Here is a 57,671-nt window from a genome sequence, read left to right as displayed (position 1 = left end):
GACAAATGTCTTGCAATCCGGCTATGGGAGGTATTGCAAAAGGACAAATAGTTAGAGAAATCGATGCTTTGGGCGGATTATCAGGTATCGTTACTGATAAAACTATGATTCAATTTAAAATGCTTAATTTATCTAAAGGACCTGCCATGTGGAGTCCAAGAGCGCAATCTGATCGAATGAGATTTTCGGAAGAATGGCGATTACAATTAGAAAGCATTCCAAATCTTGATTTCTTTCAAGATATGGTTGTTGAGTTATTAACAGAAAATGATCAAATTATTGGTGTTAAAACCTATATGGGAGCTGTTATTTATTCAAAAGCTGTAATATTAACTAATGGAACATTTCTAAATGGTTTAATCCATATTGGAAACAAACAGTTCGGCGGAGGTAGAATGGGTGAAAAAGCAGCATTTGGAATCACTGAAAATCTAGTTAAATTAGGATTTGAGGCCGGTAGAATGAAAACAGGAACACCTCCCAGGGTAGATGGTAGAAGCATAGATTTCTCAAAAATGGAAGAACAAAAAGGAGATACTAATCCACAAAAATTTTCCTATACTAATACACCTAAACTCGACAAACAAAGAAGTTGTTATATTACCTATACTAATGTAAAAGTTCATGAAGTTTTACGTGAAGGATTTGAAAGATCTCCTTTATTTAATGGAACAATTAAAAGTACAGGTCCAAGATATTGTCCTTCGATTGAAGACAAAATTAACAGATTTGCAGATAGAGAAAGACATCAAATATTTGCTGAACCGGAAGGCTGGCAAACTGTTGAATTTTACATCAACGGATTTAGTACATCTTTACCGGATGATATACAAATTAAAGCTTTACAACTAATACCCGGATTTGAAAAAGCTAAATTTTTCAGACCGGGTTACGCTATTGAATATGACTACTTCCCTCCTACTCAATTAAAAAATACATTAGAAACTAAAAATATTAATCATTTATATTTTGCGGGACAAATTAATGGTACAACGGGTTATGAAGAGGCAGCAGCTCAAGGATTGATGGCCGGTATTAATGCATCACTTAAAATTCAAAATAAAGAGCCGTTGGTACTTAAGAGGAATGAAGCGTATATTGGGGTATTAATTGATGATCTTATTACCAAAGGAACTGAAGAACCTTATCGAATGTTTACCTCACGTGCAGAATATAGAATGAGCTTAAGACAGGATAATGCCGATGAACGATTAACGCCATTAAGTTATACACTTGGTTTAGCATCATCTGAAAGAATGCAAAATTTAGATAAGAAAATCAAGCAAACGAATAATTGTATAGAATTTATAAAATCAACATCCATAACCAAAGAAGAAACTAATCCAATTTTACTACAAAAAAATTCAACACCTATTTCTCAAACTGTAAAAGCTGACAGTATTTTGGTTAGACCTAATATATACTTAAAAGACTTAGAAAACATATCCTCTATAAATGATTATATCAAATCAAATCATTTTTCGGATGAGGTACTTGAACAAGTAGAAATTAAAATTAAATATAAAGGCTACATTGACAAAGAACTTGAAAATGTTGAAAAATTAAATAGATTAGAAAATATAAAAATCCCTTCAAATTTTGACTATTCAATATTAAATAGTATTTCTACTGAAGCTAAACAAAAATTAATGAAATTCAAACCTGAGACTATAGGTCAAGCCAGTAGAATAAGTGGCGTATCTCCATCCGATATAAATGTTTTATTAATTTACATGGGTAGGTAATATAAAGTTATAAATAAATGTTCCACGTGGAACATTTATTTATAATCCTAAATATTTTACTATATGATATTATATATATACAAAATTGAAAATGAAAATTAAAGATCACTTCTTATCTAATGAAATTTTTGAAATTCAAAAATCTGAATATACCGATATTTTAAAAACTACCCAAATACCTGAAGATCTAACAAAATATTATGAAAGTGAAAAATATTTATCCCATTCGAAAGATCAGTCTTTAAAATCAAAAATATATTTATTAATTCAAAAACTGAATGAAAAATATAAATTAAAGATTATTAATAAATACAAAACATCCGGAACATTATTAGATTATGGTTGTGGAGATGGAACGTTCCTAAAATTCATAAAAGATAAAAACTTCTCAATAATAGGTTTCGAACCAAATATAAAAGCTGCAGAAACTGCTAAATCTAAAATTGGTGAGAATCGTATAACAACTTCACTAGATTCTGTTGAAAATAATTCTTTAGATGTCATTACACTTTGGCATGTATTAGAACACATCTCTAATCCGGAAGAAATCCTGTCAAAACTAAGATTAAAATTAAAAAATAATGGATATATAGTAATAGCAGTTCCAAACTACAAATCTTTTGATGCTAAATTTTATAGAGAATATTGGGCAGCCTGGGATGTACCTAGACATATATTTCATTATTCTAAAAAAGGTGCCATCGATTTTTTTAACAATCAAAAGTTTGAAGTAATTCACACGTATCCCCTACCCTTTGATAGTTTCTATATTTCTTTGATCAGTGAAAATTATATGAATAATCCTTTAGGAATTTTTAGATTTCCATTCATTGCTGCCTTATCAAACTTAAAAGGAATGAATGATGGTAATTATTCATCTGTTATTTACATTTTAAAAAAATAAAATTTTCACAAAATTTTTATTTTCAAATCAATAAGTAAGAAAATTTAAAAGAGGATAATTTGTAATAGTAGATGTTTAAAACTTTAAATATTTATTAAATAAATCTATAAAAATAATATTTTTGATATAAAATAATGTATATTATATTTTATATTACCAAAGATATAAATTTATTTATACAGAATATATAGTTTTTTTTTTTTATTTTATTAGAACAATAAATATAATTAAAGTTACTTTGAATAGTTATTAACATATAAAAAAAGAAGCTTGAAATATCAAGCTTCTTTTTTTATATTGTATAATGCTAGATTTTAATATTAATCATTTAAAATAGCTGCTACTCCGGGTAATTCTCTACCTTCTAATGATTCAAGCATTGCTCCTCCCCCGGTAGAAACGTAACTAACTTTGTCAGTATAATTATTTTGTTTAACAAATGCTACACTGTCACCTCCTCCAACTAAGGAGAAAGCTCCATTCTTAGTGGCTTCACCAATAGCATCTCCAATAGCTTTGGTACCAACGGCAAAATTTGGCATTTCAAATACTCCTAAAGGTCCGTTCCATAATATGGTTTTTGAAGCTAAAATAACATCAGAAAATGTTTTAATAGTTTTAGGTCCAACATCCAAACCTTCCCATCCGTCAGGAATATCATTAGTATCGACTACTTTTCTATTTGCATCATTTGAAAAGTCATCACCTATAACAGAATCTTCCGGAAGATATACTTTTACACCTTTTTCTTTTGCTTTTTTAAGAATATCTAATGCCAGTTCTTGTTTATCATCTTCACAGATAGAGTTTCCAATCTTACCTCCTTGAGCTTTAATAAAAGTATAGGTCATTCCTCCTCCGATTATTAAGTTATCAACCACCGGAAGGATGTTTTCTATAATAGTAATTTTAGAAGAAACTTTAGAACCTCCTAATATAGCCGTAACAGGTTTTTCGCCTGTTTTAAGGACTTTTTGAATAGCATTAAGCTCTTTGGCCATCAAAAGACCAAAACATTTGTTAGAAGGGAAGAATTTAGCAATAATAGCAGTAGATGCATGAGCGCGATGTGCAGTTCCGAATGCATCGTTTACATAAATATCACCTAACTTAGCTAATTCTTTAGCAAATCCTTCATCTCCTTTCTCCTCTTCATTGTGAAAACGTAAATTTTCTAACAATAAAACTTCACCGGGTTTTAAATCTGCTGCAGCTTTTTCGGCTTTAGGCCCTACACATTCATCAACGAACTTAACAGGAACACCTAAAACTTTGGATACCTCATCAACAATGTGTTTTAAAGAATATTTATCTGTAACCTGACCTTTAGGTCTGCCTAAATGCGTCATTAATATTACAGAACCTCCATCTTTCAATATTTTATCTATAGTTGGCTTAGCAGAAACAATTCTTGTATTATCAGTAACCTTAAGATTTTCATCTTGAGGAACATTAAAATCAACTCTAATTAATGCTTTTTTTCCATTGAAATTGAAATCATTAACTGTTTTCATAATTTTTACTTATTTTTCTTACAAATATACCTTCATAAAAACGAAAAGAGAAATTTTGAAACCTGAATTTTTTCCACAATTAATTATTATTTATATATCTTTTTTTAATTAATTAAATAAAATTTAAAGTAATAGTAATAATAGACCTGTTAATATGTTAATAACTTTGAAATAGTGAGTTATTAATATTTCTAAATATGATATTAACAAAATTTATTGAAAATAAATAAGTATAAATCAATAAACTAAATCACTTATCAACAATTTTTAGAAGTTATTAATAAAGTGACTGTTTAAAAAGTAACTGTTATTAAACTTATCAAAAGGAAGGTAAAATTCATTTTTAAAAAGTTTTATAAATATTTGGAAAAATCTTAAATCTTTATAAATGGAAATTGTAATTCTTGAAGCAAAATTTTTTGTTTAAAAATGTTAACAATAATTTATTTAAATTGTTAATATTGTTTTAACTTATTGAAAATTTATGAGTTAATAAAAATAATTTTTAATAATAATTATATAATTTTATTGATTTACAGTCAATTATATAATTGAAGGAATTTTTGAAATAAATTAAGTTATTAACATGTTTATTAATTAATTCATAATTAATTACTTATATATGTATTATTTTGTAAAATATTGATAGTTAATATATTATATTAGGTTAAAATTTATAAGTATAGTTTAGAAGTTTAAAACATTTCTGTAGTTAAAAAATTATATTTTAAAATTATAAACTATAAACAGCTCTAACATTAATTATATTTATTTATTTAAATTAAATCAAAATAAACATTAAAAATAAATTTTTACATTATTAAGGCTTAGTTATATATACAATCAATAATCATTTTATGATAATATGATATAACTATTCTAATTTTAATTTATGGTATTTTTTAATTTATGAACAGTTATCTATTGGGATAATTATTAAAAAAGAAAACATAGATAAAGCCTTTAAATAAGCTTGTAGACAGGCTCAATATTAGTAAAGGATGGAAGAATGTGAAATAATCCTAGTATAGAAATAAAAAAAGGTAAATAATAGCTATTTACCTTTTTAAAATAGTAGATTAAATTTTTATAAAAAGTTCAACATTAGTAAGGTGTTGAAAATCTAAGTATAGAGTACTTTAATAAAAGCAATTAGTAATCTTGTTTCAATTGAATAGTTATAAACTTGTTAACAATTGTTTATTTTTCTTCCTTTTGGTTTTTTTTGTCCATAGAATCTAACTCCTCTAATACCGGATTAATAGTACTATCCGGAATATCACTTATTCTAATATACATCAATCCGTCAATGGCATCATTAAACTTAGGATCGACATTAAAAGCAATAACACGGGCGTTTTGTTTTAAATATTTTTTGATCAATACGGGAAGTCTTAAATCTGGCTCAAGTTCATCGATTAACTTGTCAAATTTATTAAGATCATTATCCGCAGCATCAAAGAATAAATCTTTTTCATTGGATTTCAGATGAACTTTAAATTCATTTTTTGAATGTACATATTGAGCAACATAAGAATCAAAATAATGAGAACGCATAAATTCAACCATTATCGATTTTGAAAAGTTGGAAAATTGATTGCTTATACTTACACCTCCCACCAGGTATTTATAATGCGGATTTCTTAAGCAAACGTGTACAATCCCTCTCCATAAAAGTAATAAGGGCATAGGTTTTTTTTGATATTCACTGGAAATAAACGCCCTACCCATTTCAATGATTTTTTTAAAGAAAGGATGTACTTCCGAATCATATTCGAAAAGAGAAGCAGTATAAAAACCTTTTATTCCGTATTTTTCATAAATCTCTTTTCCCATTCCCATTCGATAAGCACCCGCGATAAGTTTATTTTCTTTATCCCATAAAAATAAGTGATGATAAATTTGATCGAATTCATCCAGATCAAAAGGTTCATTGGTTCCCTCTCCCACTTCGCGAAAACAAATTTCTCTTAATCGGCCAATTTCCCGTAAGATATTAGGTATTTTTTCAGGTTTAGCTAAATAGACTTCATATTGAGAATTGGAAAATAGTTCACAATCAATTTCTTTTAAAAGCTCAACTTCTTTTAAGATTAATTCATGAGGTGTCTCTTTAATAATAGGCTTAACTTCATTGGAATTAGCAGACTTAGTCATTGCTGATACTGAAAGGAACTTTATATTTTTAAATGGATTCTTAACCGTAGTATAGAATGATTTAAGCATATATACCTTATTCCTTAAAAAATTACCGTAAGACTTGATATCTGTATATTCATCTTGCTGTTTAACTGAAATAGGTTTACCGATTCGTATTTTAATAGGCGCTTTTCTTTTTCTAACCAATTCTCTAGGCAGCATCGCAGTCTGTAAATCCGGATGAATATTAGACATTTTATAAAACAACTTACTGTTTCTCGCATGAAAATATACAGGAATTACGGGTACTTTAGCTTTTTTCAAAAGTTTTAAGGCACTTTCTACCCATTCTCTGTCTTGATATTCTTTGGTATCCGGGTAATAATGAGAAACTTCACCGGCCGGGAAAATGATAACACAATGATTATCTTTCAAGACACGCAAGGTTTCAATAAAACCTTTTTTACTGTCAAAAGTATCTTTTCTGGTTTCAAAAGGATTAACAGGAATAATAACTTTTTTTAAAGGTTCAATTTTTTGCAATAAAAAATTAGTCATTATTTTAAAATCCGGACGAATTTCTGAAACAATTTTCATTAAAATTATGCCATCTAATCCTCCTAGAGGGTGATTGGAAACGATTATAAAAGGTCCTTTTTCAGGAATTCTTTTTAAATCTTCTTCATGAATTTCGTAGTTAATTTTTAAATGTTTTAAAACTGCAGTAAGAAATTCATTGGTAGGTAAATCTTTATTTTCAGTACAGAATTTATTTATATGACCAAGTTTTGAAACATTCATAAGGGTCCATGCTATACCCTTTCCAATAAAACCAAATTTCTTTAGGTTTAAAGTATTTTGTATATCCTCTAAGGTGACTAAACTCATATTGTTATTCTTTTACAATTGCTTGGTAAGTTTGTTTTACCAATTGTTCTAATAAAACTGTTTTTCCTTTTTTAAAATTATTTCGTATTTTTTGTGAACTATTCGTTATCGTAAATAGACGCACATTTTCTTCTAATGTTACATTAAAAGAATTTGCGAGTATATTCAGTAAAATGTTAATTGAATTAAATTTGTCTTCAATAACCAGTGAAACTGAACAAGCAGAAACCTTGATCATGTTAGTTTTAATATTCAGTTCAGTAAGTTGTTTGAAGAGTATACAAAGAGTATCTTCCAGATTATAAGTAAAATAAATGGAAGAAATAGTAAGCAAATGTACATTTAATTTTTGTATGAAACAAGAAACGCTCGGATCTCCCTTAATTCCTTTCGTAATATAAGTTCCATGATTTTCAAGTTCTAAAAAAGAACGAATGTTCAATGGAATCTCACCTTTATACAAAGGAAAAATGGTTTTCGGATGAAGGATGGATGCTCCAAAAAATGACATATCCATAGCCTCTTCATAGGAAAGAGATTTTAATAATTGAGCATTTTCATAGTAGTCAGGATCTCCGGTCATAATTCCCGGAACATCTTTCCAAATGGTAACACCTTCTGCATGTAAACAATAGGCAATTATGGCAGCAGAATAATCTGAACCTTCCCTTCCCAGAGTTACAGTAAAATTGCCGGAATTCGAAGCTATAAAACCTTGAGTAACATATGTTTGAGAAGTATCAAAATTTTCAAATTGTTTTTGCGTACGTTCCCAATCTATAGTCCCTTCTCTATAATTATCATCAGTTTTTAAATAATTTCTACTATCAATCCAAGTATTGGTAATTCCTGAATAATTTAAAAAAGAGCTTAAAATTCTAGATGAAATAATTTCACCAAAACTTACCGTTTGATCGTATAAGAAATTAAAATTATCAGATGTATTGTTAATTAGTAAAGATCGCAAATTTTTAAAAATATTCTTAATATCGTTATAAACTTCCGTATAATTAGAAAATAATTTTTTAACTATTTCTAAATGCTCCTCCTCTATTCTGTCTATTAATAGTTTATAAGTATCATTGTTTTGAAAGTATGCTTGAATAACATCTTCTAATGCGTTAGTCGTTTTACCCATGGCCGAGACAACAATAATGGTTGATTTGTATCCGGTTTGGTTTAAAACTTTTAAAATAGCACGTACATTTTTTTCATTTTGTACTGAAACACCTCCAAATTTATAAACTTTCATAAATGATAGTTATATATTTTCAATATATAAAAAACACATTTTCCCATAAATAAATCTTGTGAAAAAAGAATTTTTACACATCGGGAATTCACGTATTAATAGACTTAAAATTTATATTATAATGATAAACAGTACAATAAGTATTTTAAATATTAAAAGACCTTCAGCAAATATATGACAAATCTGCATATTACTTATAAAGTACAACCAAAAATCAATATATTTGGAACATTCAAAAAACTAAATATATAAAATATGAAATCGAAGAGCTCACAGACTTTAGGCGAATTTATAATTGATAAACAGGCAGATTTTAAATATTCTTCAGGAGAGTTGTCACGCCTTTTAGGAGCAATAAGATTAGCCAGTAAAGTTGTTAATCAGCAAGTTAATAAAGCTGGGCTTGTTGATATTATTGGAGCAATTGGAAATCAGAATATACAAGGTGAAGAGCAACAAAAATTAGATGTGTTTGCCAATGATGTATTTATTGGAGCCTTAAAAAATAGAGAAGTCGTTTGTGGAATTGCTTCTGAAGAAAATGAAGACTTCATCAGTATAAATTCTAAAGATAATTCACATAACAGTAAATATGTGGTATTAATTGATCCTTTAGACGGATCTTCCAATATCGATGTAAATGTTAATGTTGGAACTATTTTTTCTATTTATAGAAGAATATCGGAAGATGGACCGGTAACATTGGAAGATTTTTTACAACCGGGAAATAAACAGGTAGCAGCCGGATATATAGTGTACGGTTCATCAACAATGTTAGTATATACAACAGGTAACGGTGTAAATGGTTTTACTTTAGATCCGGCTTTGGGAGTGTTTTATCTTTCACATCCTAATATTAAAATACCTGAAGATGGAAAAATATATTCCGTAAATGAAGGAAATTATCTTAAATTTCCTCAAGGAATTAAGAATTATATAAAATATTGTCAAGAAGAAAAAGAAAATAGACCGTATACTTCCCGTTATATCGGATCTTTAGTTTCCGATTTTCATAGAAATATGTTGAAAGGAGGCATTTACCTATATCCTTCCTATTCACAAGCCCCTAAAGGCAAATTACGATTGTTATATGAATGTAATCCTATGGCATTCCTTGCGGAACAAGCAGGAGGAAGTGCCAGTGATGGTTTTACACGAATATTGGATTTAAATCCTGTTGAATTGCATGAAAGAACACCATTTGTTTGTGGATCAAAAAAAATGGTTGAAAAAGTAGAAAAATTTATGAAAGATGCCCAAGAGTAGCACTCATCCTTATGATTATGTTTTAAAAAAATTTGATCAACTTACTTTAGACGAATTGTATAACTTATTACGATTAAGAAATGAAGTATTTATAGTCGAGCAAAAATGTTCATACCAGGATTTGGACTATAAAGATTATAAAGCGCATCATTTATTACTGTATAAAGGGGAACAATTAGTTGCTTATTCCAGGATTTTTCCTGAAAAAGTTTCATTTAATGAAGCTTCCATTGGAAGAATTATAGTTTGTAAGGAATATCGTTCTACCGGTTTAGGAAAAATTTTAATGGAAAAATCCATAGAGTCATTATTTACACTTCATGGTAAACAACCGATAAGAATCGGTGCCCAATATTATGCAGTTCCATTTTATAAAAAATTTGGATTTGAAACTGAAGGAGAAATTTATTTTGAAGATCATATTGAGCATATTGAGATGGTAAAGAAAGAAAACTAATATTCATATAAAAAAAAGTAAAAATTAAAGGCTGATAATATTTAAATTATCAGCCTTTATTGATTTATATAAAATTGAGTATTTATTTTAACGGACCGGAAGGTAACAATTTGTTAGAATTTGAATTAGTATCTTCTTCAATAATTGTATTTTCCTTTTTAATATTACGGTTTTTATCAAAACTGTAAGATAGTTTAATATAGAACAATTGATCGCTGTCTCTACTATAATAATTGGTTCTTAAATTAAAGTTATTAATATCAGAATTAAACTTAGTAGGACCCAATATATTTTGAATACCTAAAGAAGCCTTAATAGTTTTGTTACTAAAGGATCTTGAAAGTTCTATATTAGAATAACGGAAAGGTTTATAGGATTTGTAAATTTCAAAATATCCCTTATCTGTACTAGATAAAAAGAAAGTGGTTAATTTAAAATCTTTTGGAAGGATTAATTGAGCATATATTACATAAAACCACATAGGTTTTACTTTATCTAAATATGGATAATCGTTTACTTTGTAGTAATTATACATCCCGTAAAGGTAAATGAAATTCATTTTATCCATATTCATAGGCTCGTCAAAGAATTTTTTACCCATGGTAACCAATTTAAATGGAATAGGAATACCAACCCATACGTTATAGTTTTTCATGCCGTGAAATGTACGAGTAGTTTGATTTACGGTTAATGAATTGTCTTCAGTCTCGTAATACAGCATATTTATATTTTTAGAATACGTATAGTTGAAAGAGATTTTCAAATATCTCCATGCACTTAAAGAAACTTCATAGTTATCGTAATAATCCGGTTTAAGATGTAAGTTTCCTTCCGAAGTATTGAATTCGTCAAAATAGTTGGTTAAATTCGGATCCATATTAGAATAGGAAGGAGGCATCATACTCTTTCTGTAGGTAGCATTAAAATCCAGCGTAGGATTAAATTTATATAGTAAACTAAAAGATGGGAAAAACTTTTCAAACGTATATTTAATACTTTGATCAGTAGTTTTTACTTTATTTTTAAATTCTAAATTTTCATAACGAACCCCTGCAGTCAAATCCAACTTTTCAAATTTTTTACTTAGCTCTCCATATAAAGCATATTGATTTTCATCGTATATAAAATCCCTGAATGAATTATAATCCGGATTTACCAGTATAGAAGAAGAAGTATTTAAAAGATTATATTTTCCGTTACTGGTATATTTAGTATGAGAATACTTTCCACCGGTATTCATTTTTATTCCTACCTTATTAAAAGAAAATTCAAAATTAGGATTCACTTGAAAATAATCGGATTTATAATCAATATCGTTTACAGAATATTTATAAACACCCTCATTATTTTGAATACTGTTATTTGTTGAATTTTTGTTAAAGTGTTTATAAGATGCCGTTATATCAAACAAGTTTCCTAATGTATCTAATTTAACCTTATACTTTGTGGTTAATTCATGATTAGTGTTATCTTCCGAATATTTTGAATTATTTAAAAGATTAATTGGTTCAATATCGTTAGAGCTTAAAGATTCACCTGTATAATGATTACTGTTATCAGTATAACTTAAGTTATAATTGATCAATAAATTACTGTTTTTGTTAAGGCGAATATTTGAAGAAGGTCTAAAATAATAAAAACGATTATATTTATTTTCAATATTCTTTTGATCAAAAATAATGGAAGGAGTGAAAGAAGTAAATTCCCTTTTATAATAGGTAGTTTTATCGTTTTCCCTATAATTATAACCACTATTTAATTGTAAGGATACACTTTTTAAACGACTATTTAAACTAATGGAAGGAGATACACGGTTGTTCTTGTTAAATTGGTAATTTAAAGAAGCAGACCCGTTTATTCCTCGCAATGCACGACCATTAGTAATAATATTTATAATACCACCCCCTGTTTTAGCATCGTAAGAAGCTCCCGGGTTAGATATAATTTCAATTTTTTCAATAGCATTTGATGGTAAACTTTGTAATAAATTTTCTAAGTCTCCACCCGAAAGACCTGTCGGGATATCATCAATATAAATAGTCATGGACTTACCATTTACGGTAAGATTTCCACCATATCCCTTGATTACCCCCGGAAGTTTTGTTAAAGTTTCTTGTGCACTTCCGCCGGAAAGTAAATCATTATCCTTTATCGTATAAGTTGTCTTGTTAGCTTCTAATTTAATAAATTTCTTACGTGCCCCGGTCACTGTTACCCCCTCAATTTCTTTTTCAGCAGATTTGGAAGGTTTCTGAATTTCTTCACTAATTTCGGGATACATACGTGTTAGATAAACCTCACCTAAATATAGGGTATCTTTACTTTGTTTAGTAATAGTGAAATCAAGATATTGTGATTCATATTCAGGTACTGAAATATAAATTCGAAAATTACCAGAAATTTTAGTTATTGCATAACTATTAAAACACTTTGTAGAAACTAAACTTTTTAGGTCTTTATAACCGGAACTATTTTCATATTGGAATGTAAAATTTTTCTTTACGTTAACATCAACACAGGAATTTTTTTCTTTATCTATAACTTTAAAAGCTACTACAACTTTTGATTGAGCAACACCTAATAAAGGGAGCATCATTAAAGATAAACGAATAACAGATCTTATCATAAACTGAATTTGGCAGAATAATTTTTAAACATTAGTATCATTTGATATTAATTATGTTACGTTAAATACTGTAAAATATTTAATCATAATCAAAAAATTTGCCTAAATGTAACAACAAAATTCGTTATTTTAAATCAGTATATAGAGTATCATTAATATATTATGATTTAAATAATAATATTAATATTAGTTAATATTTATAAATTTAATAATTATTTAGGAAAAAAATAAATTAAATTGAAGAAATATCCAGGCGAGTATTATTAGAATTGCTAAAGATTAAATTTTAAAATTTTTTTGAATTTTACTGTTTAAAAGGGACGCTAAGTCGATAAATTAGTACTTAAAGGAAAACATAAAAACAAATTATCTAGTAAATTCAATAACTTCTAAATTCTGTATAGTTTCCTGATTTACTTCAAATCTTAACATAGTCCTCACCTTATGAAATCCATAGATTCCTACAGCACCCGGATTCATATGAAGTAAATGAAGTTTTTTATCATTCATAACTTTTAAAATATGTGAATGACCGCAAATAAAAAGTTTAGGAGGATTCAATTTTATTTCTTCACGTATGATTGGTGCGTATTTACCCGGATAACCGCCAATATGGGTCATCCATACATCCACTTTTTCACAAAGAAAACGTAGATTAAGTGGGAATTCTTTACGAATTTCTGTTCCATCAATATTTCCATAGACCGCTTTAAATACAGGAACCGTTTTTTTTAAAGTTTCGGAAACCTTTATATCACCAATATCACCTGCATGCCAAACCTCGTCTGCTTGGGAAGCATATTCCAATATACGATCATCAATATAAGAGTGTGTATCGGAAAGCAATAATATTTTTCTCACTATTTTTGTAGTAAATTTACAATAAAATTGCGTTATTTCATTCAATTTTCATACGATGGTACTCAGTATTACGGGTATCAGAGACAGCCAAAACATATATCAGTACAAGAAAAATTAGAATCGGCATTAAGTCGATTACTTAGAAAAGAAATAAAAACAATAGGTGCTGGGAGAACCGATACAGGAGTTCATGCAGCTGAAATGTATGCTCATTTTGATTGGGAAGAAGAATTGCCGGATCAATTGGTTAGAAAATTAAATTCTTTATTGCCTTCGGATATTTCCATAAAAGCAATATTCCGAGTTAAAGACTCCGTACATGCACGTTTCGATGCAACGGAAAGAATTTATAAGTATAGAATTTCTACCCTGAAAAATCCTTTTAAACAGCAATTCCATGCTCAATTTCTTTTCTATCAGTTTGATGTAGATAAAATGAACAAAGCTGCAAAAGTATTATTTGAATATAAAGACTTTACCAGTTTTTCAAAACTACATTCGGATAATAAAACGAATGATTGCTATATTTACCAAGCAGAATGGAAACAATATGAAGATGAATTAGTATTCACCATTGCTGCCAATAGATTTTTGAGAAATATGGTTAGAGCAATTGCAGGAACTCTCATGGATGTTGGCAGAGGAAAAATTGATGAAAAGGAATTTAGAAACATAATTGAAAAAAAAGACCGTAAATTTGCTTCCACTTCAGCACCTGCTAAAGGTCTTACTTTAGTGAAAGTTAACTATCCTCAGGATATATATTATGAAACATAAAAAAGAAAAAAACGTAAAAGCAGGTCAAGCACTTTCTCGATTAATGGAATTGGGAAGTAAATATCCTGTATGGTTTTATTCTACAATTTTTATAGCATTGGCTTTAGCATATGTTTCCTCTTTCCGTCCGGTTGTAATTAGTCATGCAATAGATGTTGATATTATTAAAAATAAAAATTTTTCAAATTTATATCATTCCCTTTTGCTTATTTTTTTATTAATGTTGACTGAAGTTGTTTTACAATTTTTTTTAGTTTATGCTTCTAACTTTGTTGCTCAAAATGTAATTCGTAGTTTACGAATAAAGTTATACAAAAAGCTCATTTATTTTAAATCTTCTTTTTTCGATAAAACGCCTTTAGGAGTGTTAGTCACTCGCTCTGTATCCGATATCGAAACTATTTCAACTATTTATACCGATGGAATTTTAATGGTTTTAGGAGATATTCTTCGTATAATTTTTGTGGTAGTAACTATGTATTGGATTAATTGGGAATTAGCAACCATAGCATTGTTCATCTTCCCGATAATGACTATTATAACCCGAATATTTCAAAAAGCCATAAAAAAAGCTTTTTCTGAAGAAAGAAATCAAACAGCCAATCAAAACAGCTTTGTTCAAGAAAGGCTGTCAGGAATGACCATCGTTCAAGTATTTAATCAACAGAAAAAAGAATATAAAAAGTTTTTTCAAATCAATCAAAAATTAGAAAAAGCCTATCTTAAAACAGTTTTCTATTTTTCACTTTTTTTTCCTGCTGTAGATATTATTACCGGTATTGCCATTGGTGTCATGATATGGTATGCAGGTTATAATGCATTAACGGCACACAATATATCACCGGGTGTAGTTATAGCTTTTACTACTTCCTATGTGAACATGCTGGTAAGGCCCATGAGGCAAATAGCAGATCGCTTTAATACCATTCAAAGAGGTATTGTTGGAGCGGAACGAGTTTTTACCGTATTGGATTCCAATCATGAAATATCAAATAAAGGAACTGTAAAAAAAGATATCATTAAAGGAGATATCATTTTTGACCATGTGTCATTTTCATACGTAAAAGGAGAAAGTGTTCTTAAAGATCTTTCATTTACGGTTTCCGGTGGAGAAAAAGTAGCAATTGTTGGAGCTACCGGAGCAGGAAAATCAACTATTATAAATTTATTAAGCCGTTTTTATGAAATTTCGGGAGGACATATATATATAGACGGAACGGATATAAAATCGTATGAATTGCACAATTTACGGTCGCACATCGCTGTCGTATTGCAAGATGTATTTTTATTTAATGATACCATTTTAGAAAATATCACTTTTGGAAATAAAGATATAACCTTAGAAGAAGTACGCAAAGCTGCAAAAGAAATTCAAATAGATGATTTTATAATGAGCCTTCCCAATGGTTACGGCTATGAAGTTAGCGAACGGGGAGCTTCCATCTCTTTAGGTCAACGACAATTGATTTCCTTTTTACGAGCTTATTTATATAACCCTTCTATTCTGGTGTTAGATGAAGCAACTTCATCTATAGACACTAAATCAGAGGAATTAATACAAAAAGCTACCGATAAGATTACTAAAAATCGAACTTCCATTATTATTGCTCATCGTTTAGCTACCATACAGAATGCGGACAAAATTATCGTATTAGATCATGGGAAAATAGTTGAAATAGGAAACCATAATTCCTTGTTACAACGAAAAGGGTATTATAGAAAACTTTACGAAGCCCAATTTTCCCAAACTTAAAATCAATATCCATTATAAATTTTTAATATTTACCGGCTAATTATGTTTATACATTACTGTTTATTTTATTAAAAATGAATAACAATTCACCTAATAATAAATTTTATTCTTATTATATTTCTAAAATATGTGTGTATACATGTAAATAAACGTAAAAAACAATTATAAAAATTGTTAAATTTGTTGTATAAACAAAAAATATGAAAGATTTACAACAAACTATTGAAAAAGTTTGGAATGACCGTGCATTATTATCGGATAAAGAATATCAAAAAGCAATTCGAGAAGTAATCGAATTGTTAGATTCAGGAAAACTAAGAGTAGCACAGCCGTTAGAAGATGGAAAATGGCAAGTAAATGAGTGGGTTAAAAAAGCGGTAGTATTATATTTCCCTATACAAAAAATGGAAACCTATGAAGTAGGTATTTTTGAGTATCATGATAAAATTCCTTTAAAAACAGGATATGCAGAAAAAGGAGTTCGTGTAGTACCTCATGCAGTTGCAAGAAAAGGAGCATATATTTCCAGCGGTGCGATCTTAATGCCTTCTTATGTTAATATAGGTGCTTATGTAGATGAAGGTACTATGGTAGATACTTGGGCAACCGTAGGAAGTTGTGCTCAAATTGGTAAAAATGTACATTTAAGCGGAGGTGTTGGTATTGGTGGTGTTTTAGAACCTTTACAAGCGGCACCGGTTATTATTGGAAATAATTGCTTTATTGGTTCACGTTGTATTGTTGTAGAGGGTGTACATGTTGATGATGAAGCGGTTTTAGGAGCAAACGTTACCTTAACTTCTTCTACTAAAATAATTGATGTTTCAGGAAGCGAACCTAAAGAATATAGAGGATATGTGCCTCCACGTTCAGTAGTAATTCCCGGGTCTATAACTAAAAAATTCCCTGCAGGAGAATATAACGTAAATTGTGCCTTAATTATAGGAACTAGAAAAGAAAGTACAGACAAGAAAACATCGTTAAATGATGCTCTTAGAGAGCATAACGTATCTGTTTAGATATTAATCATATAGTGAAAGCGCTATTAATACAATATAACAATGTGGGAGAAGTATTACTCTCCAGTGTAATTCCTAATAATCTAAAGAAAATCTATCCGGATATTAAGATAGATTTTCTTTGTTATAAAAAATATATTGGAGTTATACAGAGAAATCCTAATATTGACCGTATAATAGCTATAGATACGGAGCATATACGTTCCGTACTTTTTGTATATAAATATATCCAGTTAGTAAGAAGTGAAAAATACGACATACTTATTGATATGTCGCAGAATTTTAACAGTATCTTGCTAACCCTATTTTCAAAAGCAAAGAAAAAATACAGTTTTTCCAATCCTTTATTGGATAAATTTTATGATAAAACCGTCTCTAAAGTAGAAGAACCAATTACTCAAACGTGTACTTTATTGGAAGATCGTTTAGTAATCTTACAAGAATTTCTAAAAGATAATCCTATACCTATCGATCCGTTAGCTAAAATATATCTAGCAGAAGATGAAATTGAGGACGCTAAAGAAAAAATGATAAATGCGGGAATACATTTTAAACGACCGGTAATTATGTTGGGTGTTTTGGGTTCAAACATACATAATACTTGGACGATGGGTAATATGGCAAAACTTATAGATTTTATATGGGCAAATTATAGAGCCGATTTATTATTTACCTATTTGCCATCGCAGTATAAACAAGTAAACGAACTGTTATCTTTACTAAATTCCAATACCAAAGTATTTGTTCAGCCGGTAGGAAAAACGATACGTGAGTATGCCGCTTTTATGCAAAATTCCACTTTATTTATTGGAAATAGCAGTAGATTTGTAATTACGGCAAAAGCCCTGCAAAAACCTACTTTCACCATTTATCCTCCTTATATTAGTAGAAAAGATATTGCTTGTTATGAAAATACTAACTTACACCAAAGTGTTCATTTACACGACTTTTCTCCCAGGCTATACGAAGACTTTTATCAAAATGAATTAAAAAATGACTCGTCTAAATTTTACTTGATGTTGTCGTATGAATTTGTAATAGTAAAAGTTAGAACGTTTTTAAAAGAGCATTTAATTACTTTTAATAAAATAAAATAATAAACAAGCCCACCCTATAATCATAAATGTTCCACCAATAGGAGTTACAGGGCCTAAAAAACGTAAATTGATATTCCAATAATCAGAAAAAGCCAATAGATAAATACTGAAAGAAAATAGAAATGTACCTATAATCATTCCCCATCCGGCCCATTTTTCCAAACCCGAGCTAAACGATAGAGAAAATCCAATAATTAAAAGAGCCAATGCATGATACATTTGATATTTAACACCCGTTTCAAAGCTTACTAATTTTTCAGCTGAAAGCATTTTTTTAAAAGCATGAGCACCGAATGCTCCTAAAATAATGGAAATTAACCCATAAAAAGCCCCTGCAACAAGAACAATATTTTTCATAATTTTAATTAACTAATTTTCTAATAAATATTTGGTTATAAAATCTTTTTCTAAACTCCAGCCTCTAGCCGGAGAATATTCCCGACCGTAAAAAATAATTTGAATGTGTAAGATATTCCATAATTCTTTAGGAAATAACCGTTTAGCATCTTTTTCTGTTTGTTCAACATTTTTTCCGTTGGTTAATTTCCATAACTTCATAAGTCTGTGAATGTGTGTATCAACAGGAAATGCCGGGTGTCCAAAACCTTGACTCATGACAACGGAAGCGGTTTTATGACCCACGCCGGGTAAGGCCTCTAATTCCTCAAAACTTTCCGGAACTTCACCGTTATATTTTTCTACCAAAATAGTAGAAAGTTTATGGATATTTTTGGATTTAGTATTTGATAAGCCAATTTCTTTTATGTATTCTTTGATTTCCCACTCAGGCAATTCAGCCATTTTAAAAGCATTGGGAGCAACTTTGTAGAGAGCAGGTGTAACTTCATTAACCTTCTTATCCGTTGTTTGAGCAGAAAGTAATACGGAAATTAATAAAGTAAATACATCCTGATAGACTAACGGAGCAATAGGGTTTGGATAGAGCTTGTTTAACTCCGTTATTATGTATTCTACTTTTTCCTTTTGTTTCATTAAAGCATATAAATTATAATCTAAAAATACTAAATTTTAAATTAGGTTGATGTTATAGAGAAATAAAATTTCTATTTGTTTTGAAAATGCAAAGAAATATATGTCTTATAAGTATTTAATAATTTATTATGTATTTGAATAAAATTAGTTGGAGAAGATTTAAATTATCGTCACATATAAAAATCGTAATTATGATTCGTTAAAAAAATTATATCCCAATAAAGAGAAAAAAAATTTAAAATAAATGTATATATCAATTATGAAAAAATTGTTATTTCATCATCCATTGCTTGGGAGTAATTCCATATTTTTTCTTAAAAGCCTCTATAAAATGACTGGGATTTTCATATCCTAAATCATAAGCGATTTCCTGCACCTGTTTAACTTTCAAGTTTAATTTTTCTTTACCGATTTCTAATTTTGTATCCAGTATAAAATGAGAAATTGATTTTCCGTATATTTTTTTAAAACCTTCTTTAATTTTATACTCACTTAAATTTGTAGATTCAGAAAGTTCTTTTAAAGTAGGTGGAGAAGCTATATTCTCCATTAAGAACTCTTTTATTTCATAAATCTTACGAATGAATTTTTCATCTTTTATAGGTAAATGGTATGAAGAAGTAGAGGAATTTGAAGAAAAATAATAAAGTAAGAATTCATGTAATTTCAATGTCAAATAATGATTTTCAAATTCTTGATCTAAGGTAAAATCTTCAAGTTGTGAAATAATTAACTTTTCTTGAATGCTTAAAGGCTTTTCATGATAAAATTTAGTGTAATTGTTTTGAATGAGTAAAGGAAGTTTATCTTTATGTTTGGAAAAAATATCTTCCAGTTTTTGAATAGCTATTACAAAAATGACCAGTTTTGATTTTTTCGATAAACTGATATTAATAGGAATATCTATTTCAGGATGAAAAAGAAGTAAGGAATTCCCTTCATTCATAACACGTAAAGATTCATTTTTAAAATGAAAAGAGGCTCTTCCTTTAGTACAAAGATAAAATTGCACAAACCGTTTACCAACAGGTTTGGAAATAGTATCAGTCAGAATAGTATAATTATCTATCTGAGCCATATAAATATCCGATCCAATTTTGTTTTCTCTAATTCTACTTTTAAAGGTATTTTTTAAATCCATTACCAAATTCTTTATCTATCAATTTAAAACCACAAAATCATGATATTTATCATGTTAATTAACTATTTAGATTAGTTCTAAAATTGTAAAAAATTACTTTTAGAGGTATTTTTTTATAAATATAGGTATTTTCTCCATACATGGACTCATAAATTTGCTTCAACAAAATATATGAAAAAGCTTCAGCCTAATAATATTAAAAACTTTTATGCAATAAGTTTGAGCTTTGTAAAGGCAGATACAGAAATTAGAGGAAAATTTAGTTTTTTTCCTGAATTTGTGGAAGAGTTTTCCAACAAAATTAACTCCCTGTCGGATACTCATATTTTCATATTATCCACATGTAACCGTACAGAATTATATTTTCAAACAGAAAACCCGGATTATGTAATTGATATATTTTGCAAGCAAATAAAAGTAGATTCTGCTGAATTTAGAAAGTATATAACCCTTTATAGAAGAGAAGAAGCCATTAAACATTTTTTAAGAGTTTCAGCCGGTTTAGAAAGTCAAATTATAGGTGATTTTGAAATCATATCTCAAATAAAAACATGGTTTAAAAGATTTAAAAAACATAGTTGCACTAATGCTTTTTTGGAAAGATTACTAAACACAGGCATTCAAATCTCAAAAAAAATTAAGTATACAACTGCAATAAGTACAGGAGTTACGTCTATGTCTTATGCAGCAGTACATTATATTTTAACTCATTTCACGCAACTATCAGATAAAAAAATTACCTTGATAGGTACAGGAAAAATTGGTAAAAACACTTGTGAAAATTTAATAAAACATATCAATAATCCTAACATAACAGTACTTAACAGAACCTTTTCTAAAGCGCAAGAAGTAGCCCAAACATTCAATCTAAAGGTGGCAAACTATGAGCAAATGCAAGAACAGGTTATTAATTCAGATATTGTTATTGTAGCAACCTGGGCATCGAAACCTATAATTACAAAAAAAGATTTACACTCTAATCAACCCATAACTTTAATTGATTTATCCATCCCTTCCAATGTTTGTTTATCTGTAAAAGAAAACAATCATATAACTTTACTAAATGTTGATGATTTGTCCCAAAAAATCAATGAAACACTGGAACTAAGAAATAAAGAAATTCCTATAGCTGAAGGTATTATAGACGAAATGATAAATGAATTTATAATTTGGTCTGAAAATAGAAAATATGCGCCGATCATTCACGCTTTCAAATCAGGTTTAGAGAGAATTAAAGAACATCAATTGAAAACATTAAAAAAAGATCAGATGGTAATTTCTGAAGAAGAAACAGAATTATCAAATCGCATAGTACAAAAAATTACCAACAGACTAGCTAACTATCTTATTACTAACCCTGAAAAAGCAGATGACACCATAAATTTATTTACGGAAATGTTTCAACTGCAAGAATATAAAGTATAAAATATTTATGAGCCCTATTCGTATTGGAACACGAAACAGCCCATTAGCAATGTGGCAAGCGTTAAAAGTGCAAAAGAAAATTAAGGAATTAGGTTTTCAAGCTGTAATTGTACCCATTACCTCACATGGAGATAAGAATCTTACACTACCTTTGTATCAAATGGATATTATTGGTGTTTTTACAAGAGATTTGGATATTGCACTTTTAAATGATAAGATAGATATTGCTGTTCATAGTCTTAAAGATGTACCCACCTTATTACCGAAAGGAATACTTTTAACAGCAGTTCTAGAAAGGGATTATGAAGCAGATGTATTAGTTAGAAATCCAAATAAAATAGACAAACTAAGTTCTTATGAAAATTTATATTTAGGAACAGGCAGTTTAAGAAGGAGAGCCTTTTGGAAAGCAAAATATCCAGAAGTAACATTTGGAAATATACGCGGAAATGTACAAACCAGATTATCAAAATTAGATTCAGAAGGTTTTGATGGGACTATTTTTTCACTTGCAGGAATAAAGAGACTGGGTTTACCTTTGGATTATGAAGTATTGGATTTTATTATTCCGGCTCCAGCACAAGGTGTAGTTGGTATTACCTCTTTGGAAAAAAACAGAGAATTAACAGAATTGGTAAGAAAAATTAATCATAAGGACACTCAAATCTGTATAGATATTGAAAGGGATTTTTTAAATAGCATTGAAGGAGGCTGTACCGCGCCCATAGGAGCTTTAGCCAAAATTAAAAATAATCAAGTATATTTTAAGGCTGGAATAGTTTCTTTAGACGGAACTAAAAAAGTACTTCTAGATGAAAGTTTTCCAATTTCAGAATCATATGAAAAAGGAAGAATACTTGCCTTAAAAGCTAAAAAAATGGGCGCTGAAGAGATAATAAACGAAATTAAAGCCTATAGAGAATAAGTAATAAAATTACTTATTCTTTAATTCTGCCATTCGTACAGCAACTACCCCGGCTTCTACCCCTTTATTTCCTAATTTTCCACCACTACGATCTAAAGACTGTTGTACATGATCATCCGTAAGTACGCAAAATACCACCGGTGTATCCATGTGTGTATTTAAATACGTAACACCATCCGTAACAGTTTTACATACATAATCAAAATGAGCCGTTTCGCCTCTTATAACGCATCCTATTACAATAACTGCATCATAAAGCTTTGTGTTACATAGTTTGGTTGCCCCGTATACTAATTCAACAGATCCGGGTACGAATATAGAATCAATATCAGATTCTTTAGCACCTAAATCAAGTAAAGTATCAACAGCTCCTTTGTGTAAGTTATAAGTAACTTCAGAATTCCAATCTGAAATAACAATACCGAAACGATAGGCTCCGGCATTGGGTAAATTTTCTTTATTATAGATAGATAAGTTTGTTGTTGCCATTATTGTTTTCCTGTTGCGTATTTAAGTCTTTCGATATATGCGTCTACTTCTCCTGAAGCATCTACATCCGGAAATTTATCTTTAATATTTTGAAAAAATTCTAAGGCTTTTTCGTTTTGGTTTAAAGACATAGCCAATATACCGGCTTTTTTACTGAATTGATAAACAGTGGCTGCATTTGAACTTTCATTAGCAGCTTTAGTCATATAATTTAGTGCTTCATCTGTGTTATTAAGTTCGGCATAAGTATCAGCAATAGCGCCATATTTAACGGCTTTTAAATCTTTGTCAGAAGTATCAAATTGGTTAAAATGGTCCAATGCATTTTGATAGTTTCCTTTTTTAAATTCGGCTATTCCGGCATATAAATGAGCAAATTTTCCTGCTTTTGTAGATCCATATTCTTCAGCGATGTCAATAAAACCGGAAACTCCGCTGGATTTTCCACCTAATGCCTGATCTGTTTTTCCTTCATCATATAAATTTTGAGCATCTACCAGTAAATCGGAAGCCTCAATATTTTTTGGAGTTACTACATAATTATCATAAATAACATATCCTAAAACTGCGATAATTACAATAGCAAAAAAAATACCTATCGGTTTTGCATACTTTTGTAAGAATTTTTCACCATCTAAGGCAGAAGTATTTAAAGAATCTAAAATTTCTTTAGTTGCGTAATTGTGCTTTCCTTTATGTTTTGACATGTGTCTGAATATGTTTTTAGTGCGCTAAAATAGGCATTTATAAATTGAAATCCAAATTTTTAATGGCCTCGCATTCTAAGTAAGTTTGGAATTTTTCCCGTGATATTTCAACGGCTCCAAGTTGTTCCAGATAAGAAGAATAAATTTGACAATCAATAATTTTGTAATGATGAGAATATTTTTGGGTAAAATAGGTAAATCCGCATTTAGAAGCATTACTGATTTTTGAAAACATACTTTCTCCGCAAAATACGGTATGTAAATCTATACCGTAAAATCCTCCCACCAAATCATGGTTTTTCCAAACCTCAACACTTTTTGCCAATCCCCTTTCATGCAAGTTACAATAAGCATGGAACATTTCTTCGGTAATCCAAGTTCCTGCTTGACCTGTTCTTTTAATGGAAGCGCATTGTTTAATTACTTCCGGAAAACATTGGTTTTCAGTAAATTCAAAATACCCCTGATTCAGTAATTTCTTAGTTGATTTAGAAATTTTTAAATTTTTTGGATAGAGTACAAATCTGGGATTCGGAGACCACCATTGTATAATTTCCTTAGGATTATACCAAGGAAAAATCCCCGATTTGTATGCCAGAAGTAATCTTTCCGGTGTTAAATCTCCACCTATGGCAAGAAGTCCGCTTTCATCAGCCAAAGAGATATCGGGAAATTCTAATTTTTGTGTTAGCCAATACATACGTATAAAAAAAGCACCTTTTTAGAGGTGCTTGAATAATTTTAAAATATATGAGTATTTTATTTAAAACGGTAAATCATCATCCTCTTCTTCTTGCATACTTTGAGCAGACGGTGCAGGAGATATATGTGCGGAAGGAGGAACCATAGGATTATCTTGTCCCATTCCGGAAGAAACAGGCATTAATTTTTCAATTCTCCAGCCGGTTATGCTGTTGAAATATTTAGTTTCACCTTGTGGATTAACCCATTCACGGCCTCTGATATTAATTGATACTCTCACATCATCTCCTACATTAAAAGAATTAATGATATCTACCCGATCTCCTAAAAGCTCTATTAATATATGCTGAGGATATTGTTCTTCCGTAGTTAACACTACTTCTCTTTTTCTGAATCCGCTATCAAATGTTTGAATATCAGATATTAATTTTATTCTTCCTGCTATTTCCATATCTACTGTTTTTAGTTTAGAATACAAAATTAAAAAATAATTTTCAGCGAAAAAAAAAGATATTACCGGGTTTTTAATAAAAAGAAAAGGATCCCAAAAGGGATCCTCGTATATTGTAAATCAAAGAAAAGTATTTTATTTTACTTTTTGATCCATTAATTGCATAAATTGATCTAGTTTAGGAAGAATTACAATTTCAGTTCTTCTGTTAACTGCTTTATTTTCAGGATTTGTGTTAGGAACTTTTGGTTGATATTCTCCGTGACCTCCGGCAAGTAATCTGGCAGGATCCACTCCAAATTTAGTTTGTAACATTTTAACAACTGAGGTTGCTCTCATGGCGCTCAAATCCCAATTATCTCTTATACAACCTGCAGCAGAATTTTTAAATTGATCATTGTCAGTATATCCCTGAACCTGAACATCATAATCTTTGTAATCATTGATAATTTTAGCCACCTTTTCCAATACATTTTCTGCAGTTGGAAGCACATCATAACTACCGGATTTATAAAGCATTTTATCTGATAATGAGATGAATACCACTCCTTTTTGAACTTGAACGTCTACATCACTGTCATTTAAATTATCTAAAGAACGTTTTAATTTATTAGATAAAGCAAGATTTAAAGAGTCATTTTTTGCACGAGCTTCTGTCAAACGTTTAATATACGCATTAGATTCATTAATTTGACTAATTAATTTGTCTATATTAACAGTTCCGGCTTTTCCGGTAGCCATACAGTCAGCTAAATTTTGTTGTAATACGTCATTTTGTTTACGTATCAAATTCATTTGTTCTTCCAAAGATTTGTTTCTCTCTTTTAAAGATGTGATCGAACGATCTTTTTCAACATTTCTTTCTAGACAAGATTCATAATTAGCTTTTGCCTGTTCAAATTCTTTTCTACTTACACAAGACATTGCTAATAAGCCAATAGAAGATAGCAATGCTAATTTAATAATTTTCATATCTTTTATATTATATATATTTTATTAAAAAATCTGTAAAAACAATCAATCAAAAGTAGATCATTAAAGGCTACTCAGGATATTTTTAATGGTAAAAATAGTAAATTAAAATTAAAAATGGTATAAATACTGATATAAAAATTGAAAACAAAGGATTCTTAAGTTGCTTTGTAAAAAATTGTACTTTTGTATTTATTAATGCTTATAATAGTATGCTATACTACAGAGATAAAGGAAAAGGTAAAGTTATAGTTTTTTTACACGGTTTCTTAGAAAATTCAAGAATGTGGAGGTTTTTTCAAAATAATTTATCCAAGAAATACAGAGTTATAGCTATTGATTTACCGGGTCATGGAAGATCTTCTAAAAAAACAAATGAAGTCAACAGAATGGAAGATATGGCCAAAAAAGTAAACAATGTTTTGGAGCATTTGAAAATAGATGATGTAATAATTATAGGCCATTCGATGGGAGGATATGTAGCATTGGCCTTTGCAGATTTATATAAGTATAAAGTTTCCGGATTGGGATTATTTTATTCTACCACATTACCGGATGATGAAATAAAAAAAGAACAAAGATTAAAAGCTGCCGAAGTAGTAGTTAAAAATCCTAAAGAATTTTTCCGTTTATCAATTCCTAATTTATTTGCTCCTGAAAATGTTCCCCTTATGCAATCAGAAATAAAAACAGCAATTTCTTGGGCTAAACATGCTTCTTTAACAGGGATATCAGCTGCTTTAAAAGGCATGAGGTTACGTAAAGACAGGACAGATGTTTTAAGGAATTTAGACAAACCCATCTTACTCATTTTGGGTAAATATGATACTGCAATTAAAAATGCCGAATTAATAAATAAATTAGAAGGTACAGAACATCTTTCTATTTTTGAGATTTCTACCGGACATATGGGAGCATTAGAAGCACCTGAAGAATGCTTAGAAATTATGGAATTCTGGTTAAATCAAAATTTTAATTGATGTCATTATTACAATTACTTATATGTAGTGTAAAATGAGTAAGAATTATTATTTGTAATTTTGTATTAGTGTAAACCTATTTATTTGTTTAATAGTATGATAAAGGTATCGCAAGAAGCAGAAAAAAAAATCATTGAATTAATGAAAGAAAGTGGTTTTGACAGTACTAAAGATTTCGTAAGAGTAGGAGTAGCAAGCGGGGGGTGTTCGGGATTGTCATATAAGCTGAATTTCGATCACAATCAAAACCCTGAAGATAAAGTCTTTGAAGATAAAGGAATTAAGATATTGGTTGATAAAAAATCCTTTCTTTATTTAGTAGGAACTACGTTAGAGTACTCCGGAGGTTTAAATGGAAAAGGTTTTGTTTTTAACAATCCCAATGCTCAAAGAACTTGTGGGTGCGGTGAAAGTTTTGCTGTTTAAAAGAATAAAAAAGTACATAAAAAAACCTTCTTTTTAAAAAGAAGGTTTTTTTATAGCTATTAATTACTTATACTTATTTCTTCATTACTTCAGCAGCCATGCTATCTAACTTTCTTACGAAATCATTAAATTTATTTAATTCTTTAGGGTTTGAAGACAATTCTTCACTTATAATTTTTCTAGTAATAATTAATTTTTGATTTTTCTTGGTAAGCTCTGTTAATTTATTAATATCTTTTGCATCGGCAGCATTAATATATTGATCAATATACGATTTATAATCTACCAAAAACTTTTGTATTTTAGCGTCTGAAAATTTAGGAATGTCTTGGTTTAAAATTTCACTTACAGTGTCTGTAGATAAGTCAATAGGTTCTTCCTTTATTATATTTGAATTGGATTCCGTTATTTGTTGATTTTCAGTTGTTTTTTGGTCGTTTTTACAAGATTGAAAAGTAATTGTATTAACAATAAATAAAGATAAAATTATTTTCTTCATATAAAAATTTATTTTCGGCTAATGTATAAAAAAATGATTCAAAAATTATAAAAAGATACTTATTAGTAGTTTTATGAAATATTTATTGTAATTTACTTTGTATTTATTTTAAAAAATTTATAATTAGTCTAATACATGCTTAATTTATAATTTTAATTTTAAATATTTATATTTTTATTAAATATTTTTTTTAATTAATATAGCTTAATAAAATACTTGATTTTATTCTATTATTAAAAATCCATCTCTAGTTTAAAATTTAAAATTCCATTATTTAAAAAATCTATCAATGTGTATTTATAATGTTTGATAAACTCAGTATTTTTGCACATAGAACCAATCTAAGTTTAATAAAGATAGCTGAGCTGTCTTCGAATCAAATCAATTGATAAAATGAGCAGAGCAAAATATACAGAAGAAGAATTACGGTTAGACCTTGAACAAAAAGATTATGAATATGGTTGGACCACGGATTTGGAATATGAAGATTTCCCTACCGGATTAAATGAAGATATAGTTCGTGAAATTTCCAAAAGAAAGAATGAACCGGAATGGATGTTGGAATGGAGATTAGACTCTTTTAAATTATGGAAAGAAATGAAGGCTCCTCATTGGGCTAATGTTACTTTTAAAGAGCCTGATTTCAATAACATAAAATATTATGCGGCACCCAAACAGAAAAAAGAATTAACGAGTTTAGAAGAAGTAGACCCGGAATTATTGAATACTTTTGACAAACTAGGCATTCCGTTAGAAGAACAAAAAAGATTAACAGGAGTAGCAGTAGATGCGGTAATAGATAGTGTTTCAGTTAAAACAACCTTCACAGAAACATTGGCTGAAAAAGGAATTATTTTTTGTTCTATTAGCGAAGCCATTCAAAATCATCCGGATTTAGTTAGAAAATATTTAGGAAAAGTAGTGCCTAAAAGCGATAATTTTTATTCTGCTTTAAATTCGGCAGTTTTTTCAGATGGTTCGTTTTGCTATATACCAAAAGGAGTGAAATGTCCGATGGAACTTTCTACCTATTTTAGAATTAATCAATCCGGAACCGGTCAATTTGAAAGAACACTTCTAATAGCCGATGAAGGAAGCTATGTTTCCTATTTGGAAGGATGTACAGCACCTCAAAGAGACGAAAATCAATTACATGCAGCCGTGGTTGAATTAATCGCACTAGACGGAGCAGAAATAAAATATTCAACCGTACAAAATTGGTATCCGGGCGATAAGGATGGTAAAGGAGGTATTTATAACTTCGTAACCAAAAGAGCTCTTTGCGAAAAAAATGCTAAAATTTCTTGGACACAAGTTGAAACGGGTTCTGCTGTAACATGGAAATATCCATCCTGTATTTTAAAAGGAGATAATTCAATTGGAGAATTTTATTCAATAGCAGTAACTAATAATTTTCAACAGGCAGATACAGGAACAAAAATGATCCATATTGGAAAAAATACACGATCAACAATTATATCAAAAGGAATTTCTGCAGGTAAATCACAAAACAGCTATCGAGGATTAGTTAAAGTTTTACCTCAAGCAGATAATGCAAGAAATTTCTCTCAATGTGATTCTTTGCTGATGGGTAATAATTGTGGAGCTCATACCTTTCCCTATATTGAAATAAAAAATAAATCTGCTCAAATGGAACATGAAGCCACAACCTCCAAAATAGGTGAAGATCAGATTTTTTATTGCAACCAGCGAGGTATTGACACTGAAACTGCAATAGCTTTAATTGTTAATGGATTTAGTAGAGAAGTACTTGATAAGCTTCCTATGGAATTTGCAGTAGAAGCAAAAAAATTACTGGAAATTTCATTAGAAGGTAGTGTTGGATAAAAGCGTTGGATAAATATATTGTTCAGTAAAAAAAAACTTTCTATACCATAGAAAGTTTTTTTTATTTGGTTATTTTTTCAACTATTTTTAAAAATTGATTTTATAAGTGCCGGTTACCGATCGATTACCTGCATTACCTTTAACGTATTGTTTAATCCATTTAATGCCTGTATTCAATAAACAAGTATTATTTATCCCTGACTTTCGACTAACAGAAATAACATTTCCATTTTTATCAAGAGTATAGGAAAAAATAATAGTTCCGGAACCATTGCAACTATGTTCGGGAACTTTTCCGCCTCTTCCCATAGTACCCGGAATGAAGCTGACTAATTTTCTTCCGTTTCCAATACCCTCGCCACCGCTTCCGTTGCCTCCTGTTTCTACTCCTTGGTTTTGACCCGGTCTTCCTCCGGTCCCTTCACCGGTTGAAAATGTTCCTGTTCCTTTACCTTTTATTAAATTTCCTAGAGCGGCATTTCCTTTGGGATTACCTCCTGTAGAACTCTTATTTCCTACACCTGCTACTGTTTTGGATTTAGTTTTATTTGGGATAGTTTTTGAGTTAATTTTAGTTACAGGTTTGGTTTTATCCTTTTTCTTAATTACCGTTTTTTTAGCAGGTTCGGGAACAATATCTTTGGTTTCGCTCTGATTGGCTAAAATAGGTTTGTTTTCTTCTTCTTGTTTTGAATTTTGGGAAGATTTATCTTCAAGATTTGTTACTGATTGTACTTCTCCACCTTCACCCGATAAAACATCTTGATCAATAGGCTCTTCATCCCCTAAACCCACTTCATCAGTACCAAAATTAGCACCCATATCATCCATATCAAAGTTTATATCAATATAAGCAGGGGGAGTCATAGTTAAAAAAACGGTTTTATAAGTTAAAATAAATGATAATATGGCGGCTGAAATTATTAGAGTAATAATACCGCTAATTAACTTCTCCTTTTTATTATCATAATACTTAATTTTATAACTATCACTCATAGCTTATTTTTCCTCTTGAGTATGCGGATTCGTCGCAATTAAAACTTTGTATTTATTTCTATTGGCAATATCCATTAAAAAAACAACATCTTTGTGTAAAGCCTCTTCATCTGCTGCAATAACAAAAGTAGGAGATGGATTGGCTTTAAATATCGTTTTTAAGGTGGGCTCGATTTCGTTTTTAGCTATTAATTTTTTATTTAAAAAATATTTTCCATCCATAGAAACCCCTATATAAACTCTTTCAGCAGGCATTTCCTGACCTTTGGCAGTTGGCAATTTTATATTTAAAGCAGACTGATTTGCAGATGCAGTAAGCATAAAAAATGTAAGCAATAAAAATATTACATCTGTTATGGATGCCATGCTGAATTCCGGAGTAACTCTATTTCTACTTCGTAATTTCATAAATTAATGAGTAACAGGTTTGTTTAATATATCCAGAAAATCAATAGCGGTAAGCTGTAATGCATGTACACTTCTATCAATACGAATAACCAAAATGTTATAGAATAAATACGCCAATAAACCAACAATTAATCCCGCAGCAGTATTTGCCATGGCAGAATAAATACCACCGGCTAACATTTGAGCGCTGGCTTGATCTTGTGCGCTGGTAGCAAAGAAAGCAATGATCATTCCGATTACCGTACCCAAAAAACCTAGCATGGGAGCGGCTCCTGAAATAGTACCTAAAACACCTACATTTTTTTCCAATTCAAAGATTTCCAACTGAGCTGTGTTCTCTATAGCATCACTAATATCCCGAGTAGGTTTACCAATTCTCATTAATCCTTTATAAAGCATTCTTCCTTCAGGGGTATGAGTTCTTTTGCATAAATCTAAGGCTGCGTTGATATTACCCTGATGAATAAGATCTTTAATATCATTAAGAATGGAAGAATTTTTATTGGAAAACTTTTTTAAGGTTAGAAAACGTTCAAAGAAAATATAAAGAGAAAGCATGAAAAGCAAGAAAAGGCAGATCATTACAAATATACCTATAGGCCCCCCATGTGTAAACATTTCTAAAAGGGAAAATTGTTTTTCATTAATTTCTCCACTTTGTGCAAGTATTTTTTCTGCGGTCTTTAAAGAATCATTCATATAAATCCTTTTTTGTATAAAAGTTTTTTAAATTATTTGTGCAAAGGTAGGAATTATTGTTAGTCTTTTCTTAAATATAATCATATAAGATTAGAAGTAAAATGGTATCTTCGCGTTGTTAATTCTTAAAATGAATGAGAGATACTAACACTAGTAAAGGAAAAGAATTTATAGCTGTCATTCAGGATAATAAAACAGGTAAGGTTTTAACATCCGGTCAATGCACCTATGCCTTGCTAAAAAAAACTCAGGCAGAAAAAAAAATTTATTTTGTTGATGATTTTTTTGATGATTTATACACAGCAGAAGAATTTTTATGGAACAAAGATAAGACTGTGATATTAATCAAAGTTAAAACCAACAAAGATTCAGATAAATATTTACCAACAACGGATTTCTTGGAAGAAAATAGAAATTCCTATTCCTATTTAAGTATTTTAGAAAAAAAAATAGGAAAAAGCATTAAAGGAGAAAAGCAAAATACACATATTACTACTGTTTTAAAGAAAGGCAAATCCAAAATTGCGCAAAAATTTGGAGAAGAAGCAGTAGAGTTGGTAATTGAAGCAGCTAAGGAAAACGATAAATTATTTAAAGATGAAGCCGCAGATGTTTTTTATTATTATCTGATATTGCTGCAGGAAAGAGGATTTTTACTAGACGATATTTTAAAGCAATTAAAGCTACAACGAAGAAAAATTTAAAGTTCTTCCTCCTTAATCTGTTCAATTTCGATTCCTGCCTCCCTTAAAAAATCAATGCCACTCGTATCAGAATACTCATTGATATATACCAAACGCTTGATACCTGCCTGATGAATCAATTTGCTGCATTCGCGACAAGGAGAAAGTGTAACATAAAGAGTAGCTCCTATGCAGGATTGTGTAGATGCAGCCACTTTAAGGATGGCATTAGCTTCAGCATGCAAAACATACCATTTAGTAGTTCCCGTTTCGTCTTCGCATATATTTTCAAAACCTGTAGGAGTACCATTATATCCGTCAGAAATAATCATACGGTTTTTAACAATTAAAGCTCCTACCTTCTTTCTTTCACAATAAGATAATTTACCCCATTCTTGAGCCATGCGTAAATAAGCAATATCATATTTTGTTTTCATAAGCTAAAAATACATTTTTTTACTAAAAGGCTTAACTAATTTATTGATACTTTTTTATTTTTTTAACAGTTATTAAAAAGGGAAATACAGATATATAAAAAAAGTATTTATGAATAATTTAAATTATTTGGAATAATTATTGTCATAAACAAAAGATAAAATATGTTATAATTAAATAATAATACATTTAACACGGAAAAATTTTGTTATGGAAAATCTATTAGATTCATTAAAGAAAATTATTACACCCGAAGCTGTTTCTAATATATCTTCAGAATTGGGAGAAGATACAGGAAAAGTTACATCAGCAATAAAAACAGCCGTTTCCAGTTTATTCGGTGCAGTTCTAGAAAAAGGTAATGATAATAAGTTAGAAAATATATTGAAACAAGCGGGAAATATTCCTTCTATTTCTAATGTAAAAGGATTGTTTTCCGGACAAGCAGATGCTGAAACACAAAAATTAAGTTCAGGCTTTTTAAATAATCTTTTTGGGGATAAATTAGGAAACTTTTCTTCTCTGATATCTTCTTCATCCGGCTTAAAAAGTGAAAGTACTACCAAATTAATGGGAGTTATATCTCCATTAGTGGCAGGATTTTTAGGGCAAAAGTTATTAGCAGGAGGAAATTTCAAAGGCTTATTAGGACAGATAAATTCAGAAAAAAATGGATTTTTATCATCAATACCTTCTGGTTTAGCCGGTATTTTAGGAGTTTCTTCAATTTCAGGATTAGGAGATTCTTTTCTTAACAAAGTTTCATCTCAAACTAAAGAAACTGCAGAAAACGTAAAAGAAAAAGTAGAAGATACCTATCATGAATATAAAGATAAAATGGAAAAACATTCCGGTGGCGGTTGGTTAAAATGGCTTATCATATTTTTACTTGCGGGTATTCTAATCATTTGGTTATTTTCTAAAAATGGATGTTCTAAAGGGAAAGGTACTACAGCTCCGGTAAACGATTCCATCCAAAAAGTAGAGCCTAATGCAAATAATAGAGACACAGTTTCAGCTAATAGTACTAATCCAACAAATCATAAAATAAAAGAATTACTTCCGATTACGTTGCCAAGTGGAACAGTTATCAATGCTTTTCCCGGAGGAATAGAAGACAAAATGGTCAATTTTTTGCAATCCGATGAATATAAAAATGCTACCAACGACGATTTAAAAAATAAATGGTTTGATTTTGATGCCATCAATTTTGAATTTGGAAGCGGAACAAAACTAACCCCTGAATCTGAAACACAAGCAAAAAATATTGGAATTATACTTAAAGAATTTCCTGATGCAAAAGTTAAAATTGGAGCTTATACCGATAAAAAAGGAAATGACCAAGATAATTTAAAATTGTCACAAGAAAGAGCAAATACTGTAAAGGAAATATTTATTAAAAATGGATTTGGAGATAGAGTTGACGGAGCTGAAGGGTATGGTTCCAAATTTGCAACAGTTGATGCAAATGCTTCCGATGAAGAAAGAGCTAAAGACAGAAGAATTTCTTTACGTTTTGAAAAATAAAATTTAGACAATTAATTTAAAAAAACTATTATATAACTGTAGCAATAGGATAAATATGTAAGAATCTAATAAATAAGAGTAAAACCTTAAGAATTCTATTCGTAACCCATTCTTTATTTTATATAAATGAATGGGTTTTTTATTTCTTGTAATTTAAGAATAATGTAAACTCAGCACATACTTAAATAGTCTATTTAAATGCAGAGCAAGAACAGAATATATAAAGTAAAGCACTCTATTTAATTACGCTCATAATTAAATAATAATCTAAATATAAATTAAAGAAAAACATAAAATCGGCTGAAATATTTTGTATTATAAAAAGATAATTAGTATTTTTGTTAAAATAATTAAGTAAAGTGAAAGCAATATTTTTAAATAATATATCTTGGTGGTGGTGCTCTCAGCTTCAATAGCCGTGGGCAGTAAGGTGTATTATTTTAAATAAAATAGTAAAAGAATAAGAAAAACCTACCGTGTTCACGGTAGGTTTTTTTGTTTTTTGAAATGATTAATTACATAAAATGAAAAAAAATGAAGCATACATATAGTGTAAACCAAGAAGGTTACTATGGAGAATTTGGAGGAGCTTATATTCCTGAAATCCTTTATGAAAATGTAGAAATTCTAAAAAACAATTATTTAAAAGTATTAAATGACCCAAAATTTCAAAAAGATTACCACGATTTACTAAGAGATTATGTTGGAAGGCCCTCTCCTTTATATTTGGCAAAAAGACTGTCTCACAAATACGGATGTAAAATCTACTTAAAAAGAGAAGATTTAAATCATACCGGAGCGCACAAAATCAACAATACAATAGGTCAAATATTATTGGCGCAAAGAATGGGTAAGACCCGAATCATAGCTGAAACCGGAGCGGGTCAACATGGAGTTGCCACTGCTACAGTTTGTGCACTAATGAATATGAAATGCGTAATTTACATGGGAAAAGTGGATGTGGAAAGACAAAAGTTGAATGTTGAAAAAATGCAAATGTTAGGAGCAGAAGTACTACCCGTGACGAGTGGAAATATGACCTTAAAAGATGCTACTAATGAAGCAATTCGCGATTGGTGTTCAAATCCGAAAGACACGTATTATATTATAGGTTCCACCGTAGGACCTCATCCTTATCCGGATATGGTTGCTCGTTTACAATCAGTCATCAGTGAAGAAATTCGCAAACAACTGTTAGAAAAAGAACAAAGAGAAACCCCCGACTATTTAATAGCATGTGTAGGAGGAGGAAGCAATGCTGCCGGAACCATCTATCATTTTTTAAATGAACCTTCGGTAAAGATTGTCTTAGCTGAAGCAGCCGGAAAAGGATTAAACTCCGGAGAATCTGCTGCGACGATCCATTTAGGAAGATTAGGAATCATTCACGGAAGCAAAACATTACTCATGCAATCAGAAGATGGACAAATAGAAGAACCGTATTCTATATCGGCCGGATTGGATTATCCGGGAGTAGGTCCCCTTCATGCCCATTTGTCTAAAACCAAACGTTCGGAAGTTCTGGCAATCACAGATGAGGAAGCTCTTGATGCAGCCTTTGAATTAACAAGATTAGAAGGTATAATTCCCGCCATTGAGTCGGCACATGCCTTAGGAGTATTGAAGAAAAAGAAATTTAAAAAAGAAGATATTATTGTGATCTGTCTATCGGGAAGAGGAGATAAAGATATGGAAACATACATAAAAGTTCAGGAAAAAAGAAAAGAATAGAATATGAAAATACAGGTAAAAACTAAGAAATTATTAGCAGACTTACAAACTCCGGTAGGAATATATTTAAAAATAAGGGATGCTTTTCCTGAATCTGCCTTACTCGAAAGTTCTGATTTTCATGGTGGAGAAGACAGCTCGTCTTTTATTGCGATGGATCCTTTAGCTAAATTTAAAGTTAAAGACTATGAAATTACAACGGAAATAAACGGGCAAACAAAAATCAAAAATTTAGAACAACCTTTAGTTAACGAATTCGATGATTTTATTAAAAGCTTTCAATTACAAGGAGAGAATCCTGCTAAAATTAATGGTTTTTTTGGATATACTTCCTATGATAGTATTCAATATTTTGAATCGGTTGATCCTAAAAATAAAAAATATGAAAATGCGGATATTCCTGAATTATTTTACATTTTTTACCGATTTATATTAGTTATTAATCATTTAAAGAATGAATTAACCATAGTTGAAAATATTCCCGAAGGGGAAAAATCAGATATTCATCAACTAGAAGCCTTATTACAAAATAATAATTTTGCTTCCTATAATTTTAAGATCAAAGGAGATGAAAAAAGTTTTATTTCCGATGAAGAATATATAGAGTCTGTAAAAAAAGGGATTGCACATTGTAAAAGAGGAGATGTCTTTCAGATTGTTCCTTCACGGTGTTATTCACAAGCATTTACCGGCGATGATTTTAAAGTATATCGAGCGTTACGATCCATTAATCCGTCTCCCTATCTTTTTTATTTCGATTTTGGTTCTTTTCGAATATTCGGATCATCCCCCGAAACGCATTGTAAAATAAATAAAGGACGAGCTTATATTGATCCTATAGCCGGAACTTATAAAAGAACCGGAGATGATGAAAAAGACAGAAAACTTTCAGAAAAACTCTTACAAGATGAAAAAGAAAATGCAGAACATGTTATGTTGGTAGATTTAGCAAGAAATGATCTGAGCCGAAATTGCCATGAGGTCCAATTAGAGTTTTTTAAACGAGTACAGTATTTTTCACATGTGATACATTTAGTTTCCCGTGTGAGTGGAATTGTGGATGAAAATAAAAACAGTATTTCTGTATTTGCAGATACATTTCCTGCAGGAACCTTATCCGGAGCACCCAAAGTTAGAGCCATGCAATTGCTGCACGATATAGAAAAGCATATGCGGGGAATATATGGAGGATGTATCGGTTATATTGGTTTAGACGGAAATTTAAATCAAGCAATTACCATCCGGTCATTTTTAAGCAAAAATAATGTATTGTATTATCAAGCAGGGGCGGGCGTTGTATCCAAGTCAAATCCCGAAGAAGAGTTAAAAGAAGTAAATAACAAGTTAGGAGCGCTTAAAAAAGCAATTGATCTGGCAGAAATTTTAAAAAATTAATTATATATGAAAGCTTTACTTATTATCGATATTCAAAATGACTATTTTGAAGGAGGAAAAAATCCTCTAAATAATTCTATACAAGCTTGTGAACAAGCAAAAAACATTTTAGAAAAGTTTAGAAAAGAACAATGGCCGGTAGTCCATATACAACATGTATCTTCACGGTCGGATGCTACTTTTTTCCTTCCTCATACTCAAGGGGTAGAAATACATTCCCATGTCAAGCCGAAAGACGAAGAAACCGTCATCATCAAGAATTTTCCAAATAGCTTTATAAATACAGATCTTCAAGATACTTTAAAGAAACTTAAAGTTGATGAACTTGTAATTTGCGGAATGATGACCCATATGTGTGTGGATGCAACTACTAGAGCAGCAAAAGACTTAGGCTATACATGTACTTTAATAGGCGATGCTTGTGCAACCCGAGATCTTGAAATTAAGGGAGAAAAAATACAAGCTAAAGAAGTTCAAAATTCATTTTTAGCAGCCTTAAGTTATTACTATGCCGATGTACAAACGGCTAACCAATTCTTAAATTCATGTTCTAAGTAAATATATGATGAAACTATTGGTTTTAGATAATTATGATTCATTTACCTATAATTTGGTTCACTTAATCAAAGAATTGAATTATACCGAAGTAAATGTATTTAGGAACGATCAAATCACGGTATCAGAAGTAGCAGACTATGATAAAATAATATTATCACCGGGACCGGGAATACCTTCCGAATCAGGAATATTGCTCTCATTAATCAAACGATATGCTCCAACTCATTCGATTTTAGGGGTGTGCCTAGGAGAACAAGCTATAGGAGAAGCTTTTGGTGCTAAATTGACCAATTTGGAAGATGTGTATCATGGAGTAGCAACGAAAATAAGAATAATAGATGAAGACTATATATTCAAAGGTATTTCTGAAGAAATGGAAGTTGGGAGATACCATTCGTGGATTGTAGATAATCAAAATTTTCCGGATGAACTTCAAATTACGGCCGTCGATCATGATAATCAAATTATGGCTATAAAACATAAGCATTATGATGTCCACGGAGTTCAGTTTCATCCTGAATCCATACTTACCCCGAAAGGCAAAAACATTTTAAAAAATTTTTTAGAAAATTAAGTTGATATGAAACAACTATTAAACAGACTCTTTGAGCATCAATATTTAAACCGAGAAGAAGCGAAAGAAGTATTGACTAAAATGGCCGCGAAAGAATATAATGAATCTCAGATTGCCGCTTTTATAAGCGTTTTTCTTATGAGAAATATTAGCATCGATGAATTTTTCGGTTTTAGGGATGCCCTTATGGATTTATGTACGGATGTTTCATCTTTAGCCGCATATGATCCTATAGATATCGTTGGTACGGGAGGGGATAATAAAAATACGTTTAATATTTCTACTCTTTCATGTTTTGTGGTAGCCGGTGCCGGATATAAAGTTGCAAAGCATGGAAATTATGGTGCAACTTCTGTTAGCGGAGCTTCCAATGTGATGGAACAACACGGAGTTAAATTTACTGCAGATATCGGTAAACTTGAACGATCATTAGATCAATCCAACCTGGCCTTTTTACATGCTCCTTTATTCAATGATGCCATGAAGGTGGTAACACCGATAAGAAAAGCATTAGGAGTTCGTACATTCTTTAATATGCTGGGACCTGTAGTAAATCCAATAAAGCCTAAAAGGAATGTATTAGGAGTCTTTAACCTTAAAATGTCTCGTTTATATTATTATATTTATCAAAATACCGATTGTAATTATACGGTCGTACATAGTTTAGACGGATATGATGAAATATCCTTAACCGATAATTTTAAAGTGGTTACCCATTTAGGGGAACATATCTATTCTCCCGAAGATATCGGTTTGGAAAGATGTACGCAACCGGAGTTGGATGGAGGAAAAACACCTGAAGAAGCTTCAAAAATTTTTGATAACGTTTTAAATAATCAAGCAACCAAAGCCCAAAAAAATGCTGTGATAGCTAATTCGGCATTTGCCATACACAATATAAATCCCAAATTAACTATTGAAGAATGCATAAATCAAGCGAGAGAATCGTTGGAAAGCAGAAAAGCGAAACAAACTTTTCAAAAGTTTTTAAGCCTGAATAATTAGGTTTAATAAAAATAAAAAAGATGAAAAAATTAATACTTATAACATTTATCTTGTGGAATCTTGTATCCTATTCTCAAATAAAAGAAAGAGATCAAAACTTAATTGGATTTTGGCAAGGTACAGAAAAAGGAACTCGAGAAGGAGGAATACGTAACTATTGGATTAAGCAACGGAATATTGACGGAACTTTTCTTTTGTTGAAAATTCAATTGTTGGGAGGAACTGAAGAAAGAGCGATTGTAGATAAAGGGGAATGGTGGACGGAAAAAGGTAATTATTATGAACTTCATTTTACTAGTAAAACAATTGATACCTATTTTTATTATTTTTCTGATCAACAACAAGTTCAGTTTAGAAGAGGACAAATAAACGGAGATTCTGTTGATTTAGATGATGAATTTGTAGAAAAAAAAGTAGTTGATAAGGATAGTAACTCATTCATTGAACCATAAAAGAAAAAAAATGCCTACTATTTTAGATAAAATTATTGATTGTAAAAGGATTGAAATTGAAAAATCAAAAAGGAAAATTTCAATTAAAGATCTGGAAAATAAAATACAAAATGTAAAGAAAAGACAATCTTTTAAAGAATCCATACAAAGATCTTCAACAGGTATAATTGCAGAATTTAAACGTCGATCTCCCTCGAAAGATTGGATTTTTAAAGATGCAAAAATAGAACAAATTATACCTTGTTATTCTGAAAACGGAGCAAGTGCTATATCCATTCTCACCGATACTGATTTTTTTGGAGGTAATTTGCAGGATTTGGTTAATGCAGAAGCCATTACACAAACTCCCCTTCTTCGTAAAGATTTTATGATTGATGAATATCAACTTTTTGAAGCTAAGGCTTACGGTGCAAGTGCAATATTGTTGATAGCCGCAGCTTTAACTGTTGAAAAAACTAAAGAATTGGCAAAACAAGCTAAAAATATTGGATTGGATGTGTTGTTGGAATTGCATCATGAAAAGGAATTAGATTATATTAACGAATGGGTAGATGTAGTAGGAATTAATAATCGTAATTTAAAAACCTTCGTTACGGATGTACAAGTTTCATTTGACATGGTTAATAAAATATCCCCTGAGTTTTTGAAAATTTCTGAAAGTGGAATATCTTCTTCTCAAACTGTAAAAGACTTAATGCTAGCCGGATATAAAGGATTTTTAATGGGTGAAAATTTTATGAAAACGAATAATCCCGGTAAAGCTTTACAAGATTTTATTGAAGAACTTACATAATCATACCAATTAATAGATGAAAATTAAAGTTTGTGGGATGAAATATCCTGATAATATTGAGCATCTTTCTCTAGTACCTATAGATTATATGGGATTTATATTTTACCCGAAATCCTTACGTTATATAGATAAGATACTCCCCGAAACCATTCTTTCACAAACTAAAGATATTTTGAGGGTTGGGGTTTTTGTTAATGAAAAAATAGAATTGATTTTCCATAGGATTGAAAAATATAAGTTGGATGTTATCCAACTTCATGGATTGGAACATCCAAAATATTGTTCAGATCTCATAAAAAGTTTTCCTAATATAAAAATAATTAAGGCTTTTAATGTATCATCCCCTAATGATTTGCACAGTACAAAAGAATATAACTCAGTTTGTGACTTCTTTCTGTTTGATACTAAAAGCACGCAATATGGAGGCTCAGGGAAAAAGTTCGATTGGTCGTTGATGGATTTTTATACAGGTGAACTTCCTTTTTTTTTAAGTGGAGGTATTTCAATGGAAGATGTAGGTAAAATTAAAGAAATAAAGCATCCTAAATTATATGGTTTGGACTTAAACAGTAAGTTTGAACTAGAACCGGGAAGAAAAAATATTGAATTAATAAAAAAATTTATAGAAGAAATAAACTATGAATAGAATAAAGCAATTATTTAATAAAAAACAGAAAGACATTCTTTCCATTTATTTTACGGCCGGATATCCGAATCTTGCCGATACTGGTAAGATCATAAAAGAGCTTGAAAAAAACGGCATAGATTTAGTAGAAGTGGGTATACCCTTTTCAGACCCTATGGCAGATGGGCCGACCATTCAGGAAAGCGGCACGTTGGCCTTGAAGAATGGAATGAATTTAAAATTGCTTTTCGAACAAATTAAAGAAGTGAGAAAAGAAGTTGAATTGCCGTTGCTATTAATGGGATATCTAAATCCTATTATGCAATACGGAATTGAAAATTTTTGTAAAAAATGTAAAGAAGTCGGTGTGGATGGAGCAATTATACCTGATTTGCCTTTTAATGATTATAGTACAAAATATAAATCGATTTTTGAAACTTATGATATAAAAGTTATAATGCTTATAACTCCCGAAACATCAGAAGAAAGAATTCGCTTGATTGATGAAAATACGGATGGATTTATATATATGGTTTCATCTGCCTCAACAACGGGAGCGCAAAAAAGTTTTGATGATAAAAAAGTAGAATATTTTCAAAAAATTAATTCGATGAAATTGCGTAATCCTCGTTTAATAGGGTTTGGTATTTCAAATAAAACTACTTTAGAAGTCGCACAATCTTATGCTAACGGCGCTATTATTGGTAGTAAGTTCATTACCTTGTTAAAAGATAATAATACAATAGAAAAAGCGGTTCAAGAATTAAAAAACACTTTAAAAACTTAATGGGTTTTTTAGTTTTTAAGTGTTTGGTTAATACCCTTTATCTTTTCATGGAAAAAATATATGTTCATTTTTCGGTTGCAGTACAATCTTCGCCTGAACTAATTTTAACAAAAAAATTATTTTAAAATAATTTTTTAAATAGTAAGTGTATTTCTGTTTATCCTTATAATAAAGGGATTTACAGAGAAAGCGGGTAGATTAAAAAATACTTTTTCCATGGATCAAAAAAAAATATTTTACAAAGCCTTATTAGAAAGGGATAGTTCATTTGAAGGAACTTTTATTGTTGGTGTTAAAACTACCGGTATATTTTGCCGTCCTACCTGTTCAGCACGAAAACCTAAATTTGAGAATGTTGAATTTTTTTCTTCAACTAAAGAAGCTTTAAGTAAAGGATATAGAGCATGTAAAATATGTCATCCTATGGAAAGGAATGGTGAGACGCCGGAATATATTCATAAATTATTACAACATTTGGAAGACAACCCCAATATTAAATTAAAAGACTTTGATATAAGAAATATGGGAATTGAGCCAATAAAAGTTAGAAGGTGGTTTCTTAAAAATCATGGAATTACTTTTCATGTGTATCAAAGAATGTATAGAATAAATGAGGCATTTAAAAAATGTAAATAAGGAAAGAATATTACACATATTGCCTATGACTCAGGATTTGAATCGTTGAGCGGATTTAATGAAACTTTTAAAAAAATAACAGGAATTACACCTAAAATGAGTAAAGAAAAACAATTAATTAATCTTACCCGCTTGGCAACCCCTTTAGGTACTATGATTGCTTGTGCCTCAGAGAAAGGCATATGTTTATTGGAATTTTCGGATCGTAAAATGTTAGAAAGAGAGCTACAATTAATATCAAAGCGTTTTAATACTTCTATTGTGCCAAGTGAAAATAGTTTATTTAAACAATTAAAGCAACAATTAGACTCATACTTTGAAGGTACTTTAAAAGAATTTACAGTTCCTTTAGACTGGGTTGGTTCTGATTTTCAAAAAGAGGTATGGAAGGTCCTTCTTCAAATACCTTACGGCAAAACTTCAACTTATGCCATTCAAGCAAAACGTATCGGTAAGCCCTCTTCTGTTCGAGCGGTTGCAAATGCTAACGGTATGAATATGATTTCTATATTGGTTCCTTGTCATAGGGTCATTGGTTCGGATGGATCTTTAACAGGTTATGGAGGAGGACTGTGGAGAAAGAAAAAATTATTAGAGTTAGAAGCAAAAGGTTCGTTACAATTAAAATTGTTTTGATATTAGCAATATAACAGACTATATAGTATAATTGGTTACTAATTTATTTTTATCAATTCTCAATAAGTTCAAAATCTAATTGTTTCTTTTCAAGATTAGCTTTTATAACTTTAATAAATACAGAGTCTCCCAACTGATATTGATTGCCGGTTCTTTGTCCAATAATTGAATAGGTCTTTTCATCATAGCGATAATCATCATCCCGTATATCTCTTGTTTTAATCATTCCTTCGGTTCCGAATTCTTTAATTTCTACATAAATACCATATTCGGTTACTCCGGTGATTACTCCCTCAAAAGATTCACCTAAGTGCTTTTCCATAAATTTAACCTGCATGTATTTAATACTGTCTCTTTCAGCATCGGCGGCTAATTTTTCCATATTGCTGCAATGTTTTGCCATATTCTCGATGATTTCTTTGTTTGCAGACGGTTTTTTGTCTAGAAAATCTTGTAAGAGACGATGGGCAATTACATCAGGATATCGACGTATCGGAGAGGTAAAATGACTGTAATAATCGAAAGCTAAACCATAGTGACCGACATTTTCGGTTGAATATTTTGCTTTTGACATAGTACGGATGGTTAGCGTTTCAATCATATTTTCTTCGCCTTTCCCTTTTACGTCGGCAAGTAATTTATTGATGGATTGATAGGTTTTATTTTTATTGGTTATATTTATATCATATCCCAAAGTATTTACAAATTGTTTAAGAGAGAGTAATTTTATCGGATCCGGGTCGTCATGAATTCTATAAATAAAAGTTCGATCGGTTGGATTTCCTTTTTTATTGGTACTAACATATTCGGAAACTTTTTTATTGGCCAGGAGCATAAATTCTTCAATTAAATGATTGCTGTCTTTTCCAATTTTAAAATAAACACCTACGGGGTTTTTATTTTCATCTAAATTAAATTTTACCTCTATTTTATCAAAAGAGATTGCTCCTTTGTTCATTCGATCTTCTCTTAGTAGCTTTGCCAAATTATTAAGGGTGTGTATTTCTTCTTCAAAATCGCCCTTTTTTCCCTCGATAATCTCTTGGGCTTCTTCATAAGTGAATCTTCTGTCTGAATGGATAACCGTTCGTCCAAACCACTGTTTTTTTACTTGTGCTTTCTCATCCAATTCAAATACGGCGGAAAAAGTATATTTATCTTCTTTAGGACGTAAGGAACAAACATTATTGCTTAAAACTTCAGGAAGCATTGGAACGACTCTATCGACTAAATACACGGAAGTTCCTCTTAAATAGGCTTCTTTATCTAATAGGGTTCCCGGCTTTACATAATGGGAAACATCTGCAATATGAATTCCGATTTCCCAGTTGCCGTTGTCTAACTTTTCGATAGAGAGTGCATCATCAAAATCCTTAGCATCAACAGGGTCAATGGTAAATGTAGTGACAGTACGCATATCTCTTCTTTTAGATATTTCATCCTCTGATATGCGTATATCAAGTTTTTCCGCTTCTTTTTCAACTTCATAAGGAAATGTATAAGGTAACCCATATTCACTTAAAATAGCATGAATTTCGGTTTCATTTTCTCCGGGATCTCCTAATACTTCAACAATAGATCCCGTAGGACTGTCTTCTTTATCTTGCCAATCGAGGAGTTGAACCACTACCAGTTGACCGTTTTTTGCACCGTTGAATTTATCTTTTGGTATAAAAAAATCAGTGTGAACGGAAGGTTTATTAACTACTGCAAATCCAAAGTTTTTGTTCGGAGAATATTCAAATTTTGCAACAAATTTTGTTTTGTAACGTTCCAGGATTTCAACAACTTCTCCTTCCGGTTTTCTGTTTTTAAATTGATGGACTATAGCTTTTACAATGTCATTTTGTAAAGCTTTTCCTGTTTTTCCTTTCGGTATAAAAATATCTTTTTCAAGACCGTCAACAATTAAATAGGCATTACCATTCTGACTGAAATCAATTTTTCCGGTAACGGATTCTTTTATGGAATTGATTTGATATTTTCCGGTTTTTATTTCTGTTAGTTGTTTTTCAGAAACCAAACTTAAAAGTCCTTGTATTACAAATTCCCTTTGTCTGGGATTTTTGTAATCCAGTATTGTGGATATTTGTTTATAATTGTATTGTTTATTCGGGTTTTTTATAAAGATGTTAAGTATATTTCTTTTTAAATTTCGTAGTTTCTCTTTATGTTTAGTAGAAATTATTCTCTTTTTCTTAGTCATAATATATTTTAAAATTTATTTAAATATTCGCCTATTTCATAAAAACTTATCAGATAAATTTATAGTAATAAGTAATTATTTATTGTTACAAAAAGTTAACCACAACGAATATTTATCCAATCGAATTTAATAGTTGGATTAAATACGGAGTTAGTATAGGAGCAAATATAGCAGTTAATACACCATTTAAAGCCATTCCAAGTGCTCCGTAAGCGCCAAATTTTTCGCCATTTTTAACAATTTCCGCCGTACCTATAGCATGAGAAGCAGAACCCACAGCTATTCCGATTGCTTTGTGATCTTTAATTCCTAATTTAGTTAGGAATCCCCATCCGAAAAGGGCACCGACAAATCCGGTAATAAAAACTATCGCAATAGTAAGAGACGGAATACCTCCCAGTCCTTTAGATACCTCCATTGCAATAGGCGTTGTTACAGATTTTGGAGATAAAGAATAAGCTATAATGTCTGAAGCGCCTAGAATTTTTGCTATAACAACCACGGAAATAATTCCCGCAAGACTTCCCGCTATCATAGCGATAAAAACTCGTATATAACTGCCTTTTAAATGTTTTATATACAAATAAAGCGGTAGACCCAAAGTTACCACGGATGGTCCCAGCCAAAAAGAAATTAAAGAGGTATTATTGTTATAATCTTCATACGAAGTATGTGTCACTTTTAAATAGACAATCAATAAGATTATAGAGGTTATACCCGGATGAAGTATTTTATATTTGAATTTAGTAAACAACAGATTACATAACCAAAAAACCAGTAAGGTTAACGTTATATGAAAAAGAGGAGTATCTAAAAATTCCTTCATTCTTTTTTCTTTCTAATAAGTAAACTTACAGTTAATAACACGATAAAGGTACTAAGTATAATGGATATTATAATTGCTAACCATTCCTTAGAGATTAAGTCCCATTGGGAAGCTAATCCAACCCCTAAAGGTATAAATAAAATCAGCATATTATTTAAAAAGAAAGTAGCCACTTCTTTTATATCTTCCACTTTTATGATATTCAATTGTAAAGATACAAGTAATAACAGCATGCCTAATATGCTTCCAGGTATCTTTATTTGCAGGATGAAAACTATTAATTCACCGATAAAATACAACAGTAATATAATTCCTAGTTGTGAAATTAATTTCATATAGCAAAATTACTATATTAAATATAAATCAAATATTATTTTTCATAAGATATTTAATCAAAAAAATAATTTTTAAGTAAAAATTTAGATTTTGATTTGTATTTTGATAAAATTACGATTAAATATTTTATATATTGGAAATAATTATTCCATCACTAGTTTATAAATAAGCCAATTTGTTTAGGCTAAATAGCTAGACGCTTTATCAATAAAATCAATAGTTTCAATCGAATTTTCAGCATCTAAACAAGATGAGGTTGAATTTTTTAACGAATGTACTATTTCTTTATATAACAATTTATGAAGCGGTTCTTTAGGCAAATCAATACCTTCTAAAAAGCTCTCTTTTACATTATAATGTACTAGTTGATCCAAATATTGGCCACCAATTTTTATTGTTCCTTTTTCTGCAATGATAGTAATTGATGATTCAAAATTTTTATCATAGGTAGAGATCGTGTAACACATGCTTCCCAGGGTTTTTCCCGATTTAAATTGTAAAATTCCACTATCGGGGAATTCAATTACGTTTTGAAGCGTATAATTGGCAGTTAAATTGCTTAGTAATTCAATTTTTCCCAATAAATAATGTATTATGTCTATGAAATGAGAGAATTGAGTAAACAGTATTCCTCCATCTAACTGCTTTGTTCCACGCCATGAATTTTTTTTATAATAGCGGTCATTTCTGTTCCAAAAACATTCAATATTTATAAGAAAAATTTCACCTAAATAATCATTGTCAATTAAATTTTTGACGTGGTTTATTATATGTGAAAAACGTAGTTGCAGAGAGGTAAATAATCGAACATTATTATTCTTTGCGATAGTAATTAATTCTTCAATTTGGAATTTATGAAATGTAATGGGTTTTTCCACCAACACATTTTTAGATAATTCCAGGATTTCTTTCGTTTGTTTATAATGGTAACCGTTGGGTGTTGCAACTATATACAAATCAATATCAGGGAAAATAAAATGGCATTCTGATATACTTTGAAAAATAGGGATATTTTTATTTTCCAAAACGGAATTATCCGTATCAATCAAAGCAACTACATTTAAATTTTCATTTTGTGTGATATTTTCATAGTGTATTTTTCCTATATGGCCGAATCCTATAATAGCTATTTTAAGAGTGTTTTTTTTCAAATTTATTTAAATATTTTACAAATTGGATAAGCAAAATTATAAATATTGAAAATAAAAAACCATATAAAATAAAAGAATACGTACTTCTATTTGTAATTAAAGAATTGTTATCAACTAATTGAGGTTCTGAAATTAGTGTTATTACTTGAGATTTTTGAACTTTTTCTACTTCAGTATCAGCTAATAATTGTGTTATCTTTAATGCTTTATTAAGTAAATCCTGTTCAACATTCGTTTTAGAATCTTTATTAATAGATAGAGAAGATGCGGAAATTTTGGATTTATCCCCTTTAGCTATAGATAGTAAGAGGGTATCAATTATCTTTAATTCATTTTTATATATTTTAGATTTAGTATCTATTGAATTTAAATAAGCTTCTTTAAAACGGGAAAAAAACGGATCATTTTCAAACGGACTTAAAATTTCGTTTTTAATTTCTTCAGAAGAAAGTTTATTTGTTGATGTTATATGTATAGAGTGTTTAAGATAATCAGTGTCTACAAGATATTGTCTAAACTTATTAATTAATTCAAAGTTTTTCGAAAAAATAGAATCATTTTTTACAATATTATCATTATTTTTTATGGTAGTATAAAATATATTAAGCTCTTCAGTTAGTGATTTAATAGGTTGTATTGATATATTTTTTAAACCTTTAAGTTTGCTTTCTTTATTTGCAGCTAATTTATTGTATGAGTCAATGAGTTGATATAGTGTTTTAGAACTATTAAAATTAGGTTCAACAATCATATCATAATTATAATAAATGGGTATAATGCCCTTATTTAAGTAACCTAACACACCGGAAATAATTACGACAATTAAAATAAAAAGAAAGTATTTTTTTAATAAAATAATAAACCATAAGATAGTTTTAAAAATTTTTTCGAAAATATTAATAATTTTAGTTCCAATTTTTTTAACAATGTTTATAAGATAATTAAAAAAATCTATAATATTTACTTCGTGGTTTTGGTTTTGTTTAGTCATTTATTTTAGATAAATTAATTTTTAATATTTAATATTTGCTCAAGTATCTTTTGAGTGATCAAATACGTAGGTTTTACACCGGTTAAACCCAATCCACCGGAGGCTAACGTACTTCCGGTTTCTAAAGGGTTATCTGAGGCATAATAAGCATATCTTAATTTTACGTTTTCACCTATATGATGACGTATTTTAGATGCCACTTGAATAGCTTTTTGATAATGTGCTCCCTCCATTTCTAAACCGATGGCTTTCCAAGATGTTTGCATAAAATAAGTTAAAACATTTTTATTTTGTAAGGAAGTACCTAATACGGTAATCATGGCTCCTTTATAAGCGTTAATATTATATCCTTCAAAATCTTTTAAGGAAAGTTGGTTGTGAAAAGGATAGTTATCTGCTGTCCCTTCAAATATATGGGCAGTTGGAATCATAATATCGCCTTTATTTCCAACTAAAATTCCGGCTTTACCTAAGATAGATATTGAGTCAACATTCAGCTTTAATTTTTCTTTCGCATTATTTATTGGCCTTAATAATTCATCCATTATCTCAAAAGCCTGTTCTCCGAATGCATAATCAAAAACAATTAAAATGTCTTCTTTGTTTATGTTTTTAATATTTTTAAAAGGGGTGTTTTTAAAATTAATCTTAGATAGATCGAAGATTTGAACGTCAATATTTGATCCGCTGGTATCTTTACTGTATATCATGCCATTTTTTTGAGCATAACTTTTTACAGAATCAACTAAATCTAAATTTTTACTTAAATCTTCATACATTTTTAATTCTTCATCAGCATGAAAAGTCTTATTTAAAGAATCAAAAGCATACAACATATTTTTCACACTATGCATATTGGAGCTTATAATGTGAATTTTTTTATTAATTAACTTATTTTTAATTAATGTTTTTTTAACATTTTCCGCCCATTTTTCACCAAATAAATGATGACCCACTCTTTCCTTCAAAATGGAGCTGAAAAATATTTCTCTTCTTCGAATTCCTAATTCGTCTTCTTTGCTTACTCTTCCTAAATTGTAAATAATCTTTATAAAACGGTCAGGATCATTTGCTTCTTGAAAGTTTTTATAAGCGGTAATTACTTCATCAAAGCTTCTGCCCAGCATGGTAGCTATATGGGCTAAAATTACCTCTCTTTCTTTTCTTTTTAAAGGTTCAGAGCTTAAGGCTGCATTTTCAACAGATATCCAGATTCTTCCTACTTTTCCGTTAAAATCATGAGTTCTTTTTCTGATTTTGTCTGCTTCATTATATAAAAACGTAAGGTGGGTTAATATATCATAAATTTCAGATCTTCCTAATAATACTTCAATGTTCATTTGGTGCTCATCCACCCGATAACAAGTTCTCCTTCTTTTTTTAGGATAAATAGGGGTAAATGATGATTTGTCTAATCCTTCATTGGAGGTTAAAAATATAAATGAACATTCTTCAATCCCTTGTGGGAGCCTGTCTAATACATAGTTGAGCCCATTAAGTTCCACTTTATCCGGATCTGCTATTGATCCGTATATTTCCGGATTTAGTTTTAACAAATAGTTTCTTAATTCAAGTCCTGAAGTACCCGTTGGTTTGAAGCCGCCTCGGTTAAAAAGGTGACGCATGGTTATATACAATCTTTCAATTACGTCTGTCGATTCTCTGGCTTTATATATTGTCATATGGATAATTTTTTTAAATAAAGATAATACATTCTTTTATTTAGAATAAGAAATTATAGTTGTACATATCCTTTTAAGGAAATGGGCTTGTCTTAATTAGAATATAAATTAGAATAAAGTTTTTAATTAAGATGTGTTTATTGTTATAATTATATAAAAATAATTAATGTGGTAGAAAATAAAATTGAATCATATTACTTTTTTTTGATTTAAAAATTTAACAAAAACAATACATAATTAGTATAAAAGAAAAATTATTTAGAAGTATAAAATATAAATTATATAGAGTGTTAACAAAAATTAAGCCAAATTTTATCCTAAGTGTTCTTTTTGTATATTTTTGTTTAAATTTAATATTAAATCATTGCATTATAAAAAGCCAATGATACAGTATTATGATTGATTTTTTTGTAATTAGATTTTAAAATAACTTAATAAGAATATAAAAAATCTTTTTAAATGAAATAAAGATATTTTATTAGCTGCTAAGAATTTTATTTGATATAATTCAAAGAAACACTAAAAACATATATGTATCAACAGAAAATGTTAATATTTAAAGAATTTTTACAGATTTGATTTAATGTAATCAGTCATTTTATGATATAAATGATATCGAGTATTTCCGCCATAAATTCCATGATCTTTATCAGGATAAATAGCTGTATCAAATGGTTTTCCATTTTCAATAAGAGCATTGATCATAGCTGCAGAATTTTGAAAATGTACATTGTCATCTGCCGTTCCATGAATAATTAAAAATTTACCTTGTAAATCTTTTGCAAAGTTTATAGGTGAATTTTCATCATATCCTGTTGGATTTTCTTGAGGAGTTTGTAAAAATCGTTCGGTATAAATAGTATCATAGAATCTCCAATTGGTTACCGGCGCAACAGCTATTCCCATTTTAAATAATCCATTAGACTTTGTCATACATAGAGAAGTTAAATAACCACCAAAGCTCCAGCCCCATATTCCAATTCGGTTAGAATCGATAAAGGATTGGGTTTGCAACCACTTTGAAGCAGCAATTTGATCTTCAAGTTCAAGTTTTCCTAGCTGTTTATATGTTGATTTTTTAAAGTTTTCCCCTCTTCCACCGGTTCCTCTTCCATCAACGGAAACAATTATATATCCTTCTTGCGCAAGCATTTGGTGCCACCAATAATTGAATGAATCCCAAGAATTGGTTACCGTTTGAGATCCGGGGCCTCCGTATACATACATTAAAACAGGATATTTTTTATCAGGATTGAAATTTATAGGTTTAATCATGTATGATTTCAACTTAATCCCATTTTTAGTTGGAATTTCAATAAATTCTAATTTTTGAATTTCTTTCTTATTGGCATAAGATACTAAGGACGAATTATCTTCTAGAGTTTTTAATATAGATCCGTTATTGTTCCTCAATGTAAATACAGGAGGTGTATTTGCTGTACTAAATTGATCGATGAAATAAGAAAAATCAGTACTAAAAGAGGCATTATGGGTTCCTATTTCATCTGTTAAAATTTTCCGTTTACCGGTTTTGATGTTAACGGAGGCAACTATCCTATTGTTAGATCCTTTTTCATTGGATTGAAAGTATAAGAGGGAATTTTTATTATCTATTCCATAAATTCGAATTACGTCCCAATTCCCTTTAGTAATAGGTTTTATTAATTGTCCTTTAGCATTATAAAGATATAAGTGATTGTAGCCGTTTTTTTCGGAGTTTAAAACAAAACTTCCATCGGCTAATAAATTAATATAAAGTTTGTCAGTGTCAATCCAAGTAGTGGATGTTTCCGTTACTAATAATTGAGTGTTAAGATTTGCCGGGTTTACTTTTAAAACAGTAATTTTATTTTGAAAACGATTGGAAGTTATCGCGAATAAATCTCCATTGGGTGAGAATTTACTATTTATAATATAATAGTTTTCGTAGTTAGATAAAGAAACCGTATTAATTTCTTTTTTATCTAAATTATATAACTTTAAGCTAACAATAGAATTGTCTTCTCCAGCTTTTGGATATTTATAAATGAAATGATCGGGATACAAAAAGTTTTCATATAATGGAATATCAACTTCTTTAACATGAGATTCATCAAAATGTATAAAAGCAATATTCTTTCCGTCCGGCGACCATTCAAAGTTTCTTACATGAGCAAACTCTTCTTCATAAACCCAATCTGAAATTCCATTTATGATTTTATTCTTTTTTCCATCGTGCGTAACTTGCGTTATTTGTAATGAGGGAAATTCTTGATAATAGATATTATTTTCATAAACAAATGCTATTTTAGTACCATCAGGAGAAAAAATAGGTTCTTGTATAGGCTTTTTATTGAAAACCTCTAAAAATGATTGGGTTTTTATGTTATACAGAGTATAAATTCCCGATTTTGAGCGTCGATATATTGGAAACGATTCATTTTCTAAAAGCAAATAATTTTCATCGTTATTAAATAAATAATCGGAATAAGTACCCGAAATGATCGTATTAATTTTATCAAAGGTATCATAGGAATATTTTTCAATACCATTTTTAGTTAGAATAGTATATTCTTTACCATTTTTTAAAGATTTTATTCCTGAAATGGTTTTTGGATAAAATTTACCGCTCCATATTTCTTCTAATGTTATTTTTTGAGCATTAATATTTACTACGAATATGCATAAAATTATAGATAACAATATACTTTTATCAAATCTCATAAAGATCATTTTTAAAATTTAGAATAATAAATAATAGCTTTTATTAGCTAACATACGCTTTTAATAACAAACGAAAGTGCCTTTATTAATTATTGAAATTGGGATCAACGGCTTTTGGAGACCAATCTTTTAAAAATTTTTCAACTTTTTTAACGTCATATCCTGAATTGTTGTCTTCTAAAAAATCAGACTGCTGCGTATGAATTCTTTCACCTTTTTCATTTAAGATTACGAATACTGGAAAACCAAAACGTTGAGGATAGCCTAATTTAGCTAAAATAGACTCATTTTTATTTTCTTTTGAATAATTTAAATGATATACAATATAATTTTCCGTTAAAATATTCTTTATAGCATCGTTATTTTGAGTTAGAGTATTGAATCGAATACACCAGATACACCAATTTCCACCGATTTGAAGCAAAATAAATTTTTTTTCTTTTTTAGCTTCACTAATACAAGAATCAATTTTTTGTTGAGCATGATCATCAGGATTATATATTTTTTTATCTTGTGAAAATACCATTGAGACAAAAAATATACATAGAACTAAAAATTTGATTTTCATTTTATCAAGGGTTTTCGGGTGATTCTTCTTCTTTTAATTGTTGTTGCTGCTCTTTAGTTAATTTACTTTTAAGATTATCAATAACTTTATCATATATATGCTGTAAAGCATTTACATCTGTATAGTAATATATATAACTGTTTTGAAAAATTTCTTTAGTGGTATGATGAGCCTTAAATATAGAAACGTATGTATCAAAAGCAGTTTCTTGATCCAACGGAAGATTGGTTGGAGTTTGTTTATATAAATATATGTCACTTAAAATAGCAATCATATCCTTTTTAGAGAGCAGATGATCAGGTTTTTCAAGCGGATGTTGGCATGAAAAAAGCACTAAAGACAGACTAATAAATATATATAAATAAAGTCTCATAATCTTCCTAATAAAGACATAAATTTCATTTTAATTACTCCGAAAACAGCTTCACTGATGATGGCTCCACTCATCTTCGATTTTCCTTTAGTTCGGTCTGTAAATATAATAGGAATTTCAACAATTTTAAATTTTTTGCAATACGCTCTAAATTTCATTTCAATTTGAAAGCCATATCCTACTAATTCCACTTGATCAAGAGGTAATTCCTCCAATACTTTTCGAGTGAAACATACAAAACCGGCAGTAGAATCGTTAATGGGTAATCCGGTAATCAAACGCACATATTTAGAGGCAAAAAAAGAAAGTAGCACCCGATTCATCGGCCAATTAACTACATTAACTCCCTGGCAATAACGAGAACCAACAGCTAAATCTGCTCCATTTTTACAAGCCCGATACAGTTTAATTAAATCATTCGGGTTATGTGAAAAATCAGCATCCATTTCAAAAATATAATCATATCCCTTTTGCAATGCCCATTTAAAACCATGGATATAGGCTCTTCCCAAGCCATTTTTAGTACTTCGAACTTCTAAAAAAAGACGATTGGAATATGTTGGAATTAAGTCGGCAACTGTCTCTCCTGTGCCATCAGGAGAAGAATCATCAACAATCAATATATCGAAATCCTCTTCCAGGCTAAACACACATGAAATGATATCTTCAATGTTTTCAATTTCATTGTATGTAGGAATTATGACTAGTTTTTTATCGGACACAGTATATTGTTTTTAATAAAGTAAATTTATGTTTCTAGCAACACTATCAACAAAGGTAATCCAAAATTATAAGTTATTTGGATAAAAAATAAGAAAACACGAGTTCTCTATCAGTTTCTTTTTCAGCTTCTTCAAATAAGGCAATTAATTGTTTAAACTTTTGGATTTTATCTAAATCTAAGTTTTGGAAATTAATTTTTACAGGCAATTCAATAATACCGGTAAGCGTATCCCAAAGTCCGTCCAAATTATTGGCCGTATGAGAATCAAGGCCGAATTTTTTTTGAAAAACTCGGTAAAATTTAGGTAAAGAAGAAATAGAGTCAAAATCAAAAGAAACTGTTTTCATCTTTGTTGAAAAGTCTTATAATGGTCATAAGTTACAAAAATTAGTCCATCATTCGAAAAAATAACACGATCGGCACCTCTCATTCCGCACTTATAATTCAAATCGGCTTCCGTCCATTTTCTTCCCTTTTTGGACGGAATCTTATTTTCTCTATTTTTAAATATATCCCCGCCAATTATTTTTCCCGGGAGTATTTGACATAAATTACCTTTTTCGGGCTTCCAACCGGCTTTGCGCGCATCTAATCTTTTAATATAATAATTTGGTAAGGAATGATGTATTTTTATATAATTTATAACAATATCTTCTGAACTTAGCTGTTCTATATTAAATTGCCCAAGATTTAATTTTTTAGTTGAAAGGTTATAACTAAGGATTAAGGAAATTATTATTAAAACACTAAAGAAAAGACTATAAAAAAAGGGTTGTTTTTTAATTTTCATGCTAATAATTCAAATATAAGTAATAAAATTATCTAAATAATGAATAAGTTTTTTTACTTTTGCCAAATTTCTTTTATATCATGTATATAGAAAGTAATAAAAATCCAAAAATAAAGAATTTAGTAAAATTATTAGAAAAAAGTAAAGAAAGGAAAAGTCAAAGGAAATTCATTGTTGAAGGCAAAAATGAAAATTTTTTCGCCTTAAAAAATGGTTTTATTCCTATTGAATTTTACATACAACCACATATTTTTCAAGATTCTATAACACTGCCTTCTTCCGCTATAAAATATGAAGTATCACAATCTGTTTATGATAAGATCGCTTATAGGAAACTATCTGAAGGCATACTGGGGGTTTATGAATATAAGACCTATGAATTAGACCAAATAAAATTACCGGATCGCCCATTTATCCTGATTATTGAATCAATTGAAAAACCGGGTAATCTTGGGGCAATATGCAGGTCAGCAGATGCGTTTGGTGTAGATATGGTTGTAGTATGTGAAGAAAAAGCAGATCTGTATAATCCCAATGTACTACGGTCATCGGTAGGAAGTTTTTTTAATATTCCTATTATATCAACAAATAATGCAAATATATATGATTTTCTTATAAAAATGGATGTACCAATTTATGCTACTTATATGACTGAAACCTCAAAAATTATACAAAATGTTGATTTTACCCAATCAGCTGCAGTCATATTTGGAACAGAGCATTCCGGTATTTCTGATTTTTGGAAAAATAAAATAAAAGAAAATATACTAATTCCTATGAAAGGACAAATAGATTCATTAAATGTAAGCAATGCAGTTGCAATTGTTTGTTATGAAGTGGAAAGACAAAAAATCATGTTAAACAAGCACTTATGAAAATAATATTTGCAAACTTTATGTGTATTATGTCATAAAAATATATTATTCTTGTTCTTTATTAATTAGAACTTATATCTTTGTATGAAATTGTTTAGAAAAAGAGAACATTGTTACTCTATTATTTGTTGAAAAAAACAAGAATATTGTAATATAGTTGGATAAATAACACTAAAAAGCTTAATAAAGTAAGACTAAAATTTGTACAACTATGTTTGAAATTTTTAAAGACAAATCAGGTGCTTTTCGATTTAGACTGAAAGCAAAAAACGGGCAAATTATCCTGGCAAGTGAAGGATATACCCAAAAAACAAATTGTCAAAAAGGTGTTAGTTCTGTAAAAAGAAATTCCAAAAACGAAGATCGTTTTGAATTGAAACAGTCCTCTAACAAAAAATGGTTCTTTAACTTAAAAGCCGGTAACGGACAAATAGTAGGAACCAGCGAGCTTTATGACAATGAAACTAATGCTAAGAATGGTGTAAAATCAGTAATGAACAATGCCCCGACAGCAGAAACGGTTGATTTATCTAAATAGAAAAATTGACCGGAGCCTATATAAATTAGGTTTGAATATTTACTAAAAATAAAAGCTGTGAATTTTCACAGCTTTTATTTTTTATAACTAAGAAATGATTTTTTTACGATAG

59 protein-coding genes (2 of these 59 cut by a window edge) are annotated in these 57,671 nt (G+C 29.8%); 28 read left to right on the top strand and 31 right to left on the bottom strand.

Features of this window, described 5'->3' with window-relative positions; all coding sequences use genetic code 11:
- Window positions 1-1,745, top strand: partial view of a tRNA uridine-5-carboxymethylaminomethyl(34) synthesis enzyme MnmG gene (mnmG, locus tag J3U20_RS08970; RefSeq protein WP_160542943.1) — the 3' portion only. 124 nt of this gene lie to the left of the window's left edge; the window shows 1,745 of its 1,869 coding nt (coding positions 125-1,869); its start codon lies off the left edge, out of view; it ends in the stop codon at window positions 1,743-1,745.
- Window positions 1,746-1,836: 91 nt separating this feature from the next.
- On the top strand, window positions 1,837-2,649 hold the full coding sequence (locus J3U20_RS08965; RefSeq protein WP_160542942.1) for a class I SAM-dependent methyltransferase: 813 nt from the start codon (window positions 1,837-1,839) through the stop codon (window positions 2,647-2,649).
- Between the two features lie 320 nt (window positions 2,650-2,969).
- On the opposite strand, the gene J3U20_RS08960 is transcribed toward J3U20_RS08965, so the two are convergent.
- The 3 genes from J3U20_RS08960 to J3U20_RS08950 form a co-directional block, all read right to left on the bottom strand.
- Window positions 2,970-4,163, bottom strand: a complete 1,194-nt coding sequence (locus J3U20_RS08960) for a phosphoglycerate kinase (protein ID WP_160542941.1) — start codon at window positions 4,161-4,163, stop codon at window positions 2,970-2,972.
- Window positions 4,164-5,363: 1,200 nt separating this feature from the next.
- Window positions 5,364-7,190, bottom strand: a complete 1,827-nt coding sequence (locus tag J3U20_RS08955; RefSeq protein ID WP_160542940.1) for a lysophospholipid acyltransferase family protein — start codon at window positions 7,188-7,190, stop codon at window positions 5,364-5,366.
- A 4-nt stretch (window positions 7,191-7,194) separates the two neighbouring features.
- A complete protein-coding gene (locus J3U20_RS08950) occupies window positions 7,195-8,442 on the bottom strand; it encodes an aspartate kinase (protein ID WP_160542939.1) in 1,248 nt (415 codons plus the stop codon).
- A gap of 255 nt (window positions 8,443-8,697) precedes the next feature.
- Between J3U20_RS08950 and fbp the strand changes: the two genes are divergently transcribed.
- Together fbp and J3U20_RS08940 are read left to right on the top strand one after the other, a co-directional pair.
- Window positions 8,698-9,708 carry a class 1 fructose-bisphosphatase gene (gene fbp / locus J3U20_RS08945; protein WP_105296477.1) on the top strand — a complete coding sequence of 337 codons (1,011 nt, stop codon included), beginning with the start codon at window positions 8,698-8,700 and terminating at the stop codon, window positions 9,706-9,708.
- Window positions 9,695-10,165: a GNAT family N-acetyltransferase gene (locus J3U20_RS08940; protein WP_160542938.1), complete on the top strand. Its 471-nt coding sequence runs from the start codon at window positions 9,695-9,697 to the stop codon at window positions 10,163-10,165. The genes fbp and J3U20_RS08940 overlap by 14 nt, the downstream gene beginning before the upstream one ends.
- Before the next feature lie 82 nt (window positions 10,166-10,247).
- Here the strand turns inward: J3U20_RS08940 and J3U20_RS08935 are convergent, their stop codons facing one another.
- Both J3U20_RS08935 and J3U20_RS08930 read right to left on the bottom strand, forming a co-directional pair.
- The gene (locus J3U20_RS08935; protein ID WP_160542937.1) at window positions 10,248-12,791 is read right to left on the bottom strand and encodes a TonB-dependent receptor domain-containing protein; all 2,544 of its coding nucleotides are present in this window, start codon (window positions 12,789-12,791) and stop codon (window positions 10,248-10,250) included.
- 366 nt (window positions 12,792-13,157) lie between these two features.
- A complete protein-coding gene (locus J3U20_RS08930) occupies window positions 13,158-13,652 on the bottom strand; it encodes a metallophosphoesterase family protein (protein WP_160542936.1) in 495 nt (164 codons plus the stop codon).
- Window positions 13,653-13,679: 27 nt separating this feature from the next.
- On the opposite strand from J3U20_RS08930, the gene truA reads away from it, so the two are divergent.
- The 4 genes from truA to J3U20_RS08910 all read left to right on the top strand — a co-directional run bounded on the left by truA (window position 13,680) and on the right by J3U20_RS08910 (window position 18,298).
- Window positions 13,680-14,429 carry a tRNA pseudouridine(38-40) synthase TruA gene (truA, locus tag J3U20_RS08925; RefSeq protein WP_160542935.1) on the top strand — a complete coding sequence of 250 codons (750 nt, stop codon included), beginning with the start codon at window positions 13,680-13,682 and terminating at the stop codon, window positions 14,427-14,429.
- Complete coding sequence (locus J3U20_RS08920) at window positions 14,419-16,182, top strand: ABC transporter ATP-binding protein (RefSeq protein ID WP_185149853.1); 1,764 nt, start codon at window positions 14,419-14,421, stop codon at window positions 16,180-16,182. The genes truA and J3U20_RS08920 overlap by 11 nt, the downstream gene beginning before the upstream one ends.
- A 200-nt stretch (window positions 16,183-16,382) precedes the next feature.
- Entirely contained in the window at window positions 16,383-17,201 is an 819-nt protein-coding gene (locus tag J3U20_RS08915) for a 2,3,4,5-tetrahydropyridine-2,6-dicarboxylate N-succinyltransferase (RefSeq protein WP_160542934.1), read from the top strand.
- A 14-nt stretch (window positions 17,202-17,215) separates the two neighbouring features.
- A complete protein-coding gene (locus J3U20_RS08910; protein ID WP_160542933.1) occupies window positions 17,216-18,298 on the top strand; it encodes a glycosyltransferase family 9 protein in 1,083 nt (360 codons plus the stop codon).
- Here the strand turns inward: J3U20_RS08910 and J3U20_RS08905 are convergent.
- The 3 genes from J3U20_RS08905 to J3U20_RS08895 all read right to left on the bottom strand — a co-directional run bounded on the left by J3U20_RS08905 (window position 18,272) and on the right by J3U20_RS08895 (window position 20,432).
- Window positions 18,272-18,655: a DUF423 domain-containing protein gene (locus J3U20_RS08905; RefSeq protein WP_160542932.1), complete on the bottom strand. Its 384-nt coding sequence runs from the start codon at window positions 18,653-18,655 to the stop codon at window positions 18,272-18,274. The genes J3U20_RS08910 and J3U20_RS08905 overlap by 27 nt on opposite strands.
- A 12-nt stretch (window positions 18,656-18,667) precedes the next feature.
- Window positions 18,668-19,291 (bottom strand): endonuclease III, encoded by a 624-nt coding sequence (gene nth, locus J3U20_RS08900; RefSeq protein WP_160542931.1) that lies wholly within the window; start codon window positions 19,289-19,291, stop codon window positions 18,668-18,670.
- Window positions 19,292-19,562: 271 nt separating this feature from the next.
- On the bottom strand, window positions 19,563-20,432 hold the full coding sequence (locus tag J3U20_RS08895) for a helix-turn-helix domain-containing protein (RefSeq protein ID WP_160542930.1): 870 nt from the start codon (window positions 20,430-20,432) through the stop codon (window positions 19,563-19,565).
- 171 nt (window positions 20,433-20,603) lie between these two features.
- Between J3U20_RS08895 and hemA the strand changes: the two genes are divergently transcribed.
- Both hemA and hemC read left to right on the top strand, forming a co-directional pair.
- Window positions 20,604-21,857, top strand: a complete 1,254-nt coding sequence (hemA, locus tag J3U20_RS08890; protein WP_160542929.1) for a glutamyl-tRNA reductase — start codon at window positions 20,604-20,606, stop codon at window positions 21,855-21,857.
- Between the two features lie 7 nt (window positions 21,858-21,864).
- Window positions 21,865-22,782, top strand: coding sequence for a hydroxymethylbilane synthase (gene hemC, locus J3U20_RS08885; RefSeq protein ID WP_160542928.1), 918 nt, complete (start codon window positions 21,865-21,867; stop codon window positions 22,780-22,782).
- Between the two features lie 9 nt (window positions 22,783-22,791).
- Here the strand turns inward: hemC and ribH are convergent, their stop codons facing one another.
- The 5 genes from ribH to J3U20_RS08860 form a co-directional block, all read right to left on the bottom strand.
- Complete coding sequence (gene ribH / locus J3U20_RS08880) at window positions 22,792-23,271, bottom strand: 6,7-dimethyl-8-ribityllumazine synthase (protein WP_105296489.1); 480 nt, start codon at window positions 23,269-23,271, stop codon at window positions 22,792-22,794.
- The gene (locus tag J3U20_RS08875; RefSeq protein WP_105296490.1) at window positions 23,271-23,978 is read right to left on the bottom strand and encodes a tetratricopeptide repeat protein; all 708 of its coding nucleotides are present in this window, start codon (window positions 23,976-23,978) and stop codon (window positions 23,271-23,273) included. Before J3U20_RS08875 ends, ribH begins: the two co-directional genes overlap by 1 nt.
- Window positions 23,979-24,015: 37 nt before the next feature.
- On the bottom strand, window positions 24,016-24,678 hold the full coding sequence (gene aat, locus J3U20_RS08870; protein WP_160542927.1) for a leucyl/phenylalanyl-tRNA--protein transferase: 663 nt from the start codon (window positions 24,676-24,678) through the stop codon (window positions 24,016-24,018).
- Window positions 24,679-24,741: 63 nt separating this feature from the next.
- Window positions 24,742-25,131, bottom strand: a complete 390-nt coding sequence (locus J3U20_RS08865) for a DUF3127 domain-containing protein (RefSeq protein WP_160542926.1) — start codon at window positions 25,129-25,131, stop codon at window positions 24,742-24,744.
- Window positions 25,132-25,266: 135 nt separating this feature from the next.
- Window positions 25,267-26,103 carry an OmpA/MotB family protein gene (locus J3U20_RS08860; protein ID WP_160542925.1) on the bottom strand — a complete coding sequence of 279 codons (837 nt, stop codon included), beginning with the start codon at window positions 26,101-26,103 and terminating at the stop codon, window positions 25,267-25,269.
- A gap of 212 nt (window positions 26,104-26,315) precedes the next feature.
- On the opposite strand from J3U20_RS08860, the gene J3U20_RS08855 reads away from it, so the two are divergent.
- Both J3U20_RS08855 and J3U20_RS08850 read left to right on the top strand, forming a co-directional pair.
- Window positions 26,316-27,083, top strand: coding sequence for an alpha/beta fold hydrolase (locus J3U20_RS08855; RefSeq protein ID WP_160542924.1), 768 nt, complete (start codon window positions 26,316-26,318; stop codon window positions 27,081-27,083).
- 96 nt (window positions 27,084-27,179) lie between these two features.
- Window positions 27,180-27,509, top strand: a complete 330-nt coding sequence (locus J3U20_RS08850) for a HesB/IscA family protein (protein WP_105296495.1) — start codon at window positions 27,180-27,182, stop codon at window positions 27,507-27,509.
- 73 nt (window positions 27,510-27,582) lie between these two features.
- Here J3U20_RS08850 and J3U20_RS08845 read toward each other — a convergent pair whose 3' ends face one another.
- Window positions 27,583-28,008: a hypothetical protein gene (locus tag J3U20_RS08845; protein WP_160542923.1), complete on the bottom strand. Its 426-nt coding sequence runs from the start codon at window positions 28,006-28,008 to the stop codon at window positions 27,583-27,585.
- Window positions 28,009-28,401: 393 nt separating this feature from the next.
- Between J3U20_RS08845 and sufB the strand changes: the two genes are divergently transcribed.
- The gene (gene sufB / locus J3U20_RS08840) at window positions 28,402-29,856 is read left to right on the top strand and encodes a Fe-S cluster assembly protein SufB (RefSeq protein ID WP_160542922.1); all 1,455 of its coding nucleotides are present in this window, start codon (window positions 28,402-28,404) and stop codon (window positions 29,854-29,856) included.
- 87 nt (window positions 29,857-29,943) lie between these two features.
- Here the strand turns inward: sufB and J3U20_RS08835 are convergent, their stop codons facing one another.
- Genes J3U20_RS08835 through J3U20_RS08825 form a run of 3 tightly spaced genes read right to left on the bottom strand, consistent with a single transcriptional unit; the run spans window position 29,944 to window position 31,959 of the window.
- On the bottom strand, window positions 29,944-30,852 hold the full coding sequence (locus J3U20_RS08835; RefSeq protein ID WP_160542921.1) for a ferric siderophore ABC transporter substrate-binding protein: 909 nt from the start codon (window positions 30,850-30,852) through the stop codon (window positions 29,944-29,946).
- Window positions 30,853-30,855: 3 nt separating this feature from the next.
- Window positions 30,856-31,260: an ExbD/TolR family protein gene (locus J3U20_RS08830; protein WP_160542920.1), complete on the bottom strand. Its 405-nt coding sequence runs from the start codon at window positions 31,258-31,260 to the stop codon at window positions 30,856-30,858.
- A gap of 3 nt (window positions 31,261-31,263) precedes the next feature.
- Window positions 31,264-31,959 carry a MotA/TolQ/ExbB proton channel family protein gene (locus J3U20_RS08825; protein ID WP_160542919.1) on the bottom strand — a complete coding sequence of 232 codons (696 nt, stop codon included), beginning with the start codon at window positions 31,957-31,959 and terminating at the stop codon, window positions 31,264-31,266.
- A 134-nt stretch (window positions 31,960-32,093) separates the two neighbouring features.
- Here J3U20_RS08825 and hisE point away from each other — a divergent pair, with 134 nt between their 5' ends.
- A complete protein-coding gene (gene hisE, locus J3U20_RS08820; RefSeq protein ID WP_160542918.1) occupies window positions 32,094-32,663 on the top strand; it encodes a phosphoribosyl-ATP diphosphatase in 570 nt (189 codons plus the stop codon).
- Here the strand turns inward: hisE and J3U20_RS08815 are convergent.
- Window positions 32,660-33,079 carry a deoxycytidylate deaminase gene (locus tag J3U20_RS08815; protein WP_105296502.1) on the bottom strand — a complete coding sequence of 140 codons (420 nt, stop codon included), beginning with the start codon at window positions 33,077-33,079 and terminating at the stop codon, window positions 32,660-32,662. The two genes, hisE and J3U20_RS08815, sit on opposite strands and share 4 nt — an antisense overlap.
- 208 nt (window positions 33,080-33,287) lie before the next feature.
- On the opposite strand from J3U20_RS08815, the gene J3U20_RS08810 reads away from it, so the two are divergent.
- From J3U20_RS08810 to J3U20_RS08755, 12 genes are all read left to right on the top strand, one after another.
- Window positions 33,288-34,604, top strand: a complete 1,317-nt coding sequence (locus J3U20_RS08810) for an OmpA family protein (protein ID WP_160542917.1) — start codon at window positions 33,288-33,290, stop codon at window positions 34,602-34,604.
- Window positions 34,605-35,138: 534 nt separating this feature from the next.
- Entirely contained in the window at window positions 35,139-36,335 is a 1,197-nt protein-coding gene (gene trpB, locus J3U20_RS08805) for a tryptophan synthase subunit beta (protein WP_160542916.1), read from the top strand.
- Window positions 36,336-36,338: 3 nt separating this feature from the next.
- Window positions 36,339-37,730 carry an anthranilate synthase component I family protein gene (locus tag J3U20_RS08800; RefSeq protein ID WP_160542915.1) on the top strand — a complete coding sequence of 464 codons (1,392 nt, stop codon included), beginning with the start codon at window positions 36,339-36,341 and terminating at the stop codon, window positions 37,728-37,730.
- Window positions 37,731-37,736: 6 nt separating this feature from the next.
- Entirely contained in the window at window positions 37,737-38,288 is a 552-nt protein-coding gene (locus tag J3U20_RS08795; RefSeq protein ID WP_160542914.1) for a cysteine hydrolase family protein, read from the top strand.
- Window positions 38,289-38,292: 4 nt separating this feature from the next.
- A complete protein-coding gene (locus J3U20_RS08790) occupies window positions 38,293-38,862 on the top strand; it encodes an anthranilate synthase component II (protein WP_221410893.1) in 570 nt (189 codons plus the stop codon).
- Between the two features lie 6 nt (window positions 38,863-38,868).
- On the top strand, window positions 38,869-39,867 hold the full coding sequence (gene trpD / locus J3U20_RS08785) for an anthranilate phosphoribosyltransferase (protein WP_160542912.1): 999 nt from the start codon (window positions 38,869-38,871) through the stop codon (window positions 39,865-39,867).
- Between the two features lie 20 nt (window positions 39,868-39,887).
- Entirely contained in the window at window positions 39,888-40,319 is a 432-nt protein-coding gene (locus J3U20_RS08780) for a hypothetical protein (RefSeq protein ID WP_160542911.1), read from the top strand.
- Between the two features lie 10 nt (window positions 40,320-40,329).
- Window positions 40,330-41,112, top strand: coding sequence for an indole-3-glycerol phosphate synthase TrpC (gene trpC, locus J3U20_RS08775; RefSeq protein ID WP_160542910.1), 783 nt, complete (start codon window positions 40,330-40,332; stop codon window positions 41,110-41,112).
- A gap of 16 nt (window positions 41,113-41,128) precedes the next feature.
- A complete protein-coding gene (locus J3U20_RS08770; RefSeq protein WP_160542909.1) occupies window positions 41,129-41,758 on the top strand; it encodes a phosphoribosylanthranilate isomerase in 630 nt (209 codons plus the stop codon).
- Entirely contained in the window at window positions 41,751-42,524 is a 774-nt protein-coding gene (gene trpA, locus J3U20_RS08765) for a tryptophan synthase subunit alpha (RefSeq protein ID WP_160542908.1), read from the top strand. Before J3U20_RS08770 ends, trpA begins: the two co-directional genes overlap by 8 nt.
- A 216-nt stretch (window positions 42,525-42,740) precedes the next feature.
- Complete coding sequence (locus J3U20_RS08760; protein ID WP_185149854.1) at window positions 42,741-43,160, top strand: methylphosphotriester-DNA--protein-cysteine methyltransferase family protein; 420 nt, start codon at window positions 42,741-42,743, stop codon at window positions 43,158-43,160.
- Window positions 43,161-43,256: 96 nt separating this feature from the next.
- The gene (locus J3U20_RS08755) at window positions 43,257-43,796 is read left to right on the top strand and encodes a methylated-DNA--[protein]-cysteine S-methyltransferase (protein WP_255410558.1); all 540 of its coding nucleotides are present in this window, start codon (window positions 43,257-43,259) and stop codon (window positions 43,794-43,796) included.
- Between the two features lie 52 nt (window positions 43,797-43,848).
- Here J3U20_RS08755 and rnr read toward each other — a convergent pair whose 3' ends face one another.
- From rnr to J3U20_RS08695, 12 genes are all read right to left on the bottom strand, one after another.
- Complete coding sequence (gene rnr, locus J3U20_RS08750; protein WP_160542907.1) at window positions 43,849-46,002, bottom strand: ribonuclease R; 2,154 nt, start codon at window positions 46,000-46,002, stop codon at window positions 43,849-43,851.
- A gap of 112 nt (window positions 46,003-46,114) precedes the next feature.
- Window positions 46,115-46,828, bottom strand: a complete 714-nt coding sequence (locus J3U20_RS08745) for an LrgB family protein (protein WP_160542906.1) — start codon at window positions 46,826-46,828, stop codon at window positions 46,115-46,117.
- The gene (locus tag J3U20_RS08740) at window positions 46,825-47,163 is read right to left on the bottom strand and encodes a CidA/LrgA family protein (protein ID WP_160542905.1); all 339 of its coding nucleotides are present in this window, start codon (window positions 47,161-47,163) and stop codon (window positions 46,825-46,827) included. Before J3U20_RS08740 ends, J3U20_RS08745 begins: the two co-directional genes overlap by 4 nt.
- Before the next feature lie 180 nt (window positions 47,164-47,343).
- Window positions 47,344-48,315 carry a Gfo/Idh/MocA family protein gene (locus J3U20_RS08735; protein ID WP_160542904.1) on the bottom strand — a complete coding sequence of 324 codons (972 nt, stop codon included), beginning with the start codon at window positions 48,313-48,315 and terminating at the stop codon, window positions 47,344-47,346.
- Entirely contained in the window at window positions 48,296-49,306 is a 1,011-nt protein-coding gene (locus tag J3U20_RS08730) for a hypothetical protein (RefSeq protein WP_160542903.1), read from the bottom strand. Before J3U20_RS08730 ends, J3U20_RS08735 begins: the two co-directional genes overlap by 20 nt.
- Before the next feature lie 14 nt (window positions 49,307-49,320).
- Window positions 49,321-50,988, bottom strand: a complete 1,668-nt coding sequence (locus J3U20_RS08725) for a DUF6909 family protein (protein ID WP_160542902.1) — start codon at window positions 50,986-50,988, stop codon at window positions 49,321-49,323.
- 567 nt (window positions 50,989-51,555) lie between these two features.
- Window positions 51,556-53,691 (bottom strand): S9 family peptidase, encoded by a 2,136-nt coding sequence (locus tag J3U20_RS08720; protein WP_160542901.1) that lies wholly within the window; start codon window positions 53,689-53,691, stop codon window positions 51,556-51,558.
- A gap of 85 nt (window positions 53,692-53,776) precedes the next feature.
- Complete coding sequence (locus J3U20_RS08715; RefSeq protein ID WP_160542900.1) at window positions 53,777-54,259, bottom strand: thioredoxin family protein; 483 nt, start codon at window positions 54,257-54,259, stop codon at window positions 53,777-53,779.
- Window positions 54,260-54,263: 4 nt separating this feature from the next.
- The gene (locus J3U20_RS08710; RefSeq protein ID WP_160542899.1) at window positions 54,264-54,632 is read right to left on the bottom strand and encodes a DUF4296 domain-containing protein; all 369 of its coding nucleotides are present in this window, start codon (window positions 54,630-54,632) and stop codon (window positions 54,264-54,266) included.
- Window positions 54,629-55,354, bottom strand: a complete 726-nt coding sequence (locus tag J3U20_RS08705; protein WP_160542898.1) for a polyprenol monophosphomannose synthase — start codon at window positions 55,352-55,354, stop codon at window positions 54,629-54,631. The genes J3U20_RS08710 and J3U20_RS08705 overlap by 4 nt, the downstream gene beginning before the upstream one ends.
- Window positions 55,355-55,427: 73 nt before the next feature.
- Entirely contained in the window at window positions 55,428-55,703 is a 276-nt protein-coding gene (locus tag J3U20_RS08700; protein WP_160542897.1) for a barstar family protein, read from the bottom strand.
- Window positions 55,700-56,146 carry a ribonuclease domain-containing protein gene (locus J3U20_RS08695; protein ID WP_160542896.1) on the bottom strand — a complete coding sequence of 149 codons (447 nt, stop codon included), beginning with the start codon at window positions 56,144-56,146 and terminating at the stop codon, window positions 55,700-55,702. Before J3U20_RS08695 ends, J3U20_RS08700 begins: the two co-directional genes overlap by 4 nt.
- 80 nt (window positions 56,147-56,226) lie before the next feature.
- Between J3U20_RS08695 and J3U20_RS08690 the strand changes: the two genes are divergently transcribed.
- A complete protein-coding gene (locus tag J3U20_RS08690) occupies window positions 56,227-57,021 on the top strand; it encodes a TrmH family RNA methyltransferase (protein WP_160542895.1) in 795 nt (264 codons plus the stop codon).
- A 211-nt stretch (window positions 57,022-57,232) separates the two neighbouring features.
- Complete coding sequence (locus J3U20_RS08685; RefSeq protein WP_160542894.1) at window positions 57,233-57,559, top strand: YegP family protein; 327 nt, start codon at window positions 57,233-57,235, stop codon at window positions 57,557-57,559.
- A 103-nt stretch (window positions 57,560-57,662) separates the two neighbouring features.
- Here the strand turns inward: J3U20_RS08685 and J3U20_RS08680 are convergent, their stop codons facing one another.
- Window positions 57,663-57,671, bottom strand: the 3' end of a protein-coding gene (locus J3U20_RS08680; RefSeq protein ID WP_160542893.1) for a pyridoxal phosphate-dependent aminotransferase. Its footprint extends 1,176 nt past the window's final position; the window shows 9 of its 1,185 coding nt (coding positions 1,177-1,185); its start codon lies beyond the right edge, outside the window — the gene reads right to left on this strand; it ends in the stop codon at window positions 57,663-57,665.

Source organism: Apibacter sp. B3919, assembly GCF_026537405.1.
In the GTDB taxonomy this organism is placed as follows: Bacteria; Bacteroidota; Bacteroidia; order Flavobacteriales; family Weeksellaceae; genus Apibacter.
This window is presented reverse-complemented; position numbering and strand designations above follow the sequence as displayed.

Excerpts from the sequence above, each read along its gene's own strand:
- J3U20_RS08950 (WP_160542939.1), bottom strand. The coding sequence starts at position 8,442 with ATGAAAGTTTATAAATTTGGAGGTGTTTCAGTACAAAATGAAAAAAAT.
- J3U20_RS08865 (WP_160542926.1), bottom strand. The coding sequence starts at position 25,131 with ATGGAAATAGCAGGAAGAATAAAATTAATATCTGATATTCAAACATTT.
- J3U20_RS08685 (WP_160542894.1), top strand. The coding sequence starts at position 57,233 with ATGTTTGAAATTTTTAAAGACAAATCAGGTGCTTTTCGATTTAGACTG.
- J3U20_RS08725 (WP_160542902.1), bottom strand. The coding sequence starts at position 50,988 with ATGACAATATATAAAGCCAGAGAATCGACAGACGTAATTGAAAGATTG.
- J3U20_RS08825 (WP_160542919.1), bottom strand. The coding sequence starts at position 31,959 with ATGAATGATTCTTTAAAGACCGCAGAAAAAATACTTGCACAAAGTGGA.
- J3U20_RS08770 (WP_160542909.1), top strand. The coding sequence starts at position 41,129 with ATGAAAATTAAAGTTTGTGGGATGAAATATCCTGATAATATTGAGCAT.
- sufB (WP_160542922.1), top strand. The coding sequence starts at position 28,402 with ATGAGCAGAGCAAAATATACAGAAGAAGAATTACGGTTAGACCTTGAA.
- nth (WP_160542931.1), bottom strand. The coding sequence starts at position 19,291 with ATGAAACAAAAGGAAAAAGTAGAATACATAATAACGGAGTTAAACAAG.
- J3U20_RS08850 (WP_105296495.1), top strand. The coding sequence starts at position 27,180 with ATGATAAAGGTATCGCAAGAAGCAGAAAAAAAAATCATTGAATTAATG.
- trpB (WP_160542916.1), top strand. The coding sequence starts at position 35,139 with ATGAAGCATACATATAGTGTAAACCAAGAAGGTTACTATGGAGAATTT.
- J3U20_RS08830 (WP_160542920.1), bottom strand. The coding sequence starts at position 31,260 with ATGAAATTACGAAGTAGAAATAGAGTTACTCCGGAATTCAGCATGGCA.
- J3U20_RS08845 (WP_160542923.1), bottom strand. The coding sequence starts at position 28,008 with ATGAAGAAAATAATTTTATCTTTATTTATTGTTAATACAATTACTTTT.
- hemC (WP_160542928.1), top strand. The coding sequence starts at position 21,865 with ATGAGCCCTATTCGTATTGGAACACGAAACAGCCCATTAGCAATGTGG.
- ribH (WP_105296489.1), bottom strand. The coding sequence starts at position 23,271 with ATGGCAACAACAAACTTATCTATCTATAATAAAGAAAATTTACCCAAT.
- J3U20_RS08755 (WP_255410558.1), top strand. The coding sequence starts at position 43,257 with ATGAGTAAAGAAAAACAATTAATTAATCTTACCCGCTTGGCAACCCCT.
- J3U20_RS08960 (WP_160542941.1), bottom strand. The coding sequence starts at position 4,163 with ATGAAAACAGTTAATGATTTCAATTTCAATGGAAAAAAAGCATTAATT.
- fbp (WP_105296477.1), top strand. The coding sequence starts at position 8,698 with ATGAAATCGAAGAGCTCACAGACTTTAGGCGAATTTATAATTGATAAA.
- J3U20_RS08690 (WP_160542895.1), top strand. The coding sequence starts at position 56,227 with ATGTATATAGAAAGTAATAAAAATCCAAAAATAAAGAATTTAGTAAAA.
- trpA (WP_160542908.1), top strand. The coding sequence starts at position 41,751 with ATGAATAGAATAAAGCAATTATTTAATAAAAAACAGAAAGACATTCTT.
- J3U20_RS08710 (WP_160542899.1), bottom strand. The coding sequence starts at position 54,632 with ATGAGACTTTATTTATATATATTTATTAGTCTGTCTTTAGTGCTTTTT.
- trpC (WP_160542910.1), top strand. The coding sequence starts at position 40,330 with ATGCCTACTATTTTAGATAAAATTATTGATTGTAAAAGGATTGAAATT.
- J3U20_RS08730 (WP_160542903.1), bottom strand. The coding sequence starts at position 49,306 with ATGACTAAACAAAACCAAAACCACGAAGTAAATATTATAGATTTTTTT.
- J3U20_RS08715 (WP_160542900.1), bottom strand. The coding sequence starts at position 54,259 with ATGAAAATCAAATTTTTAGTTCTATGTATATTTTTTGTCTCAATGGTA.
- J3U20_RS08800 (WP_160542915.1), top strand. The coding sequence starts at position 36,339 with ATGAAAATACAGGTAAAAACTAAGAAATTATTAGCAGACTTACAAACT.
- J3U20_RS08700 (WP_160542897.1), bottom strand. The coding sequence starts at position 55,703 with ATGAAAACAGTTTCTTTTGATTTTGACTCTATTTCTTCTTTACCTAAA.
- hisE (WP_160542918.1), top strand. The coding sequence starts at position 32,094 with ATGAGAGATACTAACACTAGTAAAGGAAAAGAATTTATAGCTGTCATT.
- hemA (WP_160542929.1), top strand. The coding sequence starts at position 20,604 with ATGAAAAAGCTTCAGCCTAATAATATTAAAAACTTTTATGCAATAAGT.
- J3U20_RS08745 (WP_160542906.1), bottom strand. The coding sequence starts at position 46,828 with ATGAAGGAATTTTTAGATACTCCTCTTTTTCATATAACGTTAACCTTA.
- J3U20_RS08940 (WP_160542938.1), top strand. The coding sequence starts at position 9,695 with ATGCCCAAGAGTAGCACTCATCCTTATGATTATGTTTTAAAAAAATTT.
- J3U20_RS08935 (WP_160542937.1), bottom strand. The coding sequence starts at position 12,791 with ATGATAAGATCTGTTATTCGTTTATCTTTAATGATGCTCCCTTTATTA.
- J3U20_RS08815 (WP_105296502.1), bottom strand. The coding sequence starts at position 33,079 with ATGAAAACAAAATATGATATTGCTTATTTACGCATGGCTCAAGAATGG.
- J3U20_RS08915 (WP_160542934.1), top strand. The coding sequence starts at position 16,383 with ATGAAAGATTTACAACAAACTATTGAAAAAGTTTGGAATGACCGTGCA.
- rnr (WP_160542907.1), bottom strand. The coding sequence starts at position 46,002 with ATGACTAAGAAAAAGAGAATAATTTCTACTAAACATAAAGAGAAACTA.
- J3U20_RS08795 (WP_160542914.1), top strand. The coding sequence starts at position 37,737 with ATGAAAGCTTTACTTATTATCGATATTCAAAATGACTATTTTGAAGGA.
- J3U20_RS08920 (WP_185149853.1), top strand. The coding sequence starts at position 14,419 with ATGAAACATAAAAAAGAAAAAAACGTAAAAGCAGGTCAAGCACTTTCT.
- J3U20_RS08860 (WP_160542925.1), bottom strand. The coding sequence starts at position 26,103 with ATGAAAATTATTAAATTAGCATTGCTATCTTCTATTGGCTTATTAGCA.
- trpD (WP_160542912.1), top strand. The coding sequence starts at position 38,869 with ATGAAACAACTATTAAACAGACTCTTTGAGCATCAATATTTAAACCGA.
- J3U20_RS08905 (WP_160542932.1), bottom strand. The coding sequence starts at position 18,655 with ATGAAAAATATTGTTCTTGTTGCAGGGGCTTTTTATGGGTTAATTTCC.
- J3U20_RS08740 (WP_160542905.1), bottom strand. The coding sequence starts at position 47,163 with ATGAAATTAATTTCACAACTAGGAATTATATTACTGTTGTATTTTATC.
- J3U20_RS08810 (WP_160542917.1), top strand. The coding sequence starts at position 33,288 with ATGGAAAATCTATTAGATTCATTAAAGAAAATTATTACACCCGAAGCT.
- J3U20_RS08965 (WP_160542942.1), top strand. The coding sequence starts at position 1,837 with ATGAAAATTAAAGATCACTTCTTATCTAATGAAATTTTTGAAATTCAA.
- J3U20_RS08855 (WP_160542924.1), top strand. The coding sequence starts at position 26,316 with ATGCTATACTACAGAGATAAAGGAAAAGGTAAAGTTATAGTTTTTTTA.
- J3U20_RS08875 (WP_105296490.1), bottom strand. The coding sequence starts at position 23,978 with ATGTCAAAACATAAAGGAAAGCACAATTACGCAACTAAAGAAATTTTA.
- aat (WP_160542927.1), bottom strand. The coding sequence starts at position 24,678 with ATGTATTGGCTAACACAAAAATTAGAATTTCCCGATATCTCTTTGGCT.
- J3U20_RS08720 (WP_160542901.1), bottom strand. The coding sequence starts at position 53,691 with ATGAGATTTGATAAAAGTATATTGTTATCTATAATTTTATGCATATTC.
- J3U20_RS08780 (WP_160542911.1), top strand. The coding sequence starts at position 39,888 with ATGAAAAAATTAATACTTATAACATTTATCTTGTGGAATCTTGTATCC.
- J3U20_RS08695 (WP_160542896.1), bottom strand. The coding sequence starts at position 56,146 with ATGAAAATTAAAAAACAACCCTTTTTTTATAGTCTTTTCTTTAGTGTT.
- J3U20_RS08790 (WP_221410893.1), top strand. The coding sequence starts at position 38,293 with ATGATGAAACTATTGGTTTTAGATAATTATGATTCATTTACCTATAAT.
- J3U20_RS08955 (WP_160542940.1), bottom strand. The coding sequence starts at position 7,190 with ATGAGTTTAGTCACCTTAGAGGATATACAAAATACTTTAAACCTAAAG.
- J3U20_RS08895 (WP_160542930.1), bottom strand. The coding sequence starts at position 20,432 with ATGGATTTAAAAAATACCTTTAAAAGTAGAATTAGAGAAAACAAAATT.
- J3U20_RS08835 (WP_160542921.1), bottom strand. The coding sequence starts at position 30,852 with ATGAGTGATAGTTATAAAATTAAGTATTATGATAATAAAAAGGAGAAG.
- J3U20_RS08760 (WP_185149854.1), top strand. The coding sequence starts at position 42,741 with ATGGATCAAAAAAAAATATTTTACAAAGCCTTATTAGAAAGGGATAGT.